This window comes from Legionellales bacterium (assembly GCA_026125385.1).
GTDB lineage: Bacteria > Pseudomonadota > Gammaproteobacteria > JAHCLG01 > JAHCLG01 > JAHCLG01.
The window spans coordinates 57,672-115,342 of sequence record JAHCLG010000003.1; the positions used below are offsets into that span (position 1 = coordinate 57,672).

Sequence of the window (57,671 nt, forward strand, 5' to 3'; positions counted from 1 at the left end):
TAATGATGGCGCTGCGTGATTAATTTCCAAACCGTATGGGTAAATCCTTGATGAAGGCGAATTAACTCTCGCTGCGGAGTGCCTAAACAAAATGCCTGACAAATACGCTTTAAATGAAGAGGCTCAATAGTGTTTGACATGCTGTAAACTACAGTGCTGTTCGCGCAAATGTTGTTGCCACCAGTAAAAACCTAAAGCCGCTAAACTGGTATAAAAAATATTTAAAACACTGGTAATATACAAACCTTTATATAAATACATCCCCACATAAGTGGCATCGACAATAAACCATACGTACCAAGTTTCAATATATTTTTTAGCGAGCAGCCATTGCGCGATTAAGCTTGCAGTCGTCGTGAAGGTGTCACAAACAATCATTTGTGAAGCGGTGAAATGTTGTAATAAATACGCCATGAAACCACAACCCACCGTAAATAAAATGAGGAGAAATAACACTGTTTTGCGCGGCGTATAGGCGATGCTAACACCCTGCTCTTTGTCGCCCCCATACAACCATTGATACCAGCCATAAATAAATAACACCAAATAGACTATTTGTAATGCCATATCACCGTATAAATGATTATCCTGGAATAGTTTTGCGTAAAGCATGACGGAAATAATGCCGGTTGGCCACGTTAAGAGATGTTGGCGCATTGAAAACCACGTACAAAAAAAACCTAAGCAAGCAGCGATAAATTCGATATAATGCATGATTAAATGACTTGTTAAATTCTCATGCCACGAATTTTATAGCGAGAGTAAGGCAATTACAATGCAAAAATCCACAGCCATTGCCCTGTTAACTACGGGTGATGAAATCATCCAGGGTGATATTCAAAATACCAATGCGCAAAACCTGGCAAACCGTTTGTTTGAGTTGGGATTCACCGTTGGCAATCAATTATCGGTCAGTGATGATGAAAAAGATATTATTAACGGGTTACAATTTTTAGCTCAATCTCATCAGGCAATCATTATAACGGGGGGACTTGGACCCACTGCTGATGATCGCACGCGTTATGCCTTGGCGCGTTTTTTAAATCGTGATTTACAATTGCATGAACCCAGCATGCAGCAATTGCGCGAACGTTTTGCTCGCTATCAAGTCGTACTCACCGATAATAATCAACAACAAGCGCTTTTTCCTGGTGATGCAGTGATTTTTCCCAATGCCAATGGATCGGCACCTGGGTGCATGGCAAAACACGCTGGACAATTATTTTTTATGTTGCCGGGGCCACCGCGTGAATGTCTACCGATGTTTGAAGAATTTGTATTACCTATGCTAAATCAACAGCTATTAAAACGGAGTCAAGACTGTTTAAAATGGCAAGTATTAGGTATCAGTGAAAGTTTATTAGCGCAAGGTTTTGAAGAATGCGTAAAACCATTTGCCTGTCGCACCGGATATCGTGTTCATTATCCTTATGTCGAAGTAAAATTATATCTCGACAATCAACACGATCGTTCACACATCCAAGAAATTACTCAACAATTTTTCAATCAATATGCTTATTTTCCCGAACAAAAAACTGCGAGTGACTGTTTATTAGAGTATTTAATTGAACATCAATGTTCCTTGAGTTTGCGCGATTTAGCCACCAAAGGATTACTCGCCCAACGGTTACTCAACGTGCGCTCCCATCATTTATTAGAATTTTATGCGCCCAATACCGCGGGACATCATATTATCATCACCGGCTTAGAAACTTATTGGGATCAAAGTATTCGCGAAGGCAACCTAGAATTCACCGTAGAACATTTTTTTAAAAATACCCCACTTAATCATACTCAGCACCACATCCCCTATCGTCAACAACCGATCTTACTCTATGTCGTTGAATTAATTTGCCAACAAGTGTTGGATAATTTTAGGGTAGCTTGTGAAAATTGAGCTCAGCCGATATAATTCGCTTTAATTTATTGTTTAATTTATAAAATCAAAGGGTTAATCATGTCTAATAAAAAAAACAAACCAGGTAAAAATAATAAAAGAAACTCTCAAATAAGCAAATCGACATTAATCTTATCCGCTGGTGGAATTTCTATGTTATTCCTGGCGTTATGGTTAGCCACAACTTCTTCAGATGAGGTCAATCTAAACTCATTAACCACAGACGACCCGCAATGTTCTCCTATTACCAACCAAGATCTTTCCCCCACTTGGCAAACATCTTCAGAACAGCTCAAATTATCTCTAGCTAATTTAATTGGATTTAACGATGAAGCCATTCAGTATTTAACTAAAAATAACATCGCTCCTGCGGATGTTTTTAGTTCCTACTCAACAAAATTTATAGATTATCGAGATCACGATGCTGCGGCTACCATGATGGTTGATACCCTATTACTAGAAACTAATTTAAAAATATATTTAGATAATCCTATACATCCTGATTTCATAAATAGCGGATCGCAAGCCTACTATCGCGCTCAGTATCAAGATATTGTTCACCAAGCAAAAACCGATATACCCTGTTATGCCATCAGTCGTGAATTATGGCGTGCATGGGTGGCTCTCTATAATAAAAATAATGGAATTAATATCATTTATTCCGCACAAGATGCTCTTGCACCCAATGAAAAGGTTGGATTAGGCTTCGCATTTAATGTTAGAAACACCACAGAAATAGCATCATTGCAAAAAATGATTGATCTGGGTGATAAACGCATTATGACTTACACGGATTTAAAATTGAAAAAATCTCTCCGACCTAATGAAAAAAGCACACTAGAAGAAGCAGAAGATATTGTCAAAAAATACTATTATCCTTTTCGCTTACGCAAAGGCTTAAAACTCAGTGCGGAAGACGTCACCATGTTGCAACAACTGGATACGATGGATGAAAATTATAACTTAAAAAAACCATTTCACTATGAATATGATGATAAACGCTACACTCTAGTGTTAACTGAGATTGAACGCACACCGGAAAATGAAATTAGAGCGCAAGGGTATTTTTGTCCAAAAGGGGATGATAATTTGGGATTTTGTTTGGGATCTGAAATTCTTTTTGAAAAAGACCATCCCGATTTAAACGGTAGAACCGCAAAAGATCAAGAACTTAACGCATTTAATTCCAGAATTGCCACCATTATGTCTTGGCCAGTACCCTTACGTGCTCATTTTTATCCTGAGTTGGATTGTCACTTTGGCAAAAAAATTAAATCTTTATATAATAAACTCCTCAAAGAACAAGAAAAAAATGCAAAAAAAGTTTTACAAAGCCAATTTACTCACCTCCAATCAATAAATTATGAAAGACTAGGATTTTACAAACCTTACAATAAAGATTCTCGTTGCACACACCGAAATACCAATGTCCAAGATCGTAATCAACATTCACAAAACCAATTAAAGCAGCAGCAAAAAATTGCGGATAATAACTATAAGAAATCTAGAAAAGTGAAATAAAGCTTTAAAAAAGGGCGTGTTGATAATTCGCTATGCTCAAACGTAGCTCGATGACTGTTGAACACACTAAGCGCCTCTGTTTACATAGAGTACATGAGCCGTGGAGCGCAGAAAACCAAAGAGCTACGACCAACAGAGTAGAATTGTCAATATGCCCTAGATTGAGTTGGGAAATTGAGCTCAGCCGATATCATTCGCTCTACCTGATTGTTTGATGCGTAAATTTAAAGACTTAATTAGATCTAATACTTTTGACTATAGTTCATGACTTCGATTTTTTTAATTGAAACCATTTTTTAAGCCCTAATAGTAATCCAATTAAAACAATTTGTTTAATTTCTTCCAACATCGAAGGTTGTTGTTGAGTAAGCGATTTTAATAGACTGTAGCGAATAAAAATGGCGATCGCCAAAATGAGCCAAAATAAACAAAGTACCGCAAATATTATAACCAAGCTCTCCTTGGATACTATTAAACCTAGCGGGATTAGGGCAATAAAACTCGTCGGTAGTGCCAAAATTGCGAGGCGTAATAGCATCCATTGGAGAAGAGCTAATTGATAATAGTATTTTACAGTGGTTAACTGAGAATTTAACATGACATTATTTACTCAATAACCAACCTAAAAATACTCCGGCAAGCAAACTAGCCCCTAAACTTTTAAACGGATTATTGGAAACGGCTTTTTCAGTTTTTTGTTGCGTCTGATTAAAATACTCAATGACTTTATCTTTAGCATCGTTTGCGGTGGATTTGGCATTCTCAAAATGCTTTTCAACCATTTTTTCTAATCGATCTTCTAATTTTTTTAATGTGTCTTTGTCTAACATATTTTCAAGTGTTTCTTTTTGTGCGCTCATAATTAAACTCCTTATGATACAAAGTTTTATTGTTGATACCCTATTTTAAATGGTGAAATAGGGTATCAATAAACAGCTGCAATGATGATGACGTGTTGATAACTCTACTTTTCAGTGCGTATCTCGCTGATTTTTTTGTGCTTCGCTATTCATTTTATTTCGTACTAAAAACCTTAGGCACTCAAAAATTAGCGAGCTACGGCTCTCGGCGAAGCGAATTGTTAATACGCCTAGTTTTTAACAGATTGCTCATCGAAAAATTTTTCCAATTCCTTTTGTACTTCTTCTTTAGTTTTTCCATAGCGCGATTGGATAACACCTCTTAATTCGTCGTATTGTCCATTAATTCGCGTAATATCGTCGTCAGTTAGTTTTCCCCATTGTTGTTTAATTTTACCTTTAAACTGGTTCCAAGAACCTTTAAATTGATCTTTATTCATAATAGTGACTCCATTGAATTAAAAATTTAGCAAATTAACTGTGTTTAACTTTCAACAAATCTTCCACAGATTTTACTCCATCCACCGATTTTACGACTTGGATAATATTATTTTTTATTTCGTTAGAGTTTACTTTGCCTTTTAAATAAACCACTTGATTTTGGGTTTCTATGCTAAAACCCCAATAAGCAATTTTTTTATGTGAAAATAATTTATCACGCATGAGTTTTCCTTTAATACGCGCCGTAATTCCCAAATCTGTCATTGGGCTATCGCTACTTTTAACGTTCAGATCATTGGTGTTAACGTCATTGACGCCATCGGTGGATTGCGCAAGACTGACGGCTTGCTCATACTCGGTATCGGAATCAACTTGCCCATTGAGAGTGACGACACCATTTTCTGTGGTTACGGAAATATTAAGTGGATTAAGCGTTTTGTCGGCAAGAATTTTTGCTTTTACTTTGGTGGTGATCACAGAATCGGTTAGATTCTGTTCATTTTGAGTGGGATTATCGGCAAATACCGTTGCGGAATTTATGCCCAATCCCAGGGTGAGAGGTAAAATTAGTGCGCTAGAGATAAAGATTTTTTTCATGATAGCCTCCATGAGTTGGATAGTTGCTCTTCACGCTTGAATGTAGAGTCTTCACACTTGAATTTTAGGCTTTGTTGTCGAGTTAACGATGCGGAGAGATTGTATTCAGTAGACACTCCTTCGCATCTTTAACTCGACGCCTCGCCTAAAATCCAATTGTTTAGAGTATACTTCTTTACGTCGCTAATTCGACACCTCGACTCAAATTCAATTGTTGTGAGCGGATAAATTAAATTTTTTACAAAATATTTAACAAGTTGTATAAATTATTTAACGTTTGGTCGTTTTATGAAAGAAAAAATGACAGAAACAAAAAACGCGATAACAAAAATATAGAAAATAATTTTTGCTATCCCTGCAGCAGCCGCCGCAATTCCAGTAAAACCAAACAAGGCGGCAATAATAGCAACAATTAAAAAGATCAGGCTGTAACTAAGCAATTTTATTTCTCCTGATTTTTAACAGTAGAAACAGTCTACCACCAATCAGTTTCATTTTCAAATTTTGACATAATTGAAAACAATCGAATTAAAATTAAACAGTTTAATTATTTTATTTTTATCACAACTTTTCTTTGAGTATCCGCAGAATAATTTTTAAGATACGGGCTTAAAGCAATAATGATTAAATTATACAATTTAAAAAATTTCGTACCATCACCCACATCGAAATTTTTCTCATTTGCCCCAAAGAGTGACGTACGAAAACCTTCCAAGAAATGCATAAAATTTTCAGGATATGAATATGAATTTGCGCCTACACATGAAAGATAGTCTTTATTTTCCACATGATATAGCAAAGCCAAATGAAATTGGGACAAATTAATCGAACATTTGAAAATTTTCAGTAATCAATGTTCGCAATTCTTGTTTGCGATATTTCAAGCTCTTCATAAAGCCAGTACACGCTTTTTCAAAATCTTCAAATTTTTCAAAGTACCGATTATAGAGTAATTTTTTCTTCAGATAAGACCATAATCGTTCAATCGGATTTAAGTTTGGCGAGTAAGGTGGTAAATAAATTAATTTTATTCCCATATGCTCTGCTATTTTATCAATATCCTTAAAGCTATAGTATTCCGCATTATCGAGCACTAAATAAATCCAACCTTTTGGTTGTGCTTTGCGTAATTTTATAAAAAAATCTAGCGTCATGTTTTCATCTAATTTCTTAGCAGTCATACTCACCACATCATGCGTATCAATATTAATTGCTGCGTTAATATTAACTCTACCATAACGCGTGCCAGTGCTCACATTAAATCGATAGCCTTTCTTTAACCAACCGCATTGAACACTAGGATTATGTTGAGGATGGGCTCCATCCATAAAATAAAGACTATCCGCTGGTGTCATTTTACTGCGTATTTTATAGTATTCTTTAATAAATTCTTTTTGCGCTTTAATATCAATCTTGCCAGGTTTTGGCTGTGGCTTATGGTAGCTAAAACCTAATTTTTTTAATAATGAATTCATGCCACTGATGCTATACTTAACATCAAATTCCATCTCTACATAAGCAATAACTTCTTTTGTCGTGCGACACGGAAATTCTTGAAGGTGCTCATCGAGTAAAGATTCTTCCTCACTCGTCATTTTCCGCTCCGATCCTTTATGTTTGTTTTCTAGTAAACTCTTAACACCACCTTCTTTATAACATTTATAATAACGATAAAGCGTATTCTCATCCAATAACAGGGCTTCACAAATCGCAGGAAGCGACCAACCACTGCCCATCAGATAAAGCGCCTTCAAGCGATCCGCATTTTGTTTGCGCTTTTCTTTACGATGCTGAAGTTTCAGCATTTGTAATTCGCGTGTTGTTAATCTGTAATCTTTCATGATAAAAAATATATCATAATCCAGATAAATCCTTGTGATCTTTTCGCCATAGTTCGTTTGATCTATAGCTGATTTTTCCCAGTTTCATTCGTGAATGCTATATTTTATCGTATGCAAATGAAGTTTAATAAAGTTAAGGAATTTTTCTTGCTCAGCAGTACAGTGAATTTTTTTCTAAGCACGATTTCAAATATTCAAACCTAATTTGAAGCCATTTAAGCGTTTTAATCAAAGGATCGTCCCGCACTTCAAGAGTGGGTTTTTTTGTTGAGAAAAATGCGTTATTTGTTGATGTTATCGAAAGCTTTTTGGAATTGCTTGCGAAACGTGTGGCTGCAAGTAAATCGGGAGAGCTAGGTTGCGTGGGTGCTGTAGAAGAAATAGGCGAAGGTGCGCGCGAGGATGGTAAACCGGATGGCTGATTAGATTTCTTCTTAAAATGCTTTTTAAAAGTGCTATAGCATTGTTAACGGTTGTATTCTGTTCAAAGGGCATAATTGTCGCTTCTCTTAGTATTATTATTGCGCGGATTTTATTGAGTAGACACTTTTTTGTCAAATTTTTGTACGATTAAACACGTGAGTCAACCACTCATAAACTTGCTTAGGATTAACAAATTAGCAGTAATTATTGGTTTAATCTTCCCTCACCGCCGCTCCTGAAAAAATTGTTTTAACACTTCGCTACAGGCTGATGCTAATATTCCGCCCTGATAAATAATGCGGTGATTCCAGGCGTAGTCGTCGAATATTTTTGCGCGGCTTTGCACGGCGCCTGTTTTGGGATCGAAGGCACCAAACACACAACGTTCAATTCGCGCATGTAACATTGCCGCGGCACACATCGCACAGGGTTCTAAGGTCACGTATAACGTGGTGTGTTTGAGACGATAATTTTGTTGATAAGTTCCCGCTGCGCGCAATGCTAAAATTTCAGCATGAGCACTGGCATCACACAATGCAATGGGGGAATTATAGGCTTCGGCAATAATCGCATTATCCGCAACTATCACAGCGCCCACGGGAACCTCGCCCGCTAATTTGGCTAATTGCGCGAGTTCTAGCGCACGGCGCATAAACTGTTCATCGTTATTCATGTTAGGATTTATTCCCACTCGATCGTTGCCGGAGGTTTGCTAGAGATATCATACACCACGCGCGATACACCGGCGACTTCATTCATAATGCGGGTAGCAACCATGGTTAAAAATTGATGAGGTAATTCTGCGGCTTTGGCGGTCATAAAATCCACCGTGGTCACGGCGCGCAGCGCAATCACATAATCATAATGACGTTGATCGCCTTTTACACCAACGGATTTTACCGGTAAAAATACTGCAAAAGCTTGTCCTGTGGCGTGATATAAATCGTGACGCCGCAATTCTTCTAAATAAATGGCATCGGCTAAGCGCAAAATAGTTAAATATTCCGGTTTAACTTCACCCAACACGCGCACCGCCAGACCCGGCCCCGGGAAGGGATGACGATAAACCATATCGTAGGGTAAGCCTAATTCTAAACCTATTTTTCGCACTTCATCTTTAAATAAATCGCGCAGCGGTTCGATTAATTTTAATTTGAGCGTCTCGGGTAATCCACCAACATTATGGTGCGATTTAATCACGTGCGCTTTACCTGTGCTGGATTTTGCCGATTCAATGACATCGGGATAAATGGTTCCTTGTGCTAAGAAATCAATTTTACCGAGTTTTTCTGCTTCTTCTTCAAAAATATCGATAAAGACTTTGCCAATTATTTTTCGTTTGGTTTCAGGATCGGCAACACCTGAAAGTGCTTGCAAAAATCGCGAGGCAGCATCCACTTTAATTACATTCATTCCTAGATGATCGGCAAAGGTCGACATAATGTGCGAATCTTCATGCAAACGTAACATCCCATTATCTACAAACACGCAGATTAATTGATCGCCTATCGCTTGATGCAAGAGTGCCGCGACCACACTGGAATCAACCCCACCGGATAACGCAAGTAACACGCGGCGTGACCCAATGGTATCTTTAGCATGATGAATAAGCTCACTGAGAATATGCTTAGCATCCCACAATCCTTCACAGCCACAAATATCACGCACAAAACGTTGAATTATCCGTTGTCCTTGCCGCGTGTGGGTGACTTCTGGATGAAATTGCACGCCGTAAAATTGACGCTCTTCATCGGCCATCGCGGCAATTTGGCAATTTTTACTGGCGGCAATGGTATTAAATCCGCGGGGTAAACAATCGACTTGATCACCATGACTCATCCACACAATTAATTGATCGCTACCATCGTCTCGGGTTTCATCGACAATGCCATTAAATAGGTGTGAAGGATGGGTGATAGCAATTTCAGCATGACCAAATTCACGATCTTTTTCCGCACGAACTTTTCCGCCTAATTGTTCCGCCATGGTTTGCATGCCATAACAAATGCCTAAGATTGGGCAGCCTAATTCAAAAATTAATTTCGGTGCGCGCGGAGTATGTTCTAAAGTGACGGTTTCGGGTCCACCCGATAAAATAATGCCATTCGGTGCAAATTCTTCGAGGGTTTTTTCATCGATTTCATAAGAATGTAATTCGCAGTAAACCCCTGCTTCGCGCACGCGGCGGGCAATTAATTGCGAATATTGCGATCCAAAATCTAAAATTAAAATACGTTGATCGTAAATAGTAATGGCCATGTTTATTCAACCCAATAATTCGGTGCTTCTTTGGTGATGGTGACATCATGAACGTGAGATTCGCGCATACCAGCACCGGTAATTTTCATGAATTGCGCTTCTTTGCGCAAAATTTCCACGTGTGCGCTGCCGGTATAACCCATCGCCGATCGCAAGCCGCCCATCAATTGATGAACAATCGCCGACATGGGGCCTTTATACGGCACACGCCCTTCAATGCCTTCCGGCACTAATTTTTCCACGCCTTCTGCCGCCGTTTGAAAATAACGATCGCTTGAACCTTGCGATTGCGCCATAGCGCCTAATGAACCCATGCCACGGTAAGTTTTATACGAACGACCTTGATACAATTCGACATCACCGGGAGCTTCTTCGGTACCCGCCAGTAAACTGCCCACCATCACACTCCAAGCCCCTGCAGCAATGGCTTTACATAAATCGCCCGAATAACGTACGCCGCCATCGGCAATCACTGGGATATTTTTCTTCGCCAATGCTTTTGCCACATTAGCAATTGCCGTGATTTGCGGCACGCCAACTCCCGTGACCACGCGCGTGGTACAAATCGATCCAGGTCCAATTCCCACTTTCACGGCATTGGCACCGGCATTGACTAAGGCTAACGCTGCATCGCTGGTGGCGATATTGCCACCAATAATATCTATGTGCGGAAAATGCTTGCGTATCCATTCCACGCGTTTTAATACGCCTTGAGAATGCCCGTGCGCGGTATCGACTAAAATCACATCAACACCTGCTTCCACCAATGCGCTCACGCGCTCATCCGTCCCTTCACCGACACCAACCGCGGCGCCCACTCGCAGTTGACCAGAGTCATCGCGACAGGCGTGGGGTTTATTTTTGGCTTTTTGAATGTCTTTAACGGTGATCATGCCGCGCAAGTGAAAATGATCATTCACTAATAAAATTTTCTCGACACGGTGTTGACGCAAAATATCGAGGATTTCCTCTTTTTTAGCGTGTTCATTCGCGGTGACTAAACGTTCTTTCGGCGTCATCACTTTAGCAATGGGTTTTTGGTTATCGGTTTCAAAACGCACATCGCGACTGGTAACAATGCCCACTAAGTTTTCACCTTCCACCACGGGCACGCCCGAAATATGATAACTTTGAGTAATGTTTAATAAATCGGCAACCGTTGCATTCGGGGTAATGGTAATAGGATCGCGGATCACACCGCTTTCAAATTTTTTCACCCGTTTTACTTCACTGGCTTGTTGGGCAATGCTCATATTTTTATGAATAAATCCCATACCACCTTCTTCGGCTAAAGCAATGGCTAAACGCGACTCGGTGACGGTATCCATGGCAGCAGATAAGAGCGGAATATTAAGCTTAATACGGGGTGTGAGCTGTGTCACTAAACTCACGTCTTTAGGTAACACCTCAGAAAAACGCGGCACTAATAAGACATCATCAAACGTGAGCGCTTCTTGGAGAATTTGCATGCGGGCTCTCCTATTGCATAGGTAAAATAACCGCGTAGGATACAGGATAATGGGGTGGTTGGCAAATTGTAAACGCCAACTTCCCATTTAAAATGTAGGCTGGATTGGGCGAAGTGAAATCCAGGATATCAAACTAATTAAAATTTCTAACCAAGATTGAGATATAAGCCATTCGCATATAATATAAATAATTTAAAAATTTTGTTAATTAAATCAAAATCCAGGAAAAATATCACTTTCATATTTAAGAGATTTAGGTTTAATAATCGCATTATCGTATATTTCACTCCATAATTTTTTATTATGTTCTGAAAGAGAAATTATAAAAACATTCATTTGTTCAGTAAAGTCAACTGAATTGCACTTTTTAATAATGCTAGCAATGATATTAAAATAGCTTCTTTTATAAAGGATTCCAGCATTAGAATCCGAAAATATAGTAATTTTCAGTTTCTCGAGCTTCGTTTTATATTTACCATTATCAATTTTAGAAATTATATTATCGATAAAACGACACAAATCAGGAAGTAATTGAGTTTTTTCAATTTCTACAATTTCTGTAGCTACCACAGGATTTTCGATGATTTTTATTAGAGGAGTCTTTTTACAACTAAAATTTTTATTATAGGGAATTTCTATAATTAAATTATAGTTATTTACGCAAATCCCGTCACTTAATAACTGTAAATTAACTGGGGAATTAATTGTAATCAAAATGGTGTCATCAGGTTCTTTAATAATTTCCACACTGGGATTTACTGGCGAATAGGAATATTTCGGGTTATTGGCTTTTATTGTTTTACCTAAAAAACACTCACAAACTTTTGACATCACAGTACTGACAACGCTTTGTATATTATATTTTTCCTGCAATAATAGATTTCTTAGGTCATCATTATTAACAATAACTCCCCTAAGGGGATTAGCATCATCAGGATCTACGATTAAATTAAGATCAGATGGTTCAAATTTTAGTGAGGTAATTTGATTTTCAATAGAGCAATCAGAAAGATTTTCTGAATGTTCAATTTTTTGGTGCTTTTGGATTGCTGGATTTGCTGAAAAATAGCAGTCAATTATTTGATAAGATGATTGGAAAGTACGAGAAAGAAATAAATTACTGACTAAATACTCAGTCATTTCCGCCATTTTTGGAGAAAAGGAATTACCAGCTGTTTCATAAGAATTATTATTTCTTTGGAAGTTAATCACAAACTCTACGTCTTCTGCTACGGATTTCGTGGTCTGGCACTCTTCAAATTGAGTTAGCTTCAAAAAATAACTTTTTTTAGCCAGCACGGATTTATACAACATTTTACAATTAGCAGGATCAGATGGATTTTCTGGTTGTTGCAAGGTTAAATACACCATTGCATCTTCACTAATATTTAATAATTTTTCTGGTAATTCATTAAAAGGAATACAACCAATATCATCATAAGTACCACTCTGATATTTGTTGTCAAAAACACAAGGAAGCTTTAGGCAATGAAAAGTTTTAGGCATAAGTATTTTACGTATTCTTTAGATTATTTTTATTCAACATTTATACCACGCTTTCCTCCTTCTCGCAATCTTTCCAGCAAACCCATCCTGAGTTTAATCTGATAGGGTGATCTTAAATTTAGATTTTTGATTAAGGAATAACATTAAATTCCGCGGATCTAACCTTGGCAAACCATTGATATCAAGTTTCTTAGACAGGTTAAAGGTGCTTGGAAAAAGAATATTTGTTATAGTCACTCTTCATGCAACATTTTGGTAACGCCATGATTGAGAACGATAAATTACAGCCGATTTTAAGTGTCGCGGAATTAAACTTCCAAGCGCGAGATCTCTTAGAAAATCATTTCCCTCAAGTGTGGGTGAGTGGGGAAATTTCGAATTTAGCTTGTCCCAGTTCGGGTCATGTGTATTTTTCGTTGAAAGATGAACAAGCGCAAGTGCGTGCGGCGCTGTTTCGGCAACAGCATCGGCAATTACCGTTTAAATTAGAAAATGGCTTACAAATTCTGGTGCAAGCCAAATTAAGTCTCTATCCGGCACGCGGGGATTATCAACTCATCGTCTCGCAAGCAGAATTGGCGGGAGCAGGATTATTGCAACGCCAGTTTGAGCAGTTAAAAATAAAATTACAGCAACAAGGATTATTTGCGCTAGAACGCAAACGCGCACTCCCTGAGTTTCCGCGCACGATTGGGATCATCACCTCCCCCACTGCTGCCGCTCTGCGTGATGTCTTATCGGTATTGCGACGACGCGCGCCCATGCTCAATATCATTATTTATCCCACGTCCGTGCAAGGCGATAAAGCCCCCGCTGAAATTGTGCGGTCTATTCAGCAAGCGAACCGGCATGCCACATGTGAAGTTTTAATTTTATGTCGAGGCGGTGGCTCGATCGAAGATTTATGGGCGTTTAACGATGAAAAAGTGGCGCAAGCCATTTTTAATAGTCAGTTACCGATTGTCTCTGGCGTGGGACACGAAATCGATTTTACGATTAGCGATTTTGTCGCCGATGTGCGCGCCCCGACGCCTTCAGCCGCCGCCGAATTAGTAAGCCCCAAGCGCGAGGATATGTTAACGCAACTCCATCTTCAATTAAGGCAATTGCACAACTTCATCGAAGATAAAATTCAAGACTATCATTTTAATTTATTACAGTTAAGCCAGCGTTTGCGTCATCCCAAACAGTTATTACAAGATTATCAGCAACGTTTAGATTATCTTGAACGCGCTTTAAATAACGCTTTAACGCATCAGCAACATAAAACACGTGTGCAATTTACTCATTTAATTACCCGTTTTAAACAAACCACTCCACAAAAATTTTTAGTCAATAAAAAATTACAATTACAATTTTTGCAAAAACAGTTATTACAAATCATCCGTCATCAATTGCAACAAACCCAAGATCATTTTAATTCTTTAATGAAGCAATTACAGTTAGTCAGTCCCCTTGCGACGTTAGATCGGGGATACGCAATTGTCAGAAGTGCTAATCGTGAGGTTATCAAATCTGCTCACGCGCTGAATAACGGTGATGAGATTACTATTTTATTAGCGGATGGCGAAGTCGATAGTAAGGTGATCAAGGAATAGCCTGGAACAGAGCGCAGAAGTAGCCTGGAACGGAGCAGAGCGTAGCCTGGAACGGAGCAGAGCGGAGATCCAGGATCAGACTATTTTTATACCTCGATTTTAAACCGCTAACATCCGTTAAAAACTCAGGATCGGTGAAATTTTAAAACTCCGATCCTGGATCTACGCTGCGCTCCGTTCCAGGCTACGGCAAGCTCGGATCCTCGATCTACACTGCGAACCAGGATCGGTATCACTTTAAAACTTTGATGTTGAGTTTTTAACGGATGTTAGAACTTCAAAAATGAAAGCTTATTACGGCATGCAGTGAAGATCCCGGATCGGAGTTTTAAAATTTCACCGATCCTGGATCTACGCTTCGCTCCGTTCCAGGCTACATGCAAATTAAAAATTCGCGGCTAGGGTGAATTGGAAGACATCGGGATCGTCGCAATAGGCTTGGCGATCGACGGTGATACCATTCACGGTGACTGAGCCGGGTGATTGACAATAGCGCTTAATCGGTTTTGATAAGCTAAACACAATCGGTGCAAAAAAGGTTCGCCATTCGACGGAAACACCGTAAGCGTAACGCGGTTTACGAGCTTGGGCTAATTCTTGCAAAACAGTATACGTGGGCGACGTTTTGGTTGCATAGAGCTTGGAACCTTGCACGAATAACAAGGTACGAACGTTTTCATTAAATTGCGGCACGATCAAACCCATTTGACCAAAATAACCAACATTACCGCCCATGGTATTCCCAAATTCATCTTTGGGTCCTAAGCTATTGGCTTCTAATGATGGCAATGGCACATCGGTGTCTAACCCACCGCCGAAATAATTGGTAAAAAAGGGCAATATTTGGGTATTGTTAAAGCCATTACCATAAACCGCACCGCCTTTACCCATGACAATCCAATTACGCTCACGATCGAGCGGTAAAAAGCCCTGGGTGTTAGCATTGAGTTTATAATAATGCAATGAACGCGAGCTCGCGGGCAACGCCACGGAGGCATTAACATCGGCCTCTAAACCTTTGGTGGGGAAAAATGCACGATCGAAGGAATTAAATATCCAACCCACGCTTAAAGAAGCTTGGTTATAGCGCGTTTTGCCATTTTGACGATTTAAAAATTCCGTAATGAATAAGGGTTCAGGATTACCGGGTAATAACTTGATGTGCTCAAAGCCCGCACCAAAGGTAAAACGATTGTAGTTATTAATCGGGATACCATAACCTAAATTACCTCCAAAGGCATTATAGGTATAGCTGTTGGTTAAGGAAGATAATTTTCCGGGATTATAGCGTTGATAATAAAAACTTAAACTTTGACTAATACCGTCTGGCGTGAAATACGGATTGGTGAAACTCACACTATACGAGCGCACATAAGCACTGTTACTGAAGTTAATACCAAATGCGTCACCCGTGCCTAAGAAATTAGGTTGGTTAAACGACGCAGATACTAAAAACTTTTGATCGGTTGAATAACCCACACCCGCTGTGATCGTCGCCGATGGCATTTCACTCACATGCATGTTCAAATCGACTTGATTATCTTTGCCAGCCACGGGAGTAAAATCGTGATGAACGTCTTTAACAAATCCTAATAAATTTAAATTACGCGTGGAATCGTCGATGCGTTTTAAATTCACCAAGCCGCCTTCCATTTGCTGCATGACTTGACGCAAGGCTTTATCTTCGGTTTTGGTGTTGCCACTAAAATGAATTTGACGAACATAATAACGACGGCCAGGCATAATTTCATAATTAATCGCCACCGTTTTAGCATTTTCATTGACTACAGGTTCAACAGCTATTTGAGCAAAGGCATAGCCATGATTACCAAGGGCATGCCCCATGGCTTTTTGCGCCTCGACAATTTTTTCGCGAGAAAAAATGGTGTTGGGTGTTAAATCGACATTGGCTAATAATTCTTCTTGGCTAATGGGAATATCGCCACTGACGTGATAACCGCTAAAGCGATATTGTGGTCCTTCTTCGACTTGCACATGAATGGTCACCTGTTGTTTATCGGCAGATAAACTCACTTGATGGGAAACAATTTGCATGCGCAAATAACCGTGATCGAGATAATAATATTTTAAATTTTGTAAATCATCGTCGAGTTTTTCTTCGGTGTATTCATCGTCTTTAGTGAAAAAAGAAAATAAATTGGGTGTGGAGAGTTTGAATTGATGCAATAGTGTGCGTTGAGAAAAAGCCTGATTACCTGAAATGAGAATAGCGCCAACTTTAGTGACGCCACCTTCATTAATGGCAATGGTTAAGTCCACGCGATTGCGCGCTAAACGTTTGGTCGTAATATCGACACTCGCATTATATTTGCTCAATTGCGTATATTGATTTTGCAGCGCAAATTTTAAATTAGCAATGGCGGAACGATTTAATACTTGGCCTTCAGCAATGCCCATTTTACGCAAGACTTTGCGCAAATCATCGGATTTTATATCTTTATTGCCGCTGATGGTGATACTGCTGATCACGGGGCGTTCGCTGACGTAAATATAAAGCGTATTGCCTTCACGCCCCAATTCGACATCTTGGAAAAAACCCGTGTTATACAATGCTTGAATAATTTGCGATGAATTTTCGGGGGTGATTTCGCGACCAATCCGCACAGGAACGTAGTTCATCACGGTTTGTTGATTGATCCCCTGCAAACCAACAATTCGGATGGCTTTAACGGTGAACGGACTAAAAGCAAATGCAGCCGTTGTTAAACAACAGCTACCCAGCGATAACATCGCAGAGAGTAATTTTTTTCCACGCATTGCGGTGATCTTCCCATACCTAATCAAACAGACGCTGATTTTGCAATGTTCAGAGCAAAAATGCAAAAAAATATTCGGATTTCTTTTTTTGCCAAATATTGAATCAACTTAGCTCATAATAAATTTCACGCCAAAAGCCCCGTTATCATGATTTTTTTCTACTATGTTGGTCACACAATCTTTGTAAGAAGCTCCTGATCCCGGTGTCGGGTAGGCATCGGCATTAAAGACGAGATATTGATCTCCACGGACTTGTTTCCAAAATTTTGACCAACTCAAAGTGCATTTTTCATAAGTCAGCGTTCCACCCTCAACATCATCGAAAGAAGATGAGCTGAAACTATCACTACTCTTAGCAGGCAATGGATTTTGTGGTTTAATACTTTTATCCCGAAGATCTATGATAATTAGTTTCATAGAAGAAGAGGTTTGGTTAGTGATTTTAATTTTAGTGGGTTCGAGAGTGTGCACTGTATTGCGGGAAGAGGTTCCATTAATAACCAAATTTTGATGGGTATTAGAAGTTGAAGAAGCGTGATTAGATGCTAGAAAATAGGATTTGAACAATTTAATGACTTGAAAAATATCCATATTATCATCCTTCTGAAGTTTAGGTTGTTAGGTATTGTAAATTTGAAGATACTCGTTAACAAAAGAACGAGCATCCCTATCTGCTTTAATAATCATTTCTATTTCTGCCATCTCTTCACGAGCATTGGTATTATTTGTCTTGTATGAAATATTAGTACAGTGCGTCATGGCCATTTCGCAAATGTGAACGATATCCGTAAAGCGTATTTTTTCCTGTAAAAACGCCATAACCGCCACTTCATTCGCGGCATTTAAAATTGCACTCGCAAATCCACCCAGTTCTAAGGCGCGATAGGCTAACTGTAATCCAGGAAATCGTTTTTCATCGATGCTCTCAAAGTCCAAACGCGCGCATTCAATTAAATTTAATGATTTCACCCCAGAAGTGATGCGCGCTGGCCAACTTAACGCACAGGCAATAGGAATACGCATATCGGGTTGGCCTAATTGCGCCAGTAATGAACCATCGGCATATTCCACTAACGAATGAATAATACTTTGAGGATGCAATACCACTTCGATTTCTGCACTCGTTTGTTGAAATAACCAATGCGCTTCAATAACTTCTAAGGCTTTATTCATCATCGTCGCCGAGTCGACGGAAATTTTTTTACCCATACTCCAATTGGGATGCGCGCAGGCTTGCTCGGGAGTCACACTTGCCAGTGTTTCATACGCCCATTCGCGAAATGGTCCGCCGGATGCCGTTAAAATAATTTTATTGACGCCTAAGGGTTTTTCACCACAACGATACTGTGCGGGCATGGCTTGAAAAATAGCATTGTGCTCGCTATCCACAGGAATAATTTCGGCATGATAGTGTTGGGCAGTTTTCATGATCACTTCACCGGCCATAATTAATGCCTCTTTATTGGCCAGTAAAATGCGTTTTCCGGCACGTGCTGCGGCTAGTGTGGAGCGCATACCAATGCCTCCCACAATTGCAGCCATCACACTATCGACTTCTGGAAAACTGACGATGGTTTCTAACGCTTGTGCGCCAGATAATACTTGTGTGGGTAATTGATATTGTTCAATTTTATTTTTTAATTGTTGTGCAGGTTCTTCATCTGTCATCACCGCATACTTGGGCTTAAATTGCTGGCATTGTTGCAATAATAAAGTAACATTCGCATGACCACTCAAAGCAAATACGGAAAATTGCTGCGGATGTTGCGCAATCACGTTTAAGGTATTTTGTCCGATGGATCCGGTTGAACCTAAAATACAAATATTTTTTTTCACGCCATCCCTCTTAACATTAATTCTACTAAGGCAAAGAGTGGGATCACGGCAAATAAACTGTCTAAGCGATCGAGTAATCCTCCGTGTCCTGGAAAAATGGTCCCACTGTCTTTCACACCTTGCTGACGTTTCACCATGCTTTCGGTTAAATCGCCAACAATTGAAATAAAGACAAACATCACTCCAATAATTAAATATAAAATGGCTTGAGATAAGGATAATTTAAATAATATAACGCCAAGTATTGCCACGATCATTCCACCCATCACACCGCCACTGACACCCTCCCACGTTTTTTTAGGGCTCACTTTAGGTGCTAATAAATGTTTACCCCAAGCTCTTCCGGCAAAATAAGCGCCAGAATCGGCACTCCAAATAAATACTAACACTAATATTAATTGGTAACGCCCAGCAGGATAAGCCACCAGTTGATTTAAGCCCAACCAGGTGGGAATGAATAACATAAGACCCGCTATTAAACGCAACGATAAAAACTGCCACCATTGCCAATTTTTAGGAAAAGTAAAAATTAAGGCGCTCGCAAAAATCCAGCCTAATGTGGCTAAAAAATAAATGCTAAAATGAAGGCTTAAATCGGCATACCATAATCCGTAACAACTTGCGGCAATAAACAATAAATAACTTACCTGCAACGCACGCTGTTTAATTTCACATAGGATTAACCATTCCCACGCACAGCCTAAGATTAATATCGCACTTAACATAGCAAGTGCTGTTAATGGTAAATATAATAAACACAACAATACTAATGGTATTAAGAGTGCTGCGGTTAAGATGCGTTGTTTTAGCATAAGTCGGAATTTTCCTGTGTTTGTAATTGTGTGCCGGTATAACCAAAACGGCGTTGACGTTGATTAAATGCGGCAATTGCTTGGTCAAAATCTTCCGCACGAAAATCTGGCCATAACGTTTGAGTAAAATATAATTCCGTATAAGCTAATTGCCATAGCATAAAATTACTTAACCGACATTCACCACTAGTGCGGATGAATAAATCGGGTTCGGGTAAAGCGGCTGTCGCTAACTGTTGTTCAATAGTTTCAACATTTATTTCTGCTGGAGAGAGAATGTTTTGCTGGAATTGACGAACTATTTTTTCTAAGGCGTGTTGAATATCCCAGCGCCCTGAATAATTGACCAGTAAATTTAATTGCAATCCGCTATTCTGAGCGGTTTTTTCTTCGCAATCTTCAATCACCTTAAGCAAACTTGGTGAAAAACGCGAGCGATCGCCTAGAATACGAAGTTTGATATTATTTTTATGCAGTGATTTAATTTCGCGTTTTAAACTGAGGCGAAATAAATTCATCAAAAAATTGACTTCATCTGGCGGACGTCGCCAATTTTCTTGACCAAAGGCAAATAAACTTAATACTGGAATTGCTAATTGCACTGCGCGTTGAAGAATACTACGCACTGATTGCACGCCGGCTTTGTGGCCGGCAATGCGCGGCAAATTACGCTGCAATGCCCAACGCCCATTCCCATCCATGACAATAGCAACATGTTGGGGTACGACATTAGGCACGAGTGATTATCCTATACTTCCATCAATTCTTGTTCTTTCGTAGCGAGCAAGGCATCGATTTCGGCAATGTGTTTATCCGTCATTTTTTGAATAGCCTCTTCCGCACGACGTTGATCGTCTTCGGTGATATCTTTGCTTTTTAATAATTCTTTTAAATGATTATTGGCATCGCGACGAATATTACGCACCGCAACTTTAGCATCTTCACCTTCTCCGCGCACGACTTTAGTCATTTCTTTGCGGCGTTCTTCGGTGAGTGCGGGTAATGGAACACGAATATTCATGCCTACGGTGACTGGATTTAAACCTAAATCAGCGTTCATGATGGCTTTTTCAATCGGTTCAACCATGTTTTTTTCCCATGGTGTGATCATAAGGCTACGGGCATCGGCAGCGGTAACGCTCGCCACTTGATTTAAGGGCGAAGGATTTCCGTAATACAACACCGTGATGTGTTCTAATAAACTCGGATGTGCACGACCCGTGCGAATTTTTGCTAAATTATTTTTAAAGGTTTCAACGGATTTTTTCATGCGTTGCGTGACGTCTTGTTTCAGTGTTTCGATCATGTTTAGTCTCCTTTGGTAACCAATGTTCCTTCATCTTCACCAGTAATAATTCGTAATAAGGCACCTGCTTTGGTGACATTAAAAACACGGATGGGCATGTTATGATCGCGACATTGGCAAAATGCGCTTAAATCCATTACCCCTAATTCTTTGCTTAATACTTCGCTATAGGTTAAACGTTGATAACGTTTAGCATGCGGATTTTTGGCGGGATCGGAATCGTAAATGCCATCGACAGTGGTGGCTTTGAGTAGAATATCGGCATCAACTTCAATGCTGCGCAAACTGGCGGCTGAATCGGTAGTCACTAAGGGATTACCCGTACCCGCCGAGAAAATGACTACGCGACCTTCGTCGAGATGATAAGAAGCTTTTCGCCGATCGTAATGATCAACAACGCCACTCATGGGGATCGCTGACATTACGCGAGTGGGCACATCGAATTGTTCTAAGACATCACGAAATGCCAGCGCATTCATGACTGTGGCCAGCATGCCCATATAATCGCCGGTGATTCTGCCTAAGCCCGCTTCGGAGAGTGCGCGGCCGCGGAATAAATTTCCGCCGCCGATCACTAAACCGACTTGCACGTTAAGACGAATTAATTCGGCCACTTCTTTGGCCATGCGTGCAATGACACTGGGATCTATACCGAAGTCACTGTTGCCCATTAATGCTTCGCCGCTTAATTTTAACAAAATGCGACGAAAAATCGGCTGGTGCTTCATGCCTTATTCTCCGCGTGCTTGTGCCATCACTTCTTTAGCAAAATCCACTTCAACTTTTTCAATGCCTTCACCGACTTCAAACCGCACAAAACGCACGACTTGTGCTTTTTCGGTGGTTAATAAAGCTTGGACAGTGACATCGGGATTTTTAATAAATGCTTGGCCGAGCAAAGTATTTTCTTTTAAAAATTTGCTGACGCGACCTTGTACCATTTTTTCCACGATATCGGCAGGCTTGCCAGAGGTGGCCGCTTGCGTTTGCGCGATGTCGCGTTCTTTTTCGATGATCGCAGCATCCACGCCCTTTTCATCCACTGCGAGTGGATTGCTAGCAGCGATATGCATGGCTAAATCTTTGGCTAATTCTTGGCTTGCACCTTTGACATCGATTAACACACCGATGCGTGAGCCATGAGAATAATAGCCGACTTCACCTTGGGTTTCGAACAATTCCAAGCGGCGCACATTAATGTTTTCGCCAATTTTAATCACGAGTTCTGCGCGTTCTTGTTCGACGCTATTTTGACTACCCGCTAACGTCAGTTGTTTTAATTTTTCTAAATCAACACAACGATGCTTTAATGCAGTTTCTGCAACGTGATTGGCAAAATGAACAAAATTTTCATCGCGCGCCACGAAATCGGTTTCGCAATTCACTTCTGCAATGATGGCAACTTTTGCGGCTGCATCGTGTTGAATGACAATCATGCCTTCAGCAGCAATACGTCCCGATTTTTTAGCGGCTTTCGCTTGACCATTTTTACGCATTTCGGTGATGGCGGCTTCAATATCGCCATTGCTTTCGACTAAGGCTTTTTTGCATTCCATCATGCCAGCACCGGTACGTTCGCGCAGTTCTTTCACCATTTGGGCGGTTATACTCATTGACTATTCCCTCTTAAACTTATTTTGCAACAACGTGCTGTTCTTTGATTTTGATGTTAGCCGTTTTTAATAGTGGAGAAATTCTAGCAGCTCCCGCATCTTCTTCGTCACTCAAATCATCGTAACGGCGTTCTTCTTCGACTTCCACGAATTCATCTTCGCTGGTTGCGGTAGTCACAGAACCGCGAGCTTCGATAATGGCATCGGCCACGGCTTTGGTATAGAGTTCAATCGCACTGCGCGAGTCATCGTTGCCTGGAATGATATAATCAATGTTATCGGGATCGCGATTGGTATCGACCACGCCGACCACAGGAATTTTTAATTTATTGGCTTCTTGCACAGCAATTTTTTCGTAACCGACGTCGATGACGAATAAAGCATCGGGAAGACTACCCATATCTTTAATACCGCCAAGACTGCGTTCTAATTTTTCGATTTCATGACGAATGTTTAACACTTCTTTTTTGGTTAAACGTTCAAAAAGACCTTGTTTTTCTTGTGCTTCTAATTCTTTTAAGCGACGAATCGATTGACGCACGGTTTTATAATTCGTGAGCATGCCGCCTAACCAGCGATAATCCACATAAGGCATACCGCAGCGTTTGGCGTGTTCACGGATAACTTCTTGCGCTGACCATTTGGTGCCAACGAATAATACTTTGCCTTTATTGGCCGCTAAACGGCTGAAGAAATTGATGGCTTCATCGAATAAAACGATGGTTTCTTCAAGATTAATGACGTGGATTTTATTGCGGGCACCAAAAATATACGATGCCATTTTAGGATTCCAGTAACGGGTTTGATGACCAAAATGAACGCCAGCGGCGAGCATGTGTCGCATAGTAACTTTAGACATTGATAACTCCTATTGGGTTAAACTTCCACTTATCCCAACAACCAACTTGTTGAAATGATTAAACTTCTCTAAGCACCCTGATTGATGTGTCGATAAGTGTGACCGATTTAAACCTGCTCTTATGAGCAGGTTTGGATTTATACCACACAATGCGATAAATCACAATGTGCGGTTAGACAGAATTTTGAGGCAGAATGTTCAACTATTTTTAAACTCATCGTGGTCATAAGTTTTAGAATGTGCCGATTCACGCGGTAGCTTATTGCTTGAACCGAATAACTTATTCTTAAGAAAAACAACGGTAAAAATAATTAATCCGATGAGGGCGCCGTAGAATAAGATATACAATCCCACAATAAATAAAAATATTGCAATCGCAATGGTAATCCCGAGAGCGATAAACGGGATAATTTTTTCGAATAGCGAATGTTGTGACATAACTGAATTCTCGTGTTGCTTTAATCGACCCGGATCGGTAGATAAGGATTGTCACACTAATTGTGCTCGCGTACAATAGTTTCTCTTTATCTTTATCCTGATGGTTAGCATGAAAGTCGATATTAAAACTCCTGAAGACATTGAAAAAATGCGCGTTGCCAGTCGTTTGGCGGCAGAAGTGTTAGAAATGATTGGTGAACATGTCACCGTGGGAGTTACTACCGACGAATTAAATACCCTTTGTCACGATTATATCGTCAATCATCAACAAGCCATTCCGGCACCGTTAAATTATAACGGTTTTCCAAAATCGATTTGTACTTCGGTGAATCATCAAGTGTGCCACGGCATTCCAAGCGATCGCAAATTGCGCGATGGCGATATTATTAACGTCGATGTCACGGTCATCAAAGACGGTTTTCATGGCGATACCAGTAAAATGTTTTTGGTGGGTAAGCCTTCGGTGCTCGCTCAACGCTTAGTCAAGGTTTGCCAAGAAGCCTTATATATGGGTATTAAAGCAGTAAAACCTGGCGCACGCTTGGGCGATATTGGCGCCGTTATTCAAAAACACGCGGAAGCCAACCGTTTTTCCGTGGTACGTGAATATTGCGGACATGGCATCGGCACGCAATTTCATACCGATCCGCAAGTCTTGCATTATGGCGAACCTAACACGGGTTTCGTGCTAGAAGCAGGCATGACCTTTACCATTGAACCCATGATTAATGCTGGTAAACGTTTTGTGAAATTGCTCCCCGATCAATGGACGGTGGTCACAAAAGATCATAGTCTTTCAGCGCAATGGGAACATACGATTTTAGTCACAGAAACAGGATTTGAAATTTTAAGTTTGCGCAATGAAGAAAAGCACGAATTTTTGTGAACTGCCTTTCGCGTTGAGCCGGGATGCGAAACGCACGCACGTCATCGCTTTTTTTCGTCAAGCTTTAAAACAACATCAACAATTGCTGGCGGATGCATTTTCGCCGAAAAGCAATCAGTCATTGCAATTAATTTCTAAACACAGCGAATTTATTGACCACGTTTTAGATTTTTTATGGCATTCTACGCAATTAAATGTTTTAAGCAATTTATGTCTTATTGCCGTGGGCGGATATGGTCGACAAGAATTATTTCCCTATTCTGATATTGATATTTTAATATTAAGCGGATCGGCATTGCATCAACCAGAAAATAAATTAACCGAATTTATTAATTTATTATGGGATATTGGTTTAAAACCTGGGCACAGTATTCGCACCTTCACTGACTGTATCGAATTAGCCAAAAAAGACGTCAGTATTTTCACTAGTTTATTAGAAGCACGATTGTTGCAAGGACATGAAAAACTTTTTCAAAACTTAAAACAAACGATTGCTGAGCATGCTTTGTGGAGTGTATCCGATTTTTTTTACGCCAAAATGCAAGAACAAGAACAACGCTACATTCATTTTCATGCCACTGCGTATAATCTAGAACCTAATATTAAAAATAGTCCAGGTGGGTTGCGTGACATCCAAATGATTACCTGGATTGCACAGTATTATTATCCTATCACTCAACTAAAAGACTTGGTGATCCCCTCGATTTTTGAGGCCGACGATTATGAGTTGTTGATGACAGCAAAAAGTGTTTTGAGCAAAATTCGTTTTGCACTACACTGTTTAACGCAAAAATGTGAAGATAGATTATCATTTGATTATCAAAAAACCTTAGCTCAACAATTTGGCTATGGTGATCGCGAACATGAATTGGCAATTGAGCAATTTATGCAAAATTATTATCGTTCTGCGAAAATTATTCGTCATTTAAATGAAGTTTTTTTGCAATTTTTTCGCGAAACTGTCATTCATAAACAGCAAGAAATCAGCGAAATTGATAACAGTTTTCATATTATAGATCGCTATATTGCTTTAAAAAATCCAGATATTTTGCCTAAAAAGCCAGAATTACTCTTTGAGATTTTTTTACATCTGGCGAAAAATCCATCTATCCAAGGTGTACGAGCACAAACCATTCAAGTATTGCGAAAAAAATCCTTTTTAATTAACGACGAATTTAGACAAAATCCTTTATCTCATCACTTATTTTTAACACTCTTGGAGCAACCTCAACGTGTGGTCGATCAATTAGCTCGCATGAACCGTTATGGCTTATTAGGAAATTATTTACCGTATTTTGGTGAGGTCATTGGCAAAATGCAATACGATTTATTTCATGCGTATACTGTTGATCAGCATACCTTGTTTGTGTTGAAAAATATCGAGCAATTTTTATCCTCCTCACAATTTCCCTTGTGTCATCGTCTCATGTCAACTCTGCGCAAACGCGCATTACTTTTTTTGGGTGCATTATTCCACGATATCGGCAAAGGACGAGGTGGCGATCATTCAACATTGGGCGCCATGGCTGCGCGATCGTTTTGTGAGCAACATCAGTTACCCGAAAAAGATACTGAGTTGGTAGAGTGGCTAGTGAAAAATCATTTACTGATGTCAATTACGGCGCAACGCCGCGACATTTACGACACTAACGTGATTAATGAATTCGTGAAAACGGTCAATTCGGTGGAAAAATTAAATTATCTTTACTTGCTCACGGTTGCGGATATTCGCGGAACGAATCCTCAATTATGGAATGGCTGGAAAGATAGTTTATTAAAAGAATTATATGAATTAAGCTATCAACATTTAGTGCGACAACCGCGTGCGCAAGTAGAATTCATTCGCCATAAAAAAACAGCAGCCTTACAATTATTAACACCTCATATTTCCAACGAAGAAATTATTAACAAACTATGGTTAGCGCTGGGGAATAATTATTTTTTACATCATCAACCTCAGGAAATTGCTTGGCACACTCAACATATTTTAAATCATCATAGCGAAAAACCACTGGTGATTATCAGCAATACTATTACCGATGATAATTCAACAGCCATTTTTGTTTATTGTGCCGATTACGATTATTTATTTGCCAGCATTGTTACCGTACTCGATCAGGCAGGTTTAACGGTTTTAGAAGCACGGATTATTACCTCAAAAAATGGCTATTCGTTGGATAGTTTTAAAGTCTTAAATCGTCATCATCATCCTTTAGTTTTTGCACATGAAATCCAGCAAATTACGCAACGATTAGTCAATCAACTAGAAAAACGGGAAGCACCCGCCATAAAAAAATCCTATCGTCGTCACCACTATCATTTCCCGCAAAAAGTGGATATCCATTTTTTGCAAGATCACGAAAAAAATCGCACGATTATGGAATTATTTTGCGTAGACCGACCCGGATTATTAGCAAAAGTGAGTATTGCTTTGGTGGAACAGGGGATCAGTATTCAAAATGCCAAAATCGTAACCTTGGGAGAGCGAGTTGAAGACGTGTTTTATATTACGGATCGCCATCAACAAGCCTTTACCGATATCAGCGCACAAGAAAAATTAAAAAATCGCATGATTGGATTGTTAGCTGAGATATAGGCTAATCGGTTCGATCAATTTAGAGAACCTGCTCGATATCTCGGTGTTTGGCTTTGACGCCCTGCACAATCTGCTGAAGATAAAATCGCGAAGTTGATCTTTGAGCTAAATTCATTTAGGATGCGGTCCGTCATATAAAAAGAACATTAGCATAATGTCCTTTAAATAAAATACTAATAACATTTATGGAGTTTGTAACATGCCACGTCCATCGAAAAAAAATAAACCATCAAAAAAGGCAAATCTACCGCAAGAAAATGTATCATTTAGCTGGAGTTTAGCTAAACTTCTAACTGCAGTGCTTTCTGTTTTCAGTGCCCCTTATACTCATGCCAGTGCCAGCGAAACTAATGGTATGTTTAGTACTAATGGTATGTTTGGTACAGTGAGGATTAACGACAAGGATATTACAATACCCACACTTCATCACGATCTAACAGCTGCTCACATTGTTAATGATCTATCTGCTGCAAAGGCATGTGAAAAAGGTTTGTTACATGAAAATTTTCAGAGCCAACATGGCTTAATGGCAGGAGAATTCGCATTACGTAATCCAGTTATTTTAGATAAAAATTATTTTTTTGTGCATGGTTCAAACCCAGAAGCCACAATTACGCAAGAGAGTGATAAGTTAGGTGTAACATTAGTGTCACTTTATCAGACTGGAAGTCCCAATCCCGCTTCATGTGTAAACAGAAAATACATAGAACTTAACGCAGGCAAAACTCCTACTGGTGATAATCATAAAGCAGGAAAACAATTGTATTATGTTGCACAAACACCATTCGCGTTAAATAACGGAAACTTAGTGAGCATAATAACTTCTATGCCAAAGAAGGTTTTAGATACACTACAAAAAGCTCATCAAGCCGTAGAAGGTATTTTACTAACTCTTTTTCCAAAAAGAATAGCTGCGAGTAGCCAATACATAAACAGTCATAAACTAGCTACTCCGGCAGACTGGAATTCGATGATAGATACGCACAGGCACCTCAATAAATTTCTTGGTAAGTATGACCATGATCAATTTAAACAGTGCGTAGATACTGGGAATAAAGACGACGACGAAATTTCTGCACAACAAGATAACCAGCATAACTTGAAGAAACCATTGGCAAAGACTCATGAGACTCCTATCACAGTCAGTTTTTCAAATTTTAATGACTATGACGATCAAATTTCTCCACAAAAACATAGTACTTCAGAACGCGATAATAAGCGACAGTATAAAGGCATGGGGAAAACTACATAATAAACTAGATATGGTAGCATTAGAAATAGTTAATCATTATAATTAACACACAATAATGGGCTGAACATTTTATGGACAGCCCATACCCCAAAATGCATTTCATAGTGGCTCGTATTTGTTAACGAGATACAACAAACAAAGTAATCGATCAACACGCACTAGTAAATTGCGTCGCTAATATTATTTTTAGTCTCCGCCAATCCGACGGATTAAACATATCACGCGTCAAGAGTACTTTATAATTCTTTCCGGTAGATTTAAACTGCAATACCATAAACCATTGCGTGATCACCATTTTTTTCGGTGGGATTGAAACTTTTTTTTTAGTATTGTCTATCGTCAAAAACCATCCTGCTTGGTTATGGTGCTCTATACAGTGAATGGAATCGTTGTGATGTCGCCAATGATACCACAGGCTATACATTAATAATAAAAATAGCAATAATTTGATTGGCCACGCAATATTTGCCCACCACATCAAGAGTCCGGCAAATACTGTAATGCCGACGGTAAAACTCAATAACCACTTCGATTGTTTCGGATAAATGATGAGTTTCAGATCGGCAAATCGAATTAAATTCATGGCATATTCTCAAGCACTAAGTGAATCATTTCTTGCAAATGGACTTCTTCTGGCGCGCGACGTTGCATAAACCATTCAAATAATTCTTGATCTTGGCACGATAACAACTCTACAAATGCCGATTGTTGCAGCGGTGTCAGCTTATCGAAGCGTTCCATTAAAAAGCGCTCCAATAAAATATCCAATTCCCACATACCACGCCGACAGGCCCAGTGTAGTTTTTTTTTATCGATAAGATCCATGATTTCCCCTTGCTGCGAATGAGATTATCAGTAAAATGCCCATAAGGTAGCTATTATAGTGAAAACGCATGCAAAATACTTGGAGAACTTTTTTAGAACAACAAGGCGCGCACATTTACCGTAATCGGGTGACGCATTATCACGATTTAACCTCTGAATTGCTGGCGACAGAATCAGGCCAGGTCATGATTGATTTATCGCATAAAGGGTTAATTCGCATTAGTGGTGCGGATGCCACTCGCTTTTTGCAAGGGCAATTAACCTGTAATGTTTTAGAAGTAGACACTGAGCACAGTCGCTTTGGTGCGCATTGCAATGCGAAAGGCCGCATTTTAACTTCTTTTCGTTTGTTTAAACACGGCGACGATTTCTTAATGTTCGTGCCAGGTTCAATAATCGCTGCCTCCTTGGCACAATTACAAAAATATGCGATTTTTTCTAAAGTCACCATTAGCGATGATAGTTCTGCATTTTTACAATGCGGTATTTCAGGATCGCAGGCTGAAAACGCCCTCAAAAAAATATTTGCTCGTGTACCAGCGGAAATTAATCAGTTAGTGAATGAAAAAGATTATATTATTCTACGCATTCCGGGATTAACACCACGTTATATTGTTTTTGCCACCCCTAACGTTATGCCGCCATTGTGGGAGCAATTGAAAAAAGATTTTACGCCTGCTGGTGCCGATTGTTGGCAATATTTAAATATTCAAAATGGCATTCCCACCATTTATCCGGCAACGATTGGGCGTTTTACCCCTCATCAAGTCAACCTGCAATTAATTAATGGCGTGAGTTTTAATAAAGGCTGCTACACTGGACAAGAAGTGATTGCTCGCATGCAGCATTTAGGAAAATTAAAAACTCACATGTATCGTGGACATTTGCATTGCCCGAATATTCCAAAACCGGGTTTTGATATTTTAGCACTTCACAATAATGAAAAAACTGTCGTGGGTAGCATTGTGATTGCTAAAGCCGATCCCCATGGTGGCTATCAGTTACTTGCAGCAATTAAAGATGAGTATATTAAAAACGATTGTTGTTTCGTGGACGCGTGTTCACAAAATTATATTCGCTTTTTAGAGTTGCCATATCGTTTAATTAATAGTAATCACTCATGATAAACTTAGGCGATGTGTTGTCTCATTCACCCGTTGGGCTGAATTATTTAATGGCATGCTTAAGTATTGGATTATGGCTTGTGTGTCTACCATCCTTCATTAAACCGATGTGGTGTGGCTGTGGCGTGAGCTTACTGAGTGCGTGGATTTATTCTATAGTCAATAGTTGGTTTTTTTCTCAATCTCCTTTTTTTATCGATATTATGCTGAGTGTATTAATAATTAAAATCCTTGATTTTTTATTAGCAAAATATCAATGTTATGATCAACCGCTAGTATTTCCTTCTGCAATTGATATCATTGGTGATAATGGATCTAGAATTAAAAAATCTCTAGGTGACGTTACTCAAGGTGATTTATTTACGGTTAGCGATCCTCACCTTATCCCCTTAGATGGAGAAATTATTTTAGGCCAAGCACAAATCGATGAGTCTGCAGTATTAGGTGTTAATAAGCCTAAGTCCAAACAAAAATCATGCTATGTTTATGCAGGAAGTTTGGTTATTTCAGGAAGTATTATTGTTAAAACGCTGCGCTTATTTTCAAAAAGCCTATTCCATCTTAGTCAGCAATCCTTAAAAAAACTCAATCTTGCAAGTCTACACATCGTTTCATTACGACTATTTTGGCTAATTTTACCGGTTATTATGCTCGCTGGTCTGCTGATAAATAGTATTTATTTTAATGCAATTTTATCTCCTTTGACGATCTTAAACTTGATGATCTTAAGTTTACCGATGGGTTTATGGTTGATTTATACTAAAATAAATGAACAGATCAAAACAACATTGCTGAAACTCGGCATGCTAATTAAGCAAGCTGCCACCCTTAAACAACTCAGTAAAATAAATTCGATCTATCTTAATAAAAATAGTTTACTCTCCCCTCAACAAATGGAAATTAGCGATATTATTCTCACCACTCATCATCAAGAGCACGAATTTTTACAATTAGCTATGACAGCCGCTGCTCAGCTCGATCATCCGTTTGCTACGATGATTACTGAATATGCCAAGGCCAAACACATTCACGCGTTACCGATGACTCAAGTGGATTATCAATCGGGTCAAAATATTCAGATCCACTTCGAAGACTATTATTTACGTCTCGGCAGCGAAGCCTTTATGCGCGAGCATCAGGTTGATTTAATCGAACTGCAACCTCACATCGATTATCACAGTCAACTCGGGCAAAGTTTATGGTTTGTGAGTTTAAATGAACAGTGTTTTGGCATGGCTTGCATCAGCAACACTTGGCTGCAATCCCTGCAAAAAAATATTCTCGCTTTACAAAAAAAATCGTATTGCGTTGTATTAGTGAATGAAGATAATGAACTTTGCACCAGCGTGCTTGCCAATGATTTAGGTATTGAACATTGGATTGGAAATTTTTGTGAAAATGCGGTAAAAAATTCCACTGTACCTATCCTTCTAATCCATCCACAAGCAATTCAACAGCCGCCTATTCTTAATCTGCGCTGCAATGCTCTTCATTTAGATTATCCTCATGACATTATTGGACTGAATGCTAATCTAAATAACCTCTTAAACTTATTAATCCTTGCACGAATTTTCCAACGCCATCGCACTATTGCATTATTGATAAGCATTGCTTACGAAAGCATCGCCGCCACCCTCGCCTGTTATTTGCCTAATTTATTCAGTGCCTGTTTGATCGCAGGGATAGTGACTTTTTTACTGTCGCGTTATGGTTTGCATGAAAAACGGCTTTGATAAATTTTTTTTGCTTTATTTGTAGACTGACCAAATGCACTATCCGCCATTTCCTCATCACCTATTGCTTCTGGATACTGAGTCAGTTTACTAATTAATTTTTCTAAGGCTATATTTTTTCTTGCCTGCAAATAATACTTACATTTCTGCAAACATTTTTCCGAGGGTGTTCCATAGTCTAGTAACAATAAAAACACTTTATGATAAGAACGATAGACTGCAGCCTGAAATGCAATACCATCTTCAAAGTTAGGATCGACCTTATATTTTAAAAGTAATTTAATGGATTCTAAATCTCCAAGATAACATGCTTCTTGTAGTGCTTTTCCACCAAAATGACTAATTATATTGGACTCATAATTTAATAACTCTTTGAAGAGTCTATGATAATTTCTAGCTTTCACTAAAGATCTAAAATATTCATCATAAATTAGTGGATTGAATGCTTCTTCTGCAGTATGCGACTCATTGGAATTTAGTAATACAATCGGTACTTTTGTTGTCGATAAATTCTTCAAACATTCAATCGCACATTCATTCCCTAGTTTAAAGGCTTGACGACATGCCGTTGACATAGATTTTTCTGAAATTAAAATTGCCTTAATTTTATATCGATTCGATTTTCTTATAATCACTTCATTCCATTTTGTTAATAATGGCTTTTCTTTAATAAAATTTTTAGACATTAGTTGTTGCGGTGTGATCAGTGGATTTAATCTAAGCTGATGTCCTCTCTCAGAGCTAATAGATTTTACGCTATTATTTCTATAAAAATTCTCTGTCTCGTTTGTGGCATTAACAGTTGAATCGTGCAGTTGTTTTGCTGTTACACCCTTTTTGAAAAAAGTTACTCTATACTGCGCCTCTCTATCATTAGCACGTTTAATTTGTTTATCAAGATTAAAAATAAAATTGTCTATTTGATCTTTAGTGCTTTGTCTGCGACTTGGCGACCAAATATCCTCAACAGCTGTATAAGCTATATCATCACTAGAAACCTCTAATACTAATTTCAAATTCAAAAGACTAGGGTTAACTCGATATGTTTCATCATCACGTGAGAATAATGAAGCAGAAATATAATAATCAGAAAATATGTCGCCTCCTTCTTCGAAAATTTGGCAAAATTTTCTATCACTAATTGAATGACCCAACCAAACATTCTCAGCATTTTGTTGGTAAGTATTTATGCTAATATCTTGAGCGCTAAAATTATTCGTTGTTCCTTGATTCATAATCGCATTTAGTTGCTTATTTTGTCTTATCATGTGAATTTCCCAGGCTATCTTTTTCTTTGCTAGGTGTGTATTTTTTTCAGTATCGTCTAATGAGTGCATTATTATTTCTCCACATACCGTTTTAAACACTGTAGGAGAAATTGACTCTGGCGAAAAATTCATTTTTTCTTGTATATCGATAGGTTTTATCTATTTATTGAACATTGTGCGCAATCATCGGATTTTTGCGGCGAATAGCCCTTCTATTTACCGCAAAAAATGCGATGATTATTCATCGTTTTCGGCTTTAATTCGTAGTCCTTGATAATTAATGATAGTACGAGATTTCGGATCGGTTGATTTCTCCAAACTGGTTACCTGCTCACAAAATTGGGCACGCTACAAACCATTAATGGTATCTCTTTGTGACATAATTACTTAAGGATATTCAGCCATAATAGGTTTTGTCGCAAAAACGAGATTGATTTGTTAGAATGAAACCATCATTAGAGTCTAGGTGGTGCAGTATGCTAAGTTTTAAATGACGACATTACTACGCCTAGGGAAAGTGTTTTTTGGGGTTTTTAGCCTGTTTATTTATTTGCGACAGAACCGCTACATTGGTCATATCCAATTGGATCAACCAAAACATATAATTTATTTATCCAGGGTAGTATTCATGTTTTTATTTCGAAATGTTGTCATATTAAATTTGGTTTTTATTTTATCGGCTTGTTCGGATATGCAAGTCTCTACTTTCCCCATGGCAGATAATACTTATCGTGCCGTTGCCACTTCTTCTGTTGAAGCAGATGCCTTGCAAGGCGCAACAAAAAAGGCAGAGAAAACCTGTCGCGATCAAGCTCGAAGCCTTCAAGTGATTTCGGTTGTTAATAAATACCAAGGTGCATATGATCGGCAAACACAACAAACATTAACAGTTGTTGCTGATGCCGTGCGCATGGCCACAGGGAAATTAACCCCGAGCATCAATAGTAGCAATGATTATATGACAACGATGGTTTTTCGATGTGTTTGATGTAGAATGCCGCTTAAGAGCCAACTGTTACGCAGATAATTATTTAAAAATTCTTCTCAATACATGGAAATTATTCGTGAAATTGCAAAACATCGGTATGAAATAAGGATCTAAAGTTAAATTTTACGAGTTAATCGTCAACCAAAAGTATGAAATAAGCACCAAATACTTTATTTTAGGCGTTTTTTCCAAGGAAGGAACGGCAAAATGTTGGAAGCGGCAGGCGAAGAACTGGAAACATTGACGATGGATCATCACGGTATCGTGGCGTAGGTGTGTAAAGAACTTAAAATAGCACAACGAATCGATGAAAAGCTCTTTGATGGTGATCCATGCCAAGTAGTGAGTCCTGGCCAAGCGGTGGTAGCAATGATCTTAAATGGGTTGGGATTTACGAATCGACGTTTATATCTGACGTCGCAATTTTTTGAAAGAAAGCCGGTCGAGCGATGATTGGACGCGCCTATCAAAGCGATTGACTTAACAGGTCACACACTATCGATAGGGCTAAGAGAAAAGCAGTTCATTTTCACATTAAACTTCTACCGGCAAAAGCCGGTAGAAGTTTTGGGGATTACGCCACTTCCAACAATAACCCATTTAATTTTTTCACAAAATTAGCCGGATCGGGTAAGTGTCCACCTTCAGCTAAAATAGCTTGATCTAACAGCACTTCGGCTAAATTAGTAAAATGTTGTTGATTATTTTCATCACGTAAACGCAACACCAGAGGATGCTTGGGATTAATTTCTAAAATCGGTTTGGATTCAGGCAAGGCTTGGCCGGCTTCTCGCATTAAGCGTTGCAATTGCGAACTCATTTCGTGTTCATCGACAACAATACACGCCGGTGAATCGGTTAAACGATGCGTGACGCGCACGTCCTTCACGCGCTCGGTTAGTGTGGTTTTAACTTTTTCAACCAGATTAGCAAATTCATCTTCGGCTTTTTTATGCTCTTCTTTGGTCGCTTCGTCTTCAATCGTGCCTAAATCTAAATTACCTTTAGTCACTGAAACGAATTGTTTCCCTTCGAATTCGGCTAAATGCGAAATTAACCATTCATCCACGCGATCGGATAATAAAATGACTTCGATATCTTTCTGGCGGAAAATTTCTAAATGCGGACTATTGCTGGCCGCACTGAAATTTTCAGCCGTAATATAATAAATTTTATCTTGACCTTCTTTCAGGCGTGATACGTATTCTGTTAAGGAAACATCTTGTACGGGCGTATTTTTATGCGTAGTAGCAAAGCGTAGTAATTTGGCAATGCGATCGCGATTCGCATAATCTTCACCAGGACCTTCTTTTAAGACATTACCAAAAGCATTCCAAAAAGTTTGATATTTTTCCGCGTCATTTTCGGCAATTTTTTCTAACATCGATAAAATTTTACTGACACAACCCTTGCGAATGGTTTCTACCATCGGACTATTTTGTAAAATTTCACGCGAAATATTTAATGGTAAATCACTGGAATCGACAATACCTTTCACAAAACGCAAATACATCGGTAAAAATTGCTCGGCATCGTCCATAATAAAAACGCGTTGCACATAAAGTTTTAAACCATGAGCTTTATCGCGATTCCATAAATCAAATGGCGCGCGTTTAGGAATGTATAACAACGAAATATAATGTTGTTTTCCTTCCACGCGATTGTGTGACCACGATAAGGGATCTTCAAAATCATGAGCAATGTGTTTATAAAATTCTTGATAATCTTTTTCTTGAATATCATTACGCGAGAGAGTCCATAACGCTGTGGCGCGATTCACCACTTCGTATTCCACTGTTGCTGGAGTGCTGTCTTTTTCTGAGTCTTCTTGACTGTCTTCCATTTTGCGCATTTTAATCGGTAGACCAATATGATCGGAATATTTGCTGATAATATTGCGAATGCGCCATTCTTCTAAAAACTCTTTGGCATCATCGCGCAAATGTAAAATCACATCGGTTCCGCGTTGATCTTTGGTGATGGTTTCAATGGTATAATCGCCTTCACCGCGCGATTCCCATGCGATGGCTTCGCCTTTATCGCAACCCGCTTTACGGGTGTGAACCACCACTTTATCGGCAACAATAAAAGCGGAATAAAATCCAACACCGAATTGACCGATTAAATTAGCATCTTTGGCTTGATCGCCTGTTAAGGTTTGTAAAAATTCTTTGGTACCCGATTTTGCAATGGTGCCTAATTGGGAAATCACATCGTCGCGACTCATACCAATACCATTGTCGCGAATAGTTAGGGTTTTTGCGTCCTTATCAATATCGATTTGAATGGCAAGCTCGCTATCATCTTCTAACAGTTGAGAATTTTCTAAACTTAAGAAGCGCAATTTATCCGCGGCATCCGAAGCATTTGAAATTAATTCGCGCAAAAAAATCTCGGAGTTGCTATAAAGCGAGTGGATCATCAATTGTAATAATTGTTTAACTTCGGTTTGAAAACCGAGGGTTTGTTTTTCTGACATAGTAACGTTGCTCCATAAGTTGCAATAAAGACTGCAATATGGGGATTTCATCCAGAAATTTCAAGCCCTAGTCATTAATTAATTCGTTGACAACGAATTTGCGCGACTAGTCCTGCATCGAGATAGCTGTTCGGCGCAAGCGTGTATTGGCGTAAACTGGCGGAAAGTAAATCGATTTCTTGATGAGTCGCTAAGTTTTTTGCTAACAAGGCTGGCGTTAAACTAGCGAGTAAGCCTTCACAGGCGTTGAGCGTTTGCTGTAACGCCGATTTTTCAGTAACCACCACTTGATTAAAACGTAGCGAATGCTCAAACCCATCGAGCGTGCCGACCAGATGAAATAAATGTAAACCCAAATTGGGATCACAACCATTCGTTAACGCTAGTTGGCAACTTAATTGATTGATACGATGATAGGCTTTGATGACAGGATAACTATAGCGCGTGCGCAGCGCAGGTTCTTCGAGCAGTAAAACGCCTTTTTCTTTGACACAATTGGCGAGTTGAGTTAATGCTTGATGAATTGAAGGCACATGAATTAAAAGATAACGACAATACACTAAATCAAATTGATTGCTAAATTGTTGTAAATCCAAAACGCTTGCCAGACAAAATTCAATAGGAGCAGGTAGTTTTTGAGAATGAATCGCATGTTTGGCTTGATTTAAAAATGCCTCGCTATTATCTATCGCTATCACTTGCCCGTGCGATCCCACTTGTTCTGCCAGCCACTTTGTCATGTGTCCGCTTCCACATCCAATTTCTGCGACACGCATACCAGGCTTTAACCCCATGTCGAGTAAAAATTGTTGCGATTGTTGTCCCAGTAAAATTTGCATACCATCAAGTTGTTGGCAACCTTGCTCATCGTCGGCTAATGTGTAATGTGGTGAATTACTCATCTCACTAACTCCTTGTTATTGCGAAGAATACATTTGAAATGTTAATACAATCGGTCTATATTTGAAATAAACATTTAACAGGTATTACCTTATGTCCAATCGTCTTTATGAAACCTTACCGACTGTTAACCTGAATCATGCAGTCACCTATTGCCATCCCCATCACTTACCGGAAGTCGTGCATTTAGATGATCCTGCCCATTATGTTATGACAGATTTTTTTCACTCACGTCCGGTGATCATCAAACCCGATGCGGTGATCCCAGAAGCGTTAACCGAAATGAAAGCATGCCAAGTTCATAGCTTGCTGGTCGTAGATACCCACGAGCAGGTTTTAGGCTTTATTACGGCAGAAGATATGCTAGGCGAAAAACCCGTCAAAATTATTCAAGAACGTCGTATTGCACGAAACGAAATAAAAGTGCGCAGTCTCATGACCCCCATTGAAGAAGTGATTTTGCTGGATTACTCCATTATTGAACACACTAAAGTGGGGAATGTAGTTCACACCCTCACCGAGCTTAATCAGCATTATGCGTTAGTGATTGCTCTTGACAACCTCACTCAGCAAACGGCCATCCGTGGCATTATTTCTTCCCGTCAAATTGCCGAACAACTCGGTTTAACCACAGGTGATATTCCTATGGGCAGCCATGCTATGGCCGAGTTGCAGGCGTTATTAGCGGGGCATCAAGATCAGAGGTAGCTCTACTGCTTGCAAGGGGAACAATCGCGATTTTCCCCTTGCAAGTCTTCATCGCGATGAATAGCCCTTTAAGAGCCTGTTCAAAATCTCCAATATTCATCATAAACTGCCGATTTTCTGGGCTCCGGTGCTCAAACATCGACACTTTCTGACTCAAGCTTGGAGATTTTAAACAGGCTATAAGAAGTTGCTTGAAGAACGTTGTGTGTAACGTCGCACCCAGGGAAAACTATTTCGTGTGGAAATAACAATCAAGGTAATGCACCACACTAAGCCATAGCAAATTCTGAACACCCCCTCAAATTCATTGCACTCATCTTGCATTTTATAAGTTCCCGCGTTATAACAATCTTCTGATTTTTATTATCACAGGAAATTCAAGATGGCATTGCGTAATACCCCAGAATCTTATGGCGTTTTGGCAAAATTTTTTCATTGGAGCGTTTCCAGTTTAATTATTTTAATGTTAATTGCGGGATTTATCATGGTGAATCTAGACAATACCCCCATGCAATCGACCGTGTATTTTTTTCATAAAGCCTTTGGATTATTGATTTTAGGTTTAGTCGTATTACGTATTGTGTGGACGCTCTCGAATCCCAAACCACGCCTACCCGCAAAACTGCCGATGCCGTTAAAAATAGTTGCGCATTTGTCTCATTTGCTGTTGTATCTGGCTATTCTAGCGATGCCCATCTGTGGTTTATTGCTTTCAACCTATGCAGGCCATCCGCCAAGTTTTTTTGGCTTATTCACAGTTACCCTGCCACTTGCAAAAGATAAAGCACTGGCAGAATTATTTGGCAATTTACATTCCGTATTTGCATTCGTGATTATCGGATTACTGGTATTACACGTCAGCGCCGCATTGGTTCATCATTTTATTTTTAAAGATAATACTCTAAAACGCATGGCGCCTTGTGGTGAGAAGTGTAAATAAGATAACTATACTCAAAACAATTGGATTTTAGGCGAGGCGTCGAGTTAAAGATGCGAAGGAGTGTATACTGAATACATGACTGAGCAGCTTTAGCTCGACAACAAAGCCTAAAATTCAAGTGTGAAGAGTATACATGAGCGCTCGACCTTCGGCAGAAGATAATATGCAAGATTTAAAAAAGGAATGATATGATTTTTCCTGTGCCGAACACCGTGAAAATTTATCATATTCTTCACGTAGATAGATTGTCCTCGGTATTTAAAGATGGTTATCTATGGAGTGATGCCAAAATGATCAACCGTAGGGATAATGGTAGCGGTACAACAATCGGAATGACGAAAATAAAATTACGACGTTTAAATGAACTTACCCTAAACTCATATCAAGAATTATACGTGGGTTCTTGTGTGCCGTTTTATTTTTGTCCTCGCTCGGTGATGCTTTATATTCTTTATCAAGCAAACCATAATGAGATAAGTTATAAAGGTGGCCAAGAACCGATAGTGCATTTAGTATCTGATCTCTATAAGGTAACGGAATGGGCTGAAAAAAATAATAAACGTTGGGTGTTTACATTATCAAATGCTGGATCAAGAATTTTTGAGGATAGGAATTGTCTTTCTCAACTCAACGAACTGAATTGGCCTGCAATTAACTCACAATATTGGCATGATCATCGCGAGGAAAAGCAGGCGGAATTCTTACTTGAAGATTGTATGCCTATTCACTTAATCGAGCAGATTTCGGTATATTCGAAATTAATTGCAACACAGGTTAATCGCTGTTTAGAAAGCACTCAGATTGAAAAACCCAATATTGTCGTTAGAAGAGATTGGTATTATTAATGTAGGGTATAAATGATGATTATTTATAAAACTGGCAATATTTTTAATGAAAAAGTTGATGCTTTAGTTAACACGGTTAATTGCGTTGGCGTAATGGGACGTGGGATTGCATTACAGTTTAAAAAAATATTTCCAGAAAATTATCATGCTTATGTTAATGCCTGTCAAAAAAATCTAGTTTCACCGGGTAAAATGTTTACCTTTAAAACGCAATCAGTCAACCCTCGATTTATTATTAATTTCCCAACAAAGCGGCATTGGCGAGCTAAAAGCCTATTACAAGATATCATAGATGGGTTGCAATCCCTAGCTCATGAAATTAAATTTAATAATATACGATCTATTGCTATCCCACCTTTAGGTAGTGGATTAGGAGGATTAAACTGGTTAGAAGTACGTAACTGGATTACTCTTTCACTGCAAAATTTAGAAGATATAGAAATCATTGTCTTTGAACCATCAGATGCGATTCCAAAATTAAATACTCACCCTATAAATTCACCGCCAACGATGACCTCAGGCCGTGCTGTTTTAATTACACTCATTCAAAAATATCTGAATGGGTTGATGGATCCAATTATAACTTTGCTTGAAGTTCATAAACTCATGTATTTTATGCAAGAAGCCGGAGAACCACTACAGTTACGATTTAATAAAGCCCATTATGGCCCTTACGCAGAAAATTTACGTCATGTACTTAACGTGATGGAAGGATATTATATTACAGGTTACCACGATGGAGGAGATCAACCTAATAAAAAATTAAATCTAGTTTTTGGCGCATTAAAAAAAGCACAGACTTATCTTGAAAAAAATAATCATCTTGCTACTCAATCTCGCTTGCAAAAGGTGTTAGCCCTTGTAGAAGGTTTTGAAACCCCAACGGGACTTGAACTTCTATCAACCGTACACTGGATAGCAAGAAACGAACATAAAACTTCGCTCAACGATATTATTAAGGCTGTTTACTCCTGGAACCCGAAGAAACAGCAATTTACACCCAGACAAATTGAAATCGCTTTGACTGTATTAAATCAACAAAGCTGGATTTAAGTTAGAGCCTGTTCACAACTTACTAAGGCATGTTGACAATTCTACTCTGCTGGCCGTATCGTGCCGATTTTTTGTGCTCCGCTGCTCATTTACTTTGTGTAAACTGTGCGCTAGTGCACAAAAATCAAGGATATTGATAACTTTCCTGGCTTACCCCTCAAAAACCATATCACCCGTTAAACCATTTAACTCCATAATTTCACGCAAGGTTTTGAGCGCTTCCACTTGAATTTGGCGCACACGTTCGCGCGTTAAACCAATTTCTCGTCCTACTTCTTCGAGTGTAGCTTTTTCGTGGCCGCGTAAACCAAACCGTCTTGCTAAGACTTCGGCTTGTTTGTCGGATAATTGATCGAGCCAATTTTCTAAATTCATGTGTAAATTTTCGTCTTGTAATTGACGTGCAGGTTCAGTGTGATGATCGGCAGCAACAGTATCCACTAAGGTTTTATCGCCTTCATTACCGATTGGTGCATCAATTGAAGAGATTCTCTCATTCAAGCTCAACATTTTTTTGACATCTTCTATGGGCTTGTCGAGCATGGCCGCAATATCTTCGGCGGTTGGCTCTTGATCAAAATTTTGCGCCAGTTCACGCGCTGCGCGCAAATAGACATTTAATTCTTTGACCACATGCACCGGCAAGCGAATGGTACGGGTTTGATTCATGATGGCGCGTTCAATGGTTTGGCGTATCCACCAGGTGGCATAGGTTGAAAAACGAAAACCCCGTTCGGGATCAAATTTTTCCACCGCGCGAATTAAGCCTAAATTCCCTTCTTCAATTAAATCTAATAACGCTAACCCACGGTTACAATAACGACGGGCAATTTTTACGACTAAACGAAGATTACTTTCAATCATGCGTTTACGTGCCGCGTCATCGCCTTTTAAGGCTAAGCGGGCAAAATACACTTCTTCTTCAGCAGATAATAAGGGAGCAGCACCGATTTCTGATAAATAAATTTGCGTGGCATCGGTATAATTATCGTTGCGTTCACTGCGATTTGAACGCGCTTTAATATTTGCCACCGCTTGTTCCACATCGTCGTCTATGTCATCTTCGAGATCATCGGCAAAATCATCGTCGCTCATTTCATCGAATTCTTCGACTGCCATGGGATCAAAATCCATATCGTGATCGTTATCTTCAGCCGATGATGTTTTGCCTTTCGTTTTTTCACTCATAGCGTTTTTGCTACTCCTCATTTAGCGACGTGCTAAAAATTGCAAGGGGTCAACCGGTTTACCATTATTACGAATTTCAAAGTGCAATAATACTTGCCCTGCATTGTTTTTTCCCATTCGTGCAATGATTTGGTTGCGCTTGATGGTATCGCCCTCTTTTACTAAGAGTTCGCTATTATGCGCATAAGCACTCAGGAAATTATCATTATGCTTGATAATAAGCAACTTACCATAACCGCGTAAACCACTACCTGCATATACTACCACACCTGCTGCGGTAGTCATCACTGGCTCGCCATATTTTCCCGCAATATTAATTCCTTTATTTTCGGCGGAATACGTTTGAATGACTTTACCGCGCGCTGGCCACTGCCAAGCAGAGGAATGCTGTGGTGCCGTTGCAATGAGCGTTTTCACAGGTGCAGGATTAGATGGTTTGACTTCTTGGGAATGTCTAGGTGTGGGCGTAGGTTTTATCGTGGGTGTGTTTGAAGAATAGTGAAACACTTGCAATGATTGTTGCGCAATCGGTGTAGCGGTTTGCGAACGATACGACATTGCCTGAGGAGCAGGCGTCGCTCCGCCATTCACCACCGGAGCTAATGCCGAGGTGTCGCGCGCACAGGCGCTCAGTTGAAGGAGTGCAAAGATAAAAAGTATATATACATAACGCTGCATGGCATGCCTTGATCACTATTTATTAAAAAAGATTCTTATAACAAAGCCAGCCGATAAAGCCAAGTATAAATAGTGAAATCAGGATAATCATTAAGCGATCAAGCCGATGAATTAAGGATTGTTCAAGTCGCACACCACAATAGCGCATAATGAGCGCAATTAAAAAAAAACGGGCACCACGACCTATAAACGACGCCAAGATAAAGGGCATTAACGCCATATGCAAACTGCCAGCGGCCAGAGTAAAAATTTTATAGGGAATAGGAGTAAAACCCGCAATAATCACCGCCCAAAAGCCCCATTCATTAAACCCGTTTAACGCTTGTTGATAGGTATCCCAATATCCCCAATTAATTAAATAGGGGGTAATTATTTCAAATAAGGCATATCCCATCAGGTAGCCAAATAATCCGCCTAGAACGGAAAATAGCGTGGTTAACCATGCAAAATACCAACTGCGTTTGGGTTCTGCCATGCTCATAGGTACAAGCATGACATCGGGTGGGATGGGAAAAAAAGACGCTTCTGCAAAACTCAACCCGCTTAAATAATAAGGCGCATGACGATGGCGCGACCAATTCATCACCCGTAAAAATAAGCGGGAAAATAGTTTCATTTTTTGCCTTGAATAAAATTACGCCGTGATAACCAACTCGAAATTTGTTCGAAGAGTTGATATTGGGTTAAATCCAATTGTAAGGGGGTTATCGACACTTGATCGTTTTTAATCGCAAAAAAATCCGTGCCTGGGCCTGCATCTTCTACTGCTCCTGGTAAGCCAATCCAATAAATTTTTGCACCGCGTGGATCTTCGCTGGCAATGGCCGGTTCTGCGCAATGGCGAGTGCCTAAGCGGGTGATTTCAACACTTTTGATTTTTTCTAACGGTAACTCTGGAATATTAATATTTAAAATCGTACTGCGGGGTAAGGGATCATGTAATAATTGTTCGACAATTCTCACCGCGATGTGAGCGGCCGATTCGTAATATTTTAATTTTTCCCCCGCTAATGAAATAGCAAGCGAAGGCAAGCCCATAAATCGCCCTTCCATGGCGGCAGCCACGGTACCTGAATAAAACACATCATCACCTAAATTGGCACCCGCATTAACACCAGAAACGACTAAGTCCGGTGGTGCGGGCAGTAAACCTGTGATCGCTAAATGCACGCAATCGGTTGGTGTGCCGTCAATCGAAAAACGGTTGTTACCGTGTTCAGTGACACGCAAAGGTCGCGATAAGGTTAAGGAATTACTGGCACCGCTGCGATTACGATCGGGTGCTACCACATACACTTCACCAAATTGTTGCATGGCATTAGCAAGGGCAGCTAAGCCTGGCGCATTAATACCATCGTCGTTCGATACTAAAATTCTCACGAAATTTTCCTTTAGAAATAATCGTCTCTTTGTTAATTTAAGGTGATATTCTGTATAGAATCAAGTTATTTAAGTGATTTTAGTAATATCGTACTTAATACAGCAATTCCTTCTTGACGCCCAATGGCACCGAGATGATCGGTAGTAGTGGCTTTTACACTCACACAAGTTATCTCAATCTGCAATAAGCTTGCAATGGTCTCACGCATGGATTGAATATGGGGGGCCATTTTCGGTTGCTGAGCAATAATGGTGGTATCGATATTCACAATTTCATAATTTTGATTATTCATTAAGGCGATTATTTTTTTTAATAATAATGACGATGGCGCATTCTTTAATGACTCATCTTCGTCGCGAAAAAAATGCCCCAAATCGCCTAATGCCAGCGCGCCTAATAGGGCATCCATAATGGCATGCAAGACGACATCGCCATCGGTATGCGCGCTCATGCCATGCGTATGAGGAATTTCAATGCCGCCTAAGATTAATTTTTTTCCTGCCTCAAAAGGATGAACATCAAAACCATTGCCAATTCTAAACATATTTATTTTCCTTAAGATAAACTTGTGCAAGCAATTCATCACCTGGATAGGTAATTTTAATATTATTCGCATCACCCATGATCATACCAACTTTAAATCCTGCTAATTCCATCGCCATGGCTTCGTCGGTTACGGATAATTGATTGTTTTCGGCGTGTTCTAACGCTAAAGTTAATTCCTGATAACGAAAACATTGCGGCGTTTGCGCTTGCCATAATTGTTCTCGATCGATCGTGGTAATAATTTTATTATTCTTCACCTGTTTAAGTGTTTCGCGCACCGGCAATCCTAAAATTGCACCACTATTTTCTTGTTGGCAATGATTCAATAATTTTAAAATACTTGCCACTTGCAGACAGGGGCGCGCAGCATCGTGCACCATCACCCAATCTTCTGGGTTTGCACGATTTTTGAGTGCGCGTAACGCATGTAATACAGATTGGGCGCGGTGTTTGCCCCCCACAATAAATTGGCAGCGGGGATTGGTGGCTAAGGCTGTGAGTTTCCAACGTTCATCGTCTGGATGAACCGCAATCATGAGCTGAATAACTTCAGGAATATTTAAAAAAACATTAGCGGCATGCTCGAGGATCGTATAATGACAAATGCTAAGATATTGTTTAGGAATATCCAACTGCATCCGCGCACTTAAGCCCGCCGCAGGAATAATCACCCAAAATGATGGAATTTTGTTAATCATAATACCTATACAGTAGCCTAGAACGGAGCGTGACGTAGCCTGGAACGCAGCGCAGCGGAGATCCAGGATCCAGAGCCTTTTTAAAACACCGATCCTGGATCTCCGCTGCGCTGCGTTCCAGGCTACGTCATGCTGCGTTCCAGATTATAAAGCTTAAAGCATACCATAACTGTGATTAATTTGAACGAGGTCTATGACGGCTGGAGCCCTAACTCCCTCAATACCTGAGCTGATGCTCCATTACTTGCCTGTCGCTTTTCTAACGCCTCAATGATATTGGAAGATTCGAATACTTTTTTAGAGGCATTAAAAAAAGAAAAACGACAATGTTGAGTATAGCATTTTTCTAGCATTGACTTGAATGCAGGGAATTTAAGCAATTCCTGAATCACGGATTTTCTTATATTATCCATCCCGTGAGTGAATTTTTCTAAAAGGAATCGAATGCCAAACGGTAATTTTTTTGCACCGTACTGTGATTTCCCTGCAGATAAAGTAAAACCATTTAAAAAAATTCCATCATTAAAAATCTTGCCATTATTAGTGAAATATTCACAAATACTTTTAACTAAAATATCTTTGTGACTGCTCAGTTTTTTAAACGCGAGGTCAATATATCTGTTATATCTTTGATAAAGATCAATGCCAGCATATTCAGATTTATCTTTAGAAAAACACTCGAAAAATTCCCCCATGTCTTGCAATGGTAATTCAGATTCAGAAGAAAGGTACTTTATAATTAAATCAAAAGCTGAATCTAAAGTGATGTCATATAATGAAATTTCTTTTAAATACTCATATTTAAGCAATTCTCTAATTATATTTTGCGAATTGTCTATAAATTTTTTAATTAATTCTATACATCCTACCAATTCTGCGCTGCATTTCAATTTACCCCTCAGATAACCCGCATTTAACACATCTTTAAATTGTTCACGTACTAAGTCTTCTGGAAGAATTTTTATGATGAGTGTTAAAAAACCTTGAATCCGATTGTCATCATTAATGCTAGACTTTAAGTCTAATAAACCGAGCAAGCTGTTAATTTTTCCAAGAGCCTCTTCCTCCGGAAAATTTTTCTTAATTAAAGATGCAGCCTGAAAAGTTGCGCTAAACTTATCATCATGGGATAAAATTTTATCTTTTAAATAGTTTATATCGAGCAATTCGTTAATTTTTTCTTGAAGCTTATCTCCTTCAAAAATGTTTTTAACTATATTCACCAAAAGATGAATTTCGCCCATATTAGCTTTATCTTTTAATAAATCAAGGTTGAAAAAATCATTATTTAACAAGCTAACATCAAAAGATGAATATTTTTCTTTAAAAGACTTTATTAACCTGACTAAATAATGTATCTTACTAATTCCATCTGAAGGAAAATCAGAAAATTTGCTTTTCAAGTACTTTGAATCGAATAATATGGTAATTTTTTTAATGACTACAGGCCTTGAAAAGGACTCATCAATTAATATTGCTAATTCATAAACCTTATTCCCCCAGCGCTCAAAAGGAAGGGCAAAATCAATTCTAGATTGCAATTTACTATCACTCAAGTCAAGCAACTCAGTTACTCTTTCCGCGGCTAAATCTTCCGGCAGAAAATCATTTACTAATTTTACAACCATTCCTGTTTCATGGGGGGGAGTATTCAGCATTATTAAAGAGTTTAGATCGAGCAATTCGGCAATTTTTTTTGCGGCTTCCTCTTCAGGAAAAAAATCTTTAATTAACTCTACCGCAGCACGCGTGCACTTAACGTTTTTCATCAATTTTTTTAAACTTTCTGTAGAAATTAATGCATTAATTGCAGCGCTAATAGAAGCATTCTTTTTATAAAGATCTTTAAATGACGTTAAATAAAACTTAAAATAGTCAATATTACTTAATATACCAGGATTATCACTGTTAAGTATTTTAATAAAAAGCTCTAGTTCCCCAAGAGCATTGTTTGGCTCCATACGTTTTAATCTTACGTCAAGCCATGAGGTGATAACCGATTTGTAGTCAAAGTCCGGATATGTATTGTATTGATTAACTTCAAAACGTTGATAAAAAAATGAAATCATCTTAAAAACATTCAGAATATCAGAAAAAATTTCATTAATGCTATTTTTATTATTTAATAATAATTTTATAAGCTCTTCCTTTTCATTTTCTGAAATAACATATAATGCTAAAATTTTAAAAACTCTATTTTCTAACTCAGAATAATTTGAAAATGTAATTGTGGCATCGGAAGGATTCGGGGAAAAATATGCCAACCTAATTTCCAAATCAACATCTCTACGATTCTTCAATTTATATAAATTCTGAAGCTCACCATAAAACCCCCTAAGGCTTTCAGATGAATTGCTTATATCAATATTAACAAGATACGATTTAATCTTTTTGAGCACGTTAAAAACAGCAGGAATATCACCTTCATAAGGGCGAGATTGCATATATTCTAACAATATCTTAGCCAAAACAGCCCTATCAACCGGCGCATTAAACTCAGCAGAAGATAATAAAAATTGCTGATTTAATGTATTACTTAATAACTTCAATGACTCCGGTGAATTATCGTCTGCAATTACCATTTTATTTAGCAGATCGACTTGTTCCTGGGATAATCCCCCCGCACATTCAATGGCGATTGCTGCTTGCGCGCAAAGTTTGGGAGATGCCGTTAGCAAATTTGTTGAGCTCAGCGCTTGCAGTGTTTCATCTTTTAGCGGCGAGTTTGATTTTAATAATGCTGCTGTGGCTAAATAGGCAGACCGAGCAGCAGATTTTTGTTGTTCATTAAGCTGTTGATCTTGTTTCTGCAGCCATACTTGTTGTTCCTGTAACCGCGCCTCTAGAAATGTCGTCACTAGGATGCTTAACGCATCAGGACCTTGACTTAATTTATTTTGTAAAATTTCCGCCAACAATTCAGCAAACGTATTGTACTGATAGGGCATTTTATTTTTAACACTAAAATACTTTAAAAGTTCCTCCAATAATCCATCGTCTAATCCATCGTCTAATCCATCGTCTAATCCATCGTCTAATCCATCGTCACGACAATATTTTTTATCCTTTGATAAGTAACCCAACCAAAAATGAACAGAGCCTGTGTGGAGTAAATCTTCGGTTTGCAAGTGCCACTGTAAATCTGCAGAAGAATTGGGTGCAAGCGTTTCTAACGCTTGATAAAAGCTGGAGGTTCCCGAGGTTGTCAGAAGTTTATTTGTTAAAACATTCTCCGGCGTTAAAACATTCTCCGGCAATAATTCTTTAATTTGTGCTATTTCTGATGGAGTAAAATAAACTTCTTTCCAAGAACACGTTATGTTACTACTGCTAATATTTTTTATTTTGTTAATTAATTTTTTATGTGGATGCTCATCAGAATTTATAGCATTAATATATTCTTTCAAGGCTACAAATTCTCCATGAGTGAAATTAGCCAAGGTATTGATGGCGCGTTCAAATTCAGGTGCCAATATGTTATTGATGTCAGGTTCAACTTGAGGTTCCAATAATGTTACAGTATTCTTGAGTTGATAACCAAACAACCACTCACTCAGTATAGGATCGTTAGCAAACGCGTTATAAATACTTTTGCCGTTCTTAGTACAAGTAAATAAACGTTCCGGATTGATATCTAGCGACATATTATTGATCACCGCCTTGAGTATGTCTAAACCGTCGGGGGCGTTTAATAGTCGATCTAAAAATGCATTATCTTCTTCGGTAAACGCAGCAGTACTGCTCAAAAAAGCACTTACCTTATTGTGTAAAATGGAATTATTTGGGTATTCTTGAGGCGGATATAATGCTTTGATATGTTGTTTGATCGTTTTGAGAAATGTTCTTTTCGCATTTGGGTTAAGATTAATGGGTTGAAATGATGGTTCAATAGCTGAGGTGGCAGAAGTACTAGAATTTTCAGCAACGTTTTCATAAATATTTGTTGGGATGGTTTCTAACCATTTTATTATACTAGGGGGTGTCACCTTATCAGAAGATTTTTCAGAAATAATATTTAAAATACTTTTTAATTGAACGGGGCTAAGTTTTTTTCTATCATCTTTAGATAATTTATTAAGCTCTTGTGCAATCTTGTTTAAATCGTTTATTTCGCCCAGACTTTTCAAAAGCCCTTCAAAAACTGATGTTTCCAAACCAGTTGTGTCTGTTGCTTTTTCACACCAACTTTTTATATCTAATTGTGTGTTGCAAAGCTCTTGCAATAATGTCTCATGGGTGTAATCAAGTTGTATAGCCTGTAATCCATTGCAAACTGCTAGTAGCTTTTCTATCGTGTAAACATCGCAGTAGAGCGGGTTTGTTAATTGTGCAAGTAAATGTTCGATATTATGGTAAAGAGCCTCTAACTCTTGCCGATAGGCGACGAGGGTTTCTCGCCCAAATGCGCGTAAATATCTGTTTGACACCGATAACCTAGAAGAATCAAATCGATAAGTGCTGGGAGAAAATAGTCCAACCTCCGCCGATACCATGGCTTTATCGAGATGGGTTTCAAGGCGGGTATCAACTTGATATAGATTAAAAAAACGCAACAATACTTTGCGTTGAGCGTAACTGAAATAACGTTGATGATAAGAAATATTCAAAGTAGATTCTAGTTGGACTAGCGCTTCTTCAACTCCTTCGACACAATTGCCAGCCTGTTCGATATATTCGGCATCTTTTACGCGCGCATAAAAATCTTCTAGCATCGCTTCTAATTGTTTTCGTTTTGATGCTTTAGTGGGATCATTGCCGATAGTCGCTTTTGTTTGCTGCAAACTCCAAAGGTGAGTTGCAAAGATCTCTATTCGATCAACAAGCCGCTCAAAAACTTGAGCCTTCCTAATAGATTTATTACTTTCTAATTGTTCTACTAATTTAGTACAACCATTAACGTTTAACCAAGCCAGTATTTTAAAAAATTTCTCAATACTGGCTGGTGGACAATCGGGAACCTGATAATCATCAGGAATATGTGCCACCAAATTGGCAAGCTCTGCGGAAAAACCCACCGTATCTGGCAAAGAAAATTGCGTGATATCAGGTTGAATGCTTATACCCGCTTGGTTTCTCGACTGACTAAATTCCGCCTGCAGAGAGGCAATAATTTTTTTTCTATGCTCTTTTTGATCTACAGACAACACTTGACTTTTTTCAATTTGAGAAAAATAGGTATGAACACCCCGCAAATACGCATAAGGATTAAAAAAATCGAGCTTAACGACTAATTCAAATTCTTCGTTTGTGCCATTGACTATGCTATCGAAAATTAAATCCGTCACGTTTGCCGGATATAATTCTGCAAAAACCGCCCACTGCAAGATATTTTGCGGACGATATGAAAAGACAATGGGAGGTTGATTTTTTTTCGCTAAATAGGCTAAATACTCTAAGCGTTCTAATGTCAGCAAGGCTTGTGTTTTTAAATCAAGCCGATACAGTAAGTTGTGTAATGGCAATGAATTCTTGTGCTGCATTTCATTAAGAAATTTAATGCAACGGGGAAAATGATTTTGTTCCATCCAACCGTCGATTAACCAAGCTAAATTTTTGGCAATTGAGTCAATTAAAGTTTTATCACTTAACTCACTTAGAGTGAGTTGCTCAAACGCTCGCAACAATGCGCCTTTCACATATTTCTCTTGAAGTTCAGTCTCCGCAACCCCACGGTCGAATATTAAAAAGTGGCCAGGCATATTTTCAGCAGAATTTAGATCCGGTTCCATTTATCATTTTCTCTTTGTTAACAAGGGCATGAGACCCTTTGGTATTTTTATTTAATCTGGTTCAGGATTGAATGATAGATTATAACCCTTTTGCACTGTATTGACAATAAGCTCTGTTAATTTCCACCCCCAGCATTTATACCCCCTCCTTCCAATGCTACCTACAAAATCGTTTGTATCCTTATGTTATCGATTTACTCTCCAGCGAAGCATTAGTCATCACATCTGATGGGATGTGGTATCAGCAAAAACCTCTGCTAAGTCATGGGATTGCCGTAACGTTCGATGAATGACAATAGGCGGACAATCAGGTCAAAAATACAGTGTTTGTCCACTAACTTACTAAAAAATCTCTCTTTTTTTTGTAAGCTGCTGCAATTTTGCTGTCAAAGTTCGATTTGCCTGCTATATTTATAACACAATGGATTGAGTTAGCTATGTTACTGTTTTAGCGGCAATATTCTCACTCAAACCCGTACCTATCCAATCTTTAGGGGGCAGCGAATGCTGTAAAAGCCATGATTAAATCCGAATTAATCACTGCGATCGCCAGCAAATTAACCCAGGTACCAGAAAAGGACGTGGGGGATGCGGTCAATTACATTATCGAATTGATGAGCGAATCCTTAGGCAATGGCACGCGGATTGAAATTCGCGGCTTTGGCAGTTTTTGTTTACACTATCGCCCACCTCGCAACGCGCATAATCCGAAAACAGGCGAAAAAGTGGTGACCGCCTCTAAATACAGTCCACACTTTAAGCCCGGGAAAGAATTACGCGAATGGGTGAATAATAATCGTCATTTACCGATTAAAGACGCCACTCACGAAGAGGGTGATGAAGATTAGTGGCTTATTCGTTATTTATTTTACCATGCTGATTGCCGAAATTGGGGATAAAACCCAACTGGCAACGATGTTATTTGCTACCGAACATCAATACCCACCTTGGCTCATCTTTTTAGTTTGCTCAGCCGCTTTAATCACCTCGACTGCAATTGCCGTATTAGTTGGCAATCTGGCATCGCGCTATCTAACTATGGTACCTCTTAAATTAATCGCCGGCGTTGCGTTTATTTTAATTGGGGTGTGGATGGTCGTTGAATATTGGCGATGATCTCAGCTCTATTTTAAAGCCTATCCATAATCTTACCCGACCCTCCCCAGAAAAATCCCTTTGGTCATTTGACAACAAAGATGCAATAGCCTATTTGTTGTCGTATAATTAATCGATAAACCTTGACAACAAATCTGCGATAACGCATTTGTTGTCAGTGGGCTGAGTGACTATCTAATCTAAATAGTATGGGGTAACCAATGACAAGCTTTATTGGACGAGCTAAAGAATTAAAAGAATTGGATAACTTGCTGGAAAAGCCAACTGCAAGTCTTGTGATACTTCAAGGTCGCAGACGCATTGGGAAAAGTCGTTTGATTGAAGAATTCGCTAAAGACAAACTATTTTATGTGCTTTCAGGTATCCCGCCCACCGCAGAAACGACTAAACAATCTGAGCTTAATGAATTTGCTAGGCAATTGCACATTCAAACAGGATTACCAGAAATAATTGCAGATGACTGGAGTAAGTTATTTCTATTACTCTCAGAAAAAACTAAACAAGGCAGAGTCATTATTCTTTTTGATGAAATTTCGTGGATGGGATCGAAAGATCCAGATTTTTTAGGCAAACTTAAAAATGCTTGGGATTTATACTTTAAAAAAAATCCAAAATTAATATTAATCTTGTGCGGATCGGTCTCATCCTGGATCGAAAAAAACATTGTCAGAAGTACTGGCTTCATGGGGCGACCCTCCATGTACATGACATTGGAAGAATTACCGCTTAACGAATGTAATAAATTTTGGAATAAACAGGATAAAAATGTATCAGCATTTGAGAAATTTAAGATTTTTACCGTGACTGGTGGAGTACCTCGTTATTTAGAATTATTAAATCCAAAAATTTCTGCAGAAGAAAATATAAAACGCCTGTGCTTTTCAAAAAATGCACCTCTTATAAATGAATTTGAGCATATTTTTTCCGATATTTTTTCTAAGCGTAGTGAAATATATAAAAATATTGTAAAGCAATTAGTAAAAGGACCAGCTACGGCAGATGAGTTAGCCGAAAATGTGGGATTAGTTCGAACAGGAACGTTTGATGATTATTTAAATGATTTAGTATTAGCTGGATTTATTGCCAGAGATTATACGTGGCATCTTAAGACAGGCAAAACTTCAAAATTAAGTGAATATAGATTGAAAGATAATTATGTGCGCTTTTATTTAAAATATATATTACCCAATAAAACAAAAATTGAAAAAGATAGATACAAAGATGTTGCGTTAGTTTTATTACCTGGCTGGGAAGTGATATTAGGGCTTCAATTTGAAAATTTAGTGTTAAATAACCATGCAGCCATTATTCAACTATTAGGTATTAAACCCGAAGAAGTTGTTGCGGATAATCCATTTTTCCAAAGACCCACTGCACGACAAAAAGGCTGTCAAATTGATTATCTGATCCAAACTAAATTTGACACAGTCTATATTTGCGAAATTAAATTCTCAAAGCGACCTATAGGAATGAATGTGGTCTCTGATATGAAAGAAAAAATTTCTCGCTTAAAAATTCCACGTCATGTTTCGTGTCGTCCGGTGTTAATTCACGTCAATGGCGTCACAGACGAATTATTAGATGCCGATTATTTTTCTAATATCATCGATTTCGGTGAATTACTGCGCTCTTAGAGCCTGTTCAAAGGCTCCTATTTTAGACATAAACGGCCAATTTTCTGTGCTAGAGCGCATTTGCTTACTTTTAAGTACGTGGCAACGTCACCCCTTGTTGACCTTGATATTTTCCACCCCGATCTTTATACGATATTTCACACACTTCATCAGATTCAAAAAATAACATTTGCGCCACACCTTCGTTAGCATAAATTTTTGCGGGTAGCGGTGTGGTATTGGAAAATTCTAAGGTCACATGCCCTTCCCATTCGGGTTCGAGTGGCGTAACGTTAACAATAATTCCGCAGCGCGCGTAAGTCGATTTGCCTAAACACACAGTTAAAATATTGCGAGGAATACGAAAATATTCCACCGTTCTTGCCAACACAAACGAATTCGGTGGAATAATACAGGTATCCGCTTCAATCGACACAAAACTGCCATCTGAAAAATTTTTCGGATCGATAATCGCGGAATTAATATTGGTAAATACTTTAAATTCGCGTGCGCAACGCACATCATAACCATAACTTGACGTTCCATATGACACAATTTTATTACCATCCACATGGCGAACTTGTTCAGCAGCAAACGGTTCAATCATACCGAATTCTTGGGCTTGATAACGTATCCAACGATCCGCTTTAATGCTCATGTTTTTGATCCTTCTTGGAGTTAGGGTTAATCACAATTTCAGGAAATTTATGTGCGTAAGTTTTAGGTTGTAAACTTAACGTAACTGCCGTTTGTAATGCAAGGTTTTGATATAATTTTCCCGTGGCTGACTCGGGCTCTAATGCCATGGTGGGTGTGCCATTATCGGCTAATTCACGAATACGCCGCTCTAATGGAATTTTTCCTAATAAAGGTAATTTAAATTCATTGGCAATATGAGCACCACCTTCTTCACCAAAAATCGCATCGACATTCCCACACTGAGAACACACATGACCACTCATATTCTCCACCACACCAAGGATATTCACCTTTACTTTGGCAAACATATTAATCGCTTTGCGCACATCTAAGAGTGCGATATCTTGAGGCGTGGTAACAATCACACTGCCAGCCACCGGAATTTTTTGCGCAAGAGTCAATTGAATATCGCCCGTGCCAGGAGGTAAATCGAGAATTAGATAATCTAAATCTTGCCACTGTGTATCGCTTATCATTTGCATTAACGCACCGGTCACCATCGGACCGCGCCAAATCATAGCGGTATCGCGTTCCACCAAATAGCCCACCGACATCGTTTGCAAACCGTGACTAACGATAGGCTCCATGTGTTTACCATCTTGACTGTAAGGATGACGATGAGCACCTAACATATGTGGTTGATTGGGGCCGTAAATATCGGCATCGAGCAATCCTACTTTCGCGCCTAAATATTGCAATGCCAATGCTAAATTCACACTCACAGTGGATTTACCGACGCCTCCTTTTCCCGACGCGACCGCAATAATATTTTTCACGCCAGCTAATGGTTTTAAACCCGCTTGGACTTGGTGAGGAATAATCGCTTGTTTGATATGAATAGTGAGATTCGGTTGTTGAAGCGCGTTTTTAATTGCGTTTGCTAACTCCTTTAACTGGGAAAGCACAGGAAAACCAAATTCTAATTCAATACGATTGCCGCTAATAGATTTAATAGCGCGCAACTCGCGCAAGGTATGGTTTAAGCCCAAAGGCTTAATCGTTTCTAAGGTCGTTGATAATTCATTCATAAGTGTCGTGCAAAGGAGTGAGGGATTAAAATGGGGCTAAGTTTAGCATGATGAGTGAGACTGCTCAATAAAGCATTGTTTACCAGCATGAGCCTGGCTTATTTAAGCTCTGTGTATATTCATTATATTTAACTTCAAACTCGGGTGGCGTCGCTCTTGTTAGGCAGTAGTGAATTTTGCTTTGTGCATTTTCTTTTAACCATTTCATTTCCAACAATATCGCCAAGGTGCGTTTTCCAGTATAGCCTTTATCTTTCCCTAGACAATGTTGAACTAAATTCTCATACGACAATGTATTTTTCTTCCAAAAATTAAAATAACTGGCAAATGGATTACGACTTTGATTTATTTTTTGAGAATATTTATCCCAAAACTGATCGAGTTGCGTGCGCTGAATATTTAAATTTCCGGCCTGCTCTTCTCTGACTAAACTTGCATGCAACGCTTCAGAAGAGGTGTGAGTTTCTTTAAATGCGCTATTTATTGGCGCAGTTGCGTTTAAAAAGTTTTCGTAATTTAGTTGATCGGGTGATAGTAGATTATAATAACAATACATTCTTATGGCTGAAGAATAATGAATATCTTGCATTTTGATACCAAAAGAAATAATGAGATCCAATATTTTTGCAATTGTCGAAATTTTTTCAGCCTCTGAGTTTGTGGCTTTTATCCCAACTGCTTCAGTGATAAGTTTTTTAAAAAGACTGAAAATATAGTAACTATATTTATAACGATGAGCACCATACATCAAAGCGCAGTTAAAATATTTCGATTGCTTATCTAAAAAAATTCTTAAGCTAACGTCATTACCCGCTGTATAGAGTTCAAAATGAAGGCCTGGCAAATTTGGAATAGTAAAGTGTGTGCATTTAAGTGGAATAGCAGCATTCTGAGCCATATTCATTATGATATTGACGACATTTTTATCCTGCTCACAAGTCGTTTTAGTATTATTATTTAATTTAATTAAAAATTGAATTGGTTGATTTTGTGTTTTGGCCATCATCATTCTCTAAAATAATTGCGATTTTATCGCTGCTTTATTGCAAAATAAATCTTTTTTGCTTAACATAATTTTAATATTTCAAGTTTCTTACTTTGACAATCGAATCTATAATCTTTTTCTGCAATGCGTATTCATTTTTAAATTCAATTGGTGCATCTTTAGTGGTGATGTAATTTTCATTAATGTCTTTTTCTAACCATTTTATCTCAAACAAAACGGACAAGGTGCGTTCGCCGCTATATCCTGCTTCTTGGTTGAGTCCTAAACAGTGGCGAGTAAGTGCTTGAAAGGATAACGAGCGCGATCCGCTCCAAAAACTGAAATATTTCATGAAGGGA

The 57,671-nt window shown here is 38.9% G+C and carries 56 protein-coding genes (2 of these 56 cut by a window edge); 18 read left to right on the forward strand and 38 right to left on the reverse strand.

Going from position 1 to position 57,671, the window contains the following annotated elements; genetic code table 11:
* Together KIT27_01965 and pnuC are read right to left on the reverse strand one after the other, a co-directional pair.
* Window positions 1-140: the 5' portion of an aminoglycoside phosphotransferase family protein gene (locus KIT27_01965; protein MCW5588407.1), read on the reverse strand. Its footprint begins 847 nt before the window's first position; 140 of the gene's 987 nt are visible here — the first part of the coding sequence; the start codon lies at window positions 138-140; the stop codon falls past the left edge of the window.
* The gene (gene pnuC, locus KIT27_01970) at window positions 124-714 is read right to left on the reverse strand and encodes a nicotinamide riboside transporter PnuC (protein MCW5588408.1); all 591 of its coding nucleotides are present in this window, start codon (window positions 712-714) and stop codon (window positions 124-126) included. The genes KIT27_01965 and pnuC overlap by 17 nt, the downstream gene beginning before the upstream one ends.
* A gap of 61 nt (window positions 715-775) precedes the next feature.
* Between pnuC and KIT27_01975 the strand changes: the two genes are divergently transcribed.
* Together KIT27_01975 and KIT27_01980 are read left to right on the forward strand one after the other, a co-directional pair.
* Entirely contained in the window at window positions 776-1,897 is a 1,122-nt protein-coding gene (locus KIT27_01975) for a competence/damage-inducible protein A (protein ID MCW5588409.1), read from the forward strand.
* Window positions 1,898-1,957: 60 nt separating this feature from the next.
* Window positions 1,958-3,418 (forward strand): hypothetical protein, encoded by a 1,461-nt coding sequence (locus tag KIT27_01980; protein ID MCW5588410.1) that lies wholly within the window; start codon window positions 1,958-1,960, stop codon window positions 3,416-3,418.
* 262 nt (window positions 3,419-3,680) lie between these two features.
* Here the strand turns inward: KIT27_01980 and KIT27_01985 are convergent, their stop codons facing one another.
* The 6 genes from KIT27_01985 to KIT27_02010 form a co-directional block, all read right to left on the reverse strand.
* On the reverse strand, window positions 3,681-4,016 hold the full coding sequence (locus KIT27_01985) for a hypothetical protein (protein MCW5588411.1): 336 nt from the start codon (window positions 4,014-4,016) through the stop codon (window positions 3,681-3,683).
* Between the two features lie 4 nt (window positions 4,017-4,020).
* Window positions 4,021-4,278: a hypothetical protein gene (locus KIT27_01990; protein MCW5588412.1), complete on the reverse strand. Its 258-nt coding sequence runs from the start codon at window positions 4,276-4,278 to the stop codon at window positions 4,021-4,023.
* A gap of 230 nt (window positions 4,279-4,508) precedes the next feature.
* Window positions 4,509-4,718 carry a CsbD family protein gene (locus KIT27_01995; GenBank protein MCW5588413.1) on the reverse strand — a complete coding sequence of 70 codons (210 nt, stop codon included), beginning with the start codon at window positions 4,716-4,718 and terminating at the stop codon, window positions 4,509-4,511.
* A gap of 34 nt (window positions 4,719-4,752) precedes the next feature.
* Window positions 4,753-5,316, reverse strand: a complete 564-nt coding sequence (locus KIT27_02000) for a BON domain-containing protein (protein MCW5588414.1) — start codon at window positions 5,314-5,316, stop codon at window positions 4,753-4,755.
* A 266-nt stretch (window positions 5,317-5,582) separates the two neighbouring features.
* Complete coding sequence (locus tag KIT27_02005; protein MCW5588415.1) at window positions 5,583-5,756, reverse strand: DUF1328 domain-containing protein; 174 nt, start codon at window positions 5,754-5,756, stop codon at window positions 5,583-5,585.
* A gap of 381 nt (window positions 5,757-6,137) precedes the next feature.
* Complete coding sequence (locus KIT27_02010) at window positions 6,138-7,157, reverse strand: IS630 family transposase (protein MCW5588416.1); 1,020 nt, start codon at window positions 7,155-7,157, stop codon at window positions 6,138-6,140.
* Window positions 7,158-7,411: 254 nt separating this feature from the next.
* Between KIT27_02010 and KIT27_02015 the strand changes: the two genes are divergently transcribed.
* Window positions 7,412-7,579, forward strand: coding sequence for a hypothetical protein (locus KIT27_02015; GenBank protein ID MCW5588417.1), 168 nt, complete (start codon window positions 7,412-7,414; stop codon window positions 7,577-7,579).
* 224 nt (window positions 7,580-7,803) lie between these two features.
* Here the strand turns inward: KIT27_02015 and tadA are convergent, their stop codons facing one another.
* From tadA to KIT27_02035, 4 genes are all read right to left on the reverse strand, one after another.
* On the reverse strand, window positions 7,804-8,253 hold the full coding sequence (gene tadA / locus KIT27_02020) for a tRNA adenosine(34) deaminase TadA (protein MCW5588418.1): 450 nt from the start codon (window positions 8,251-8,253) through the stop codon (window positions 7,804-7,806).
* An 8-nt stretch (window positions 8,254-8,261) separates the two neighbouring features.
* Window positions 8,262-9,839 (reverse strand): glutamine-hydrolyzing GMP synthase, encoded by a 1,578-nt coding sequence (gene guaA, locus KIT27_02025; GenBank protein ID MCW5588419.1) that lies wholly within the window; start codon window positions 9,837-9,839, stop codon window positions 8,262-8,264.
* Window positions 9,840-9,841: 2 nt separating this feature from the next.
* Window positions 9,842-11,308: an IMP dehydrogenase gene (gene guaB, locus KIT27_02030; GenBank protein MCW5588420.1), complete on the reverse strand. Its 1,467-nt coding sequence runs from the start codon at window positions 11,306-11,308 to the stop codon at window positions 9,842-9,844.
* A gap of 213 nt (window positions 11,309-11,521) precedes the next feature.
* Window positions 11,522-12,814 (reverse strand): hypothetical protein, encoded by a 1,293-nt coding sequence (locus KIT27_02035; protein MCW5588421.1) that lies wholly within the window; start codon window positions 12,812-12,814, stop codon window positions 11,522-11,524.
* A gap of 263 nt (window positions 12,815-13,077) precedes the next feature.
* Between KIT27_02035 and KIT27_02040 the strand changes: the two genes are divergently transcribed.
* The gene (locus KIT27_02040; GenBank protein MCW5588422.1) at window positions 13,078-14,412 is read left to right on the forward strand and encodes an exodeoxyribonuclease VII large subunit; all 1,335 of its coding nucleotides are present in this window, start codon (window positions 13,078-13,080) and stop codon (window positions 14,410-14,412) included.
* Window positions 14,413-14,796: 384 nt separating this feature from the next.
* On the opposite strand, the gene bamA is transcribed toward KIT27_02040, so the two are convergent.
* The 10 genes from bamA to KIT27_02090 all read right to left on the reverse strand — a co-directional run bounded on the left by bamA (window position 14,797) and on the right by KIT27_02090 (window position 24,054).
* The gene (gene bamA / locus KIT27_02045) at window positions 14,797-17,190 is read right to left on the reverse strand and encodes an outer membrane protein assembly factor BamA (GenBank protein ID MCW5588423.1); all 2,394 of its coding nucleotides are present in this window, start codon (window positions 17,188-17,190) and stop codon (window positions 14,797-14,799) included.
* A gap of 108 nt (window positions 17,191-17,298) precedes the next feature.
* Window positions 17,299-17,781, reverse strand: a complete 483-nt coding sequence (locus KIT27_02050; GenBank protein ID MCW5588424.1) for a hypothetical protein — start codon at window positions 17,779-17,781, stop codon at window positions 17,299-17,301.
* A gap of 27 nt (window positions 17,782-17,808) precedes the next feature.
* The gene (ispC, locus tag KIT27_02055; GenBank protein MCW5588425.1) at window positions 17,809-19,026 is read right to left on the reverse strand and encodes a 1-deoxy-D-xylulose-5-phosphate reductoisomerase; all 1,218 of its coding nucleotides are present in this window, start codon (window positions 19,024-19,026) and stop codon (window positions 17,809-17,811) included.
* Window positions 19,023-19,838 carry a CDP-archaeol synthase gene (locus tag KIT27_02060; GenBank protein MCW5588426.1) on the reverse strand — a complete coding sequence of 272 codons (816 nt, stop codon included), beginning with the start codon at window positions 19,836-19,838 and terminating at the stop codon, window positions 19,023-19,025. The genes ispC and KIT27_02060 overlap by 4 nt, the downstream gene beginning before the upstream one ends.
* Complete coding sequence (locus KIT27_02065; protein ID MCW5588427.1) at window positions 19,832-20,575, reverse strand: isoprenyl transferase; 744 nt, start codon at window positions 20,573-20,575, stop codon at window positions 19,832-19,834. Before KIT27_02065 ends, KIT27_02060 begins: the two co-directional genes overlap by 7 nt.
* A gap of 11 nt (window positions 20,576-20,586) precedes the next feature.
* The gene (gene frr / locus KIT27_02070) at window positions 20,587-21,144 is read right to left on the reverse strand and encodes a ribosome recycling factor (GenBank protein ID MCW5588428.1); all 558 of its coding nucleotides are present in this window, start codon (window positions 21,142-21,144) and stop codon (window positions 20,587-20,589) included.
* Between the two features lie 2 nt (window positions 21,145-21,146).
* Window positions 21,147-21,872 (reverse strand): UMP kinase, encoded by a 726-nt coding sequence (pyrH, locus tag KIT27_02075; protein ID MCW5588429.1) that lies wholly within the window; start codon window positions 21,870-21,872, stop codon window positions 21,147-21,149.
* Between the two features lie 3 nt (window positions 21,873-21,875).
* Window positions 21,876-22,757, reverse strand: a complete 882-nt coding sequence (locus KIT27_02080; GenBank protein MCW5588430.1) for an elongation factor Ts — start codon at window positions 22,755-22,757, stop codon at window positions 21,876-21,878.
* A 19-nt stretch (window positions 22,758-22,776) separates the two neighbouring features.
* Window positions 22,777-23,616: a 30S ribosomal protein S2 gene (gene rpsB, locus KIT27_02085; GenBank protein MCW5588431.1), complete on the reverse strand. Its 840-nt coding sequence runs from the start codon at window positions 23,614-23,616 to the stop codon at window positions 22,777-22,779.
* Window positions 23,617-23,814: 198 nt separating this feature from the next.
* On the reverse strand, window positions 23,815-24,054 hold the full coding sequence (locus tag KIT27_02090) for a hypothetical protein (protein MCW5588432.1): 240 nt from the start codon (window positions 24,052-24,054) through the stop codon (window positions 23,815-23,817).
* Window positions 24,055-24,163: 109 nt separating this feature from the next.
* Between KIT27_02090 and map the strand changes: the two genes are divergently transcribed.
* The 3 genes from map to KIT27_02105 all read left to right on the forward strand — a co-directional run bounded on the left by map (window position 24,164) and on the right by KIT27_02105 (window position 28,788).
* Window positions 24,164-24,940: a type I methionyl aminopeptidase gene (gene map / locus KIT27_02095; GenBank protein ID MCW5588433.1), complete on the forward strand. Its 777-nt coding sequence runs from the start codon at window positions 24,164-24,166 to the stop codon at window positions 24,938-24,940.
* Window positions 24,915-27,536 carry a [protein-PII] uridylyltransferase gene (gene glnD, locus KIT27_02100; protein MCW5588434.1) on the forward strand — a complete coding sequence of 874 codons (2,622 nt, stop codon included), beginning with the start codon at window positions 24,915-24,917 and terminating at the stop codon, window positions 27,534-27,536. Before map ends, glnD begins: the two co-directional genes overlap by 26 nt.
* A gap of 199 nt (window positions 27,537-27,735) precedes the next feature.
* The gene (locus tag KIT27_02105; protein ID MCW5588435.1) at window positions 27,736-28,788 is read left to right on the forward strand and encodes a hypothetical protein; all 1,053 of its coding nucleotides are present in this window, start codon (window positions 27,736-27,738) and stop codon (window positions 28,786-28,788) included.
* Window positions 28,789-28,936: 148 nt separating this feature from the next.
* Here the strand turns inward: KIT27_02105 and KIT27_02110 are convergent, their stop codons facing one another.
* Together KIT27_02110 and KIT27_02115 are read right to left on the reverse strand one after the other, a co-directional pair.
* The gene (locus KIT27_02110; GenBank protein MCW5588436.1) at window positions 28,937-29,371 is read right to left on the reverse strand and encodes a hypothetical protein; all 435 of its coding nucleotides are present in this window, start codon (window positions 29,369-29,371) and stop codon (window positions 28,937-28,939) included.
* On the reverse strand, window positions 29,368-29,613 hold the full coding sequence (locus tag KIT27_02115; protein MCW5588437.1) for a succinate dehydrogenase assembly factor 2: 246 nt from the start codon (window positions 29,611-29,613) through the stop codon (window positions 29,368-29,370). The genes KIT27_02110 and KIT27_02115 overlap by 4 nt, the downstream gene beginning before the upstream one ends.
* Window positions 29,614-29,681: 68 nt before the next feature.
* Here KIT27_02115 and KIT27_02120 point away from each other — a divergent pair, with 68 nt between their 5' ends.
* Together KIT27_02120 and KIT27_02125 are read left to right on the forward strand one after the other, a co-directional pair.
* Entirely contained in the window at window positions 29,682-30,737 is a 1,056-nt protein-coding gene (locus KIT27_02120) for a folate-binding protein YgfZ (protein ID MCW5588438.1), read from the forward strand.
* Window positions 30,734-32,470: a hypothetical protein gene (locus tag KIT27_02125; GenBank protein ID MCW5588439.1), complete on the forward strand. Its 1,737-nt coding sequence runs from the start codon at window positions 30,734-30,736 to the stop codon at window positions 32,468-32,470. Before KIT27_02120 ends, KIT27_02125 begins: the two co-directional genes overlap by 4 nt.
* On the opposite strand, the gene KIT27_02130 is transcribed toward KIT27_02125, so the two are convergent.
* On the reverse strand, window positions 32,443-33,807 hold the full coding sequence (locus tag KIT27_02130) for an ankyrin repeat domain-containing protein (GenBank protein ID MCW5588440.1): 1,365 nt from the start codon (window positions 33,805-33,807) through the stop codon (window positions 32,443-32,445). The genes KIT27_02125 and KIT27_02130 overlap by 28 nt on opposite strands.
* 559 nt (window positions 33,808-34,366) lie before the next feature.
* On the opposite strand from KIT27_02130, the gene KIT27_02135 reads away from it, so the two are divergent.
* Both KIT27_02135 and KIT27_02140 read left to right on the forward strand, forming a co-directional pair.
* Complete coding sequence (locus KIT27_02135) at window positions 34,367-34,726, forward strand: hypothetical protein (GenBank protein MCW5588441.1); 360 nt, start codon at window positions 34,367-34,369, stop codon at window positions 34,724-34,726.
* A 273-nt stretch (window positions 34,727-34,999) separates the two neighbouring features.
* The gene (locus KIT27_02140) at window positions 35,000-35,179 is read left to right on the forward strand and encodes a DUF4277 domain-containing protein (GenBank protein MCW5588442.1); all 180 of its coding nucleotides are present in this window, start codon (window positions 35,000-35,002) and stop codon (window positions 35,177-35,179) included.
* A gap of 121 nt (window positions 35,180-35,300) precedes the next feature.
* Here the strand turns inward: KIT27_02140 and htpG are convergent, their stop codons facing one another.
* Both htpG and KIT27_02150 read right to left on the reverse strand, forming a co-directional pair.
* Window positions 35,301-37,205 carry a molecular chaperone HtpG gene (gene htpG / locus KIT27_02145; GenBank protein ID MCW5588443.1) on the reverse strand — a complete coding sequence of 635 codons (1,905 nt, stop codon included), beginning with the start codon at window positions 37,203-37,205 and terminating at the stop codon, window positions 35,301-35,303.
* Window positions 37,206-37,279: 74 nt separating this feature from the next.
* Entirely contained in the window at window positions 37,280-38,107 is an 828-nt protein-coding gene (locus KIT27_02150) for a class I SAM-dependent methyltransferase (GenBank protein MCW5588444.1), read from the reverse strand.
* A gap of 91 nt (window positions 38,108-38,198) precedes the next feature.
* On the opposite strand from KIT27_02150, the gene KIT27_02155 reads away from it, so the two are divergent.
* From KIT27_02155 to KIT27_02170, 4 genes are all read left to right on the forward strand, one after another.
* On the forward strand, window positions 38,199-38,813 hold the full coding sequence (locus KIT27_02155) for a CBS domain-containing protein (protein ID MCW5588445.1): 615 nt from the start codon (window positions 38,199-38,201) through the stop codon (window positions 38,811-38,813).
* A gap of 382 nt (window positions 38,814-39,195) precedes the next feature.
* Entirely contained in the window at window positions 39,196-39,753 is a 558-nt protein-coding gene (locus KIT27_02160) for a cytochrome b (GenBank protein ID MCW5588446.1), read from the forward strand.
* 188 nt (window positions 39,754-39,941) lie between these two features.
* Window positions 39,942-40,598, forward strand: a complete 657-nt coding sequence (locus KIT27_02165; protein ID MCW5588447.1) for a DUF4433 domain-containing protein — start codon at window positions 39,942-39,944, stop codon at window positions 40,596-40,598.
* 12 nt (window positions 40,599-40,610) lie between these two features.
* Window positions 40,611-41,651 (forward strand): macro domain-containing protein, encoded by a 1,041-nt coding sequence (locus tag KIT27_02170; GenBank protein ID MCW5588448.1) that lies wholly within the window; start codon window positions 40,611-40,613, stop codon window positions 41,649-41,651.
* 150 nt (window positions 41,652-41,801) lie between these two features.
* On the opposite strand, the gene rpoS is transcribed toward KIT27_02170, so the two are convergent.
* From rpoS to KIT27_02205, 7 genes are all read right to left on the reverse strand, one after another.
* The gene (gene rpoS / locus KIT27_02175; GenBank protein MCW5588449.1) at window positions 41,802-42,839 is read right to left on the reverse strand and encodes an RNA polymerase sigma factor RpoS; all 1,038 of its coding nucleotides are present in this window, start codon (window positions 42,837-42,839) and stop codon (window positions 41,802-41,804) included.
* Window positions 42,840-42,860: 21 nt separating this feature from the next.
* Window positions 42,861-43,517, reverse strand: coding sequence for a peptidoglycan DD-metalloendopeptidase family protein (locus KIT27_02180; protein MCW5588450.1), 657 nt, complete (start codon window positions 43,515-43,517; stop codon window positions 42,861-42,863).
* A gap of 22 nt (window positions 43,518-43,539) precedes the next feature.
* A complete protein-coding gene (locus KIT27_02185) occupies window positions 43,540-44,133 on the reverse strand; it encodes a DedA family protein (protein MCW5588451.1) in 594 nt (197 codons plus the stop codon).
* Window positions 44,130-44,897 (reverse strand): 5'/3'-nucleotidase SurE, encoded by a 768-nt coding sequence (surE, locus tag KIT27_02190; protein ID MCW5588452.1) that lies wholly within the window; start codon window positions 44,895-44,897, stop codon window positions 44,130-44,132. The genes KIT27_02185 and surE overlap by 4 nt, the downstream gene beginning before the upstream one ends.
* A gap of 65 nt (window positions 44,898-44,962) precedes the next feature.
* The gene (gene ispF / locus KIT27_02195) at window positions 44,963-45,442 is read right to left on the reverse strand and encodes a 2-C-methyl-D-erythritol 2,4-cyclodiphosphate synthase (GenBank protein ID MCW5588453.1); all 480 of its coding nucleotides are present in this window, start codon (window positions 45,440-45,442) and stop codon (window positions 44,963-44,965) included.
* Complete coding sequence (gene ispD, locus KIT27_02200; protein MCW5588454.1) at window positions 45,435-46,142, reverse strand: 2-C-methyl-D-erythritol 4-phosphate cytidylyltransferase; 708 nt, start codon at window positions 46,140-46,142, stop codon at window positions 45,435-45,437. Before ispD ends, ispF begins: the two co-directional genes overlap by 8 nt.
* Before the next feature lie 191 nt (window positions 46,143-46,333).
* Window positions 46,334-51,871 (reverse strand): hypothetical protein, encoded by a 5,538-nt coding sequence (locus KIT27_02205; GenBank protein ID MCW5588455.1) that lies wholly within the window; start codon window positions 51,869-51,871, stop codon window positions 46,334-46,336.
* Between the two features lie 518 nt (window positions 51,872-52,389).
* Here KIT27_02205 and KIT27_02210 point away from each other — a divergent pair.
* The 3 genes from KIT27_02210 (at window position 52,390) to KIT27_02220 (ending at window position 54,621) form a co-directional block, all read left to right on the forward strand.
* Window positions 52,390-52,719, forward strand: a complete 330-nt coding sequence (locus tag KIT27_02210) for an integration host factor subunit beta (GenBank protein MCW5588456.1) — start codon at window positions 52,390-52,392, stop codon at window positions 52,717-52,719.
* Window positions 52,709-52,987, forward strand: coding sequence for a TMEM165/GDT1 family protein (locus tag KIT27_02215; protein ID MCW5588457.1), 279 nt, complete (start codon window positions 52,709-52,711; stop codon window positions 52,985-52,987). Before KIT27_02210 ends, KIT27_02215 begins: the two co-directional genes overlap by 11 nt.
* A 200-nt stretch (window positions 52,988-53,187) precedes the next feature.
* Window positions 53,188-54,621 (forward strand): AAA family ATPase, encoded by a 1,434-nt coding sequence (locus KIT27_02220; GenBank protein MCW5588458.1) that lies wholly within the window; start codon window positions 53,188-53,190, stop codon window positions 54,619-54,621.
* A 70-nt stretch (window positions 54,622-54,691) separates the two neighbouring features.
* On the opposite strand, the gene KIT27_02225 is transcribed toward KIT27_02220, so the two are convergent.
* From KIT27_02225 to KIT27_02240, 4 genes are all read right to left on the reverse strand, one after another.
* Window positions 54,692-55,258, reverse strand: a complete 567-nt coding sequence (locus KIT27_02225) for a dCTP deaminase (GenBank protein MCW5588459.1) — start codon at window positions 55,256-55,258, stop codon at window positions 54,692-54,694.
* Entirely contained in the window at window positions 55,248-56,327 is a 1,080-nt protein-coding gene (gene apbC / locus KIT27_02230; protein MCW5588460.1) for an iron-sulfur cluster carrier protein ApbC, read from the reverse strand. The genes KIT27_02225 and apbC overlap by 11 nt, the downstream gene beginning before the upstream one ends.
* Before the next feature lie 79 nt (window positions 56,328-56,406).
* On the reverse strand, window positions 56,407-57,336 hold the full coding sequence (locus KIT27_02235) for a hypothetical protein (protein MCW5588461.1): 930 nt from the start codon (window positions 57,334-57,336) through the stop codon (window positions 56,407-56,409).
* Between the two features lie 67 nt (window positions 57,337-57,403).
* Window positions 57,404-57,671 carry the final stretch of a hypothetical protein gene (locus KIT27_02240; protein MCW5588462.1) on the reverse strand. The gene runs 857 nt beyond the window's last position, so the window shows 268 of its 1,125 coding nt (coding positions 858-1,125); its start codon lies off the right edge, out of view; it ends in the stop codon at window positions 57,404-57,406.

Bases quoted from the DNA above. Each gene is read 5' to 3' on its own strand.
- pnuC (MCW5588408.1), bottom strand. From the start codon at position 714: ATGCATTATATCGAATTTATCGCTGCTTGCTTAGGTTTTTTTTGTACG.
- KIT27_01975 (MCW5588409.1), top strand. From the start codon at position 776: ATGCAAAAATCCACAGCCATTGCCCTGTTAACTACGGGTGATGAAATC.
- KIT27_01980 (MCW5588410.1), top strand. From the start codon at position 1,958: ATGTCTAATAAAAAAAACAAACCAGGTAAAAATAATAAAAGAAACTCT.
- KIT27_01985 (MCW5588411.1), bottom strand. From the start codon at position 4,016: ATGTTAAATTCTCAGTTAACCACTGTAAAATACTATTATCAATTAGCT.
- KIT27_01990 (MCW5588412.1), bottom strand. From the start codon at position 4,278: ATGAGCGCACAAAAAGAAACACTTGAAAATATGTTAGACAAAGACACA.
- KIT27_01995 (MCW5588413.1), bottom strand. From the start codon at position 4,718: ATGAATAAAGATCAATTTAAAGGTTCTTGGAACCAGTTTAAAGGTAAA.
- KIT27_02000 (MCW5588414.1), bottom strand. From the start codon at position 5,316: ATGAAAAAAATCTTTATCTCTAGCGCACTAATTTTACCTCTCACCCTG.
- KIT27_02010 (MCW5588416.1), bottom strand. From the start codon at position 7,157: ATGAAAGATTACAGATTAACAACACGCGAATTACAAATGCTGAAACTT.
- tadA (MCW5588418.1), bottom strand. From the start codon at position 8,253: ATGAATAACGATGAACAGTTTATGCGCCGTGCGCTAGAACTCGCGCAA.
- guaA (MCW5588419.1), bottom strand. From the start codon at position 9,839: ATGGCCATTACTATTTACGATCAACGTATTTTAATTTTAGATTTTGGA.
- guaB (MCW5588420.1), bottom strand. From the start codon at position 11,308: ATGCAAATTCTCCAAGAAGCGCTCACGTTTGATGATGTCTTATTAGTG.
- KIT27_02035 (MCW5588421.1), bottom strand. From the start codon at position 12,814: ATGCCTAAAACTTTTCATTGCCTAAAGCTTCCTTGTGTTTTTGACAAC.
- KIT27_02040 (MCW5588422.1), top strand. From the start codon at position 13,078: ATGATTGAGAACGATAAATTACAGCCGATTTTAAGTGTCGCGGAATTA.
- bamA (MCW5588423.1), bottom strand. From the start codon at position 17,190: ATGCGTGGAAAAAAATTACTCTCTGCGATGTTATCGCTGGGTAGCTGT.
- KIT27_02050 (MCW5588424.1), bottom strand. From the start codon at position 17,781: ATGGATATTTTTCAAGTCATTAAATTGTTCAAATCCTATTTTCTAGCA.
- KIT27_02060 (MCW5588426.1), bottom strand. From the start codon at position 19,838: ATGCTAAAACAACGCATCTTAACCGCAGCACTCTTAATACCATTAGTA.
- frr (MCW5588428.1), bottom strand. From the start codon at position 21,144: ATGATCGAAACACTGAAACAAGACGTCACGCAACGCATGAAAAAATCC.
- pyrH (MCW5588429.1), bottom strand. From the start codon at position 21,872: ATGAAGCACCAGCCGATTTTTCGTCGCATTTTGTTAAAATTAAGCGGC.
- KIT27_02080 (MCW5588430.1), bottom strand. From the start codon at position 22,757: ATGAGTATAACCGCCCAAATGGTGAAAGAACTGCGCGAACGTACCGGT.
- rpsB (MCW5588431.1), bottom strand. From the start codon at position 23,616: ATGTCTAAAGTTACTATGCGACACATGCTCGCCGCTGGCGTTCATTTT.
- KIT27_02090 (MCW5588432.1), bottom strand. From the start codon at position 24,054: ATGTCACAACATTCGCTATTCGAAAAAATTATCCCGTTTATCGCTCTC.
- map (MCW5588433.1), top strand. From the start codon at position 24,164: ATGAAAGTCGATATTAAAACTCCTGAAGACATTGAAAAAATGCGCGTT.
- glnD (MCW5588434.1), top strand. From the start codon at position 24,915: ATGAAGAAAAGCACGAATTTTTGTGAACTGCCTTTCGCGTTGAGCCGG.
- KIT27_02105 (MCW5588435.1), top strand. From the start codon at position 27,736: ATGCCACGTCCATCGAAAAAAAATAAACCATCAAAAAAGGCAAATCTA.
- KIT27_02110 (MCW5588436.1), bottom strand. From the start codon at position 29,371: ATGAATTTAATTCGATTTGCCGATCTGAAACTCATCATTTATCCGAAA.
- KIT27_02115 (MCW5588437.1), bottom strand. From the start codon at position 29,613: ATGGATCTTATCGATAAAAAAAAACTACACTGGGCCTGTCGGCGTGGT.
- KIT27_02120 (MCW5588438.1), top strand. From the start codon at position 29,682: ATGCAAAATACTTGGAGAACTTTTTTAGAACAACAAGGCGCGCACATT.
- KIT27_02125 (MCW5588439.1), top strand. From the start codon at position 30,734: ATGATAAACTTAGGCGATGTGTTGTCTCATTCACCCGTTGGGCTGAAT.
- KIT27_02130 (MCW5588440.1), bottom strand. From the start codon at position 33,807: ATGCACTCATTAGACGATACTGAAAAAAATACACACCTAGCAAAGAAA.
- KIT27_02135 (MCW5588441.1), top strand. From the start codon at position 34,367: ATGTTTTTATTTCGAAATGTTGTCATATTAAATTTGGTTTTTATTTTA.
- htpG (MCW5588443.1), bottom strand. From the start codon at position 37,205: ATGTCAGAAAAACAAACCCTCGGTTTTCAAACCGAAGTTAAACAATTA.
- KIT27_02150 (MCW5588444.1), bottom strand. From the start codon at position 38,107: ATGAGTAATTCACCACATTACACATTAGCCGACGATGAGCAAGGTTGC.
- KIT27_02155 (MCW5588445.1), top strand. From the start codon at position 38,199: ATGTCCAATCGTCTTTATGAAACCTTACCGACTGTTAACCTGAATCAT.
- KIT27_02160 (MCW5588446.1), top strand. From the start codon at position 39,196: ATGGCATTGCGTAATACCCCAGAATCTTATGGCGTTTTGGCAAAATTT.
- KIT27_02165 (MCW5588447.1), top strand. From the start codon at position 39,942: ATGATTTTTCCTGTGCCGAACACCGTGAAAATTTATCATATTCTTCAC.
- KIT27_02170 (MCW5588448.1), top strand. From the start codon at position 40,611: ATGATGATTATTTATAAAACTGGCAATATTTTTAATGAAAAAGTTGAT.
- rpoS (MCW5588449.1), bottom strand. From the start codon at position 42,839: ATGAGTGAAAAAACGAAAGGCAAAACATCATCGGCTGAAGATAACGAT.
- KIT27_02180 (MCW5588450.1), bottom strand. From the start codon at position 43,517: ATGCAGCGTTATGTATATATACTTTTTATCTTTGCACTCCTTCAACTG.
- KIT27_02185 (MCW5588451.1), bottom strand. From the start codon at position 44,133: ATGAAACTATTTTCCCGCTTATTTTTACGGGTGATGAATTGGTCGCGC.
- ispF (MCW5588453.1), bottom strand. From the start codon at position 45,442: ATGTTTAGAATTGGCAATGGTTTTGATGTTCATCCTTTTGAGGCAGGA.
- ispD (MCW5588454.1), bottom strand. From the start codon at position 46,142: ATGATTAACAAAATTCCATCATTTTGGGTGATTATTCCTGCGGCGGGC.
- KIT27_02205 (MCW5588455.1), bottom strand. From the start codon at position 51,871: ATGGAACCGGATCTAAATTCTGCTGAAAATATGCCTGGCCACTTTTTA.
- KIT27_02210 (MCW5588456.1), top strand. From the start codon at position 52,390: ATGATTAAATCCGAATTAATCACTGCGATCGCCAGCAAATTAACCCAG.
- KIT27_02215 (MCW5588457.1), top strand. From the start codon at position 52,709: ATGAAGATTAGTGGCTTATTCGTTATTTATTTTACCATGCTGATTGCC.
- KIT27_02220 (MCW5588458.1), top strand. From the start codon at position 53,188: ATGACAAGCTTTATTGGACGAGCTAAAGAATTAAAAGAATTGGATAAC.
- KIT27_02225 (MCW5588459.1), bottom strand. From the start codon at position 55,258: ATGAGCATTAAAGCGGATCGTTGGATACGTTATCAAGCCCAAGAATTC.
- apbC (MCW5588460.1), bottom strand. From the start codon at position 56,327: ATGAATGAATTATCAACGACCTTAGAAACGATTAAGCCTTTGGGCTTA.
- KIT27_02235 (MCW5588461.1), bottom strand. From the start codon at position 57,336: ATGATGATGGCCAAAACACAAAATCAACCAATTCAATTTTTAATTAAA.